This is a genomic window from Acinetobacter sp. LipI_19, assembly GCF_058242925.1.
In genome coordinates this window covers 1-57,671 of record NZ_JBZAYK010000003.1, presented here as the reverse complement: position 1 = coordinate 57,671, position 57,671 = coordinate 1, and the positions used below count along the sequence as shown (strand labels likewise).

Annotated in this window: 56 protein-coding genes and 1 pseudogene (1 of these 57 running past the window's edge); 22 read left to right on the top strand and 35 right to left on the bottom strand. The window is 38.9% G+C overall.

What is annotated here, in order from left to right; genetic code table 11:
- The 4 genes from rplD to AC4CVF_RS21595 form a co-directional block, all read right to left on the bottom strand.
- Positions 1–433, bottom strand: partial view of a 50S ribosomal protein L4 gene (gene rplD, locus AC4CVF_RS21610; protein WP_004725681.1) — the 5' portion only. It extends 170 nt beyond the left edge of the window; only the first 433 of its 603 coding nucleotides appear in the window; its start codon is at positions 431–433; its stop codon lies beyond the left edge, outside the window.
- Positions 434–444: 11 nt separating this feature from the next.
- The gene (rplC, locus tag AC4CVF_RS21605; RefSeq protein ID WP_004725679.1) at positions 445–1,083 is read right to left on the bottom strand and encodes a 50S ribosomal protein L3; all 639 of its coding nucleotides are present in this window, start codon (positions 1,081–1,083) and stop codon (positions 445–447) included.
- Between the two features lie 61 nt (positions 1,084–1,144).
- Positions 1,145–1,456: a 30S ribosomal protein S10 gene (rpsJ, locus tag AC4CVF_RS21600; protein ID WP_004725677.1), complete on the bottom strand. Its 312-nt coding sequence runs from the start codon at positions 1,454–1,456 to the stop codon at positions 1,145–1,147.
- 274 nt (positions 1,457–1,730) lie between these two features.
- Positions 1,731–2,456 carry a type 1 glutamine amidotransferase gene (locus AC4CVF_RS21595; RefSeq protein WP_419327703.1) on the bottom strand — a complete coding sequence of 242 codons (726 nt, stop codon included), beginning with the start codon at positions 2,454–2,456 and terminating at the stop codon, positions 1,731–1,733.
- 180 nt (positions 2,457–2,636) lie between these two features.
- Here AC4CVF_RS21595 and AC4CVF_RS21590 point away from each other — a divergent pair, with 180 nt between their 5' ends.
- The 6 genes from AC4CVF_RS21590 to AC4CVF_RS21565 all read left to right on the top strand — a co-directional run bounded on the left by AC4CVF_RS21590 (position 2,637) and on the right by AC4CVF_RS21565 (position 9,797).
- Entirely contained in the window at positions 2,637–3,827 is a 1,191-nt protein-coding gene (locus AC4CVF_RS21590) for a PLP-dependent transferase (protein ID WP_336953492.1), read from the top strand.
- Between the two features lie 303 nt (positions 3,828–4,130).
- Positions 4,131–5,690, top strand: a complete 1,560-nt coding sequence (locus AC4CVF_RS21585; protein ID WP_209827921.1) for a helicase HerA-like domain-containing protein — start codon at positions 4,131–4,133, stop codon at positions 5,688–5,690.
- Between the two features lie 295 nt (positions 5,691–5,985).
- Complete coding sequence (hmpA, locus tag AC4CVF_RS21580; RefSeq protein ID WP_154129674.1) at positions 5,986–7,194, top strand: NO-inducible flavohemoprotein; 1,209 nt, start codon at positions 5,986–5,988, stop codon at positions 7,192–7,194.
- A gap of 94 nt (positions 7,195–7,288) precedes the next feature.
- Positions 7,289–7,732 carry an RrF2 family transcriptional regulator gene (locus AC4CVF_RS21575; RefSeq protein WP_004725666.1) on the top strand — a complete coding sequence of 148 codons (444 nt, stop codon included), beginning with the start codon at positions 7,289–7,291 and terminating at the stop codon, positions 7,730–7,732.
- A 123-nt stretch (positions 7,733–7,855) separates the two neighbouring features.
- On the top strand, positions 7,856–8,713 hold the full coding sequence (gene yihA / locus AC4CVF_RS21570) for a ribosome biogenesis GTP-binding protein YihA/YsxC (RefSeq protein ID WP_490789967.1): 858 nt from the start codon (positions 7,856–7,858) through the stop codon (positions 8,711–8,713).
- Positions 8,714–8,849: 136 nt separating this feature from the next.
- Complete coding sequence (locus AC4CVF_RS21565) at positions 8,850–9,797, top strand: metal-dependent hydrolase (RefSeq protein WP_056512178.1); 948 nt, start codon at positions 8,850–8,852, stop codon at positions 9,795–9,797.
- A 96-nt stretch (positions 9,798–9,893) separates the two neighbouring features.
- Here the strand turns inward: AC4CVF_RS21565 and AC4CVF_RS21560 are convergent, their stop codons facing one another.
- Both AC4CVF_RS21560 and AC4CVF_RS21555 read right to left on the bottom strand, forming a co-directional pair.
- The gene (locus AC4CVF_RS21560; protein ID WP_004725660.1) at positions 9,894–11,132 is read right to left on the bottom strand and encodes a dicarboxylate/amino acid:cation symporter; all 1,239 of its coding nucleotides are present in this window, start codon (positions 11,130–11,132) and stop codon (positions 9,894–9,896) included.
- A 151-nt stretch (positions 11,133–11,283) separates the two neighbouring features.
- Positions 11,284–12,159 (bottom strand): acyl-CoA thioesterase, encoded by an 876-nt coding sequence (locus AC4CVF_RS21555; RefSeq protein ID WP_004725658.1) that lies wholly within the window; start codon positions 12,157–12,159, stop codon positions 11,284–11,286.
- 295 nt (positions 12,160–12,454) lie between these two features.
- Here AC4CVF_RS21555 and plsB point away from each other — a divergent pair, with 295 nt between their 5' ends.
- On the top strand, positions 12,455–15,040 hold the full coding sequence (plsB, locus tag AC4CVF_RS21550; RefSeq protein WP_446083704.1) for a glycerol-3-phosphate 1-O-acyltransferase PlsB: 2,586 nt from the start codon (positions 12,455–12,457) through the stop codon (positions 15,038–15,040).
- A gap of 32 nt (positions 15,041–15,072) precedes the next feature.
- Here plsB and AC4CVF_RS21545 read toward each other — a convergent pair whose 3' ends face one another.
- Positions 15,073–15,522 carry a hypothetical protein gene (locus tag AC4CVF_RS21545; RefSeq protein ID WP_490774561.1) on the bottom strand — a complete coding sequence of 150 codons (450 nt, stop codon included), beginning with the start codon at positions 15,520–15,522 and terminating at the stop codon, positions 15,073–15,075.
- A 158-nt stretch (positions 15,523–15,680) separates the two neighbouring features.
- Entirely contained in the window at positions 15,681–16,466 is a 786-nt protein-coding gene (locus AC4CVF_RS21540) for an NAD-dependent epimerase/dehydratase family protein (protein WP_490774562.1), read from the bottom strand.
- A gap of 59 nt (positions 16,467–16,525) precedes the next feature.
- On the opposite strand from AC4CVF_RS21540, the gene recG reads away from it, so the two are divergent.
- Both recG and AC4CVF_RS21530 read left to right on the top strand, forming a co-directional pair.
- Complete coding sequence (recG, locus tag AC4CVF_RS21535) at positions 16,526–18,571, top strand: ATP-dependent DNA helicase RecG (RefSeq protein WP_490774563.1); 2,046 nt, start codon at positions 16,526–16,528, stop codon at positions 18,569–18,571.
- A gap of 184 nt (positions 18,572–18,755) precedes the next feature.
- A complete protein-coding gene (locus AC4CVF_RS21530) occupies positions 18,756–19,385 on the top strand; it encodes a ComF family protein (RefSeq protein WP_419327710.1) in 630 nt (209 codons plus the stop codon).
- 52 nt (positions 19,386–19,437) lie between these two features.
- On the opposite strand, the gene AC4CVF_RS21525 is transcribed toward AC4CVF_RS21530, so the two are convergent.
- Together AC4CVF_RS21525 and AC4CVF_RS21520 are read right to left on the bottom strand one after the other, a co-directional pair.
- A complete protein-coding gene (locus AC4CVF_RS21525; RefSeq protein WP_056512162.1) occupies positions 19,438–19,836 on the bottom strand; it encodes an NUDIX hydrolase in 399 nt (132 codons plus the stop codon).
- A gap of 75 nt (positions 19,837–19,911) precedes the next feature.
- Entirely contained in the window at positions 19,912–20,529 is a 618-nt protein-coding gene (locus AC4CVF_RS21520) for an LOG family protein (protein WP_419327711.1), read from the bottom strand.
- A gap of 158 nt (positions 20,530–20,687) precedes the next feature.
- Between AC4CVF_RS21520 and AC4CVF_RS21515 the strand changes: the two genes are divergently transcribed.
- Positions 20,688–21,701, top strand: coding sequence for a magnesium and cobalt transport protein CorA (locus AC4CVF_RS21515; RefSeq protein ID WP_004725641.1), 1,014 nt, complete (start codon positions 20,688–20,690; stop codon positions 21,699–21,701).
- Between the two features lie 107 nt (positions 21,702–21,808).
- On the opposite strand, the gene AC4CVF_RS21510 is transcribed toward AC4CVF_RS21515, so the two are convergent.
- The 10 genes from AC4CVF_RS21510 to dxs all read right to left on the bottom strand — a co-directional run bounded on the left by AC4CVF_RS21510 (position 21,809) and on the right by dxs (position 31,549).
- On the bottom strand, positions 21,809–22,096 hold the full coding sequence (locus AC4CVF_RS21510; protein ID WP_336953480.1) for a toluene tolerance protein: 288 nt from the start codon (positions 22,094–22,096) through the stop codon (positions 21,809–21,811).
- Positions 22,097–22,123: 27 nt separating this feature from the next.
- Positions 22,124–22,744 carry an MlaC/ttg2D family ABC transporter substrate-binding protein gene (locus tag AC4CVF_RS21505; protein WP_004725637.1) on the bottom strand — a complete coding sequence of 207 codons (621 nt, stop codon included), beginning with the start codon at positions 22,742–22,744 and terminating at the stop codon, positions 22,124–22,126.
- A gap of 21 nt (positions 22,745–22,765) precedes the next feature.
- Positions 22,766–23,443, bottom strand: coding sequence for an outer membrane lipid asymmetry maintenance protein MlaD (mlaD, locus tag AC4CVF_RS21500; protein ID WP_244014196.1), 678 nt, complete (start codon positions 23,441–23,443; stop codon positions 22,766–22,768).
- On the bottom strand, positions 23,443–24,222 hold the full coding sequence (mlaE, locus tag AC4CVF_RS21495; RefSeq protein ID WP_004725633.1) for a lipid asymmetry maintenance ABC transporter permease subunit MlaE: 780 nt from the start codon (positions 24,220–24,222) through the stop codon (positions 23,443–23,445). The genes mlaD and mlaE overlap by 1 nt, the downstream gene beginning before the upstream one ends.
- The gene (locus AC4CVF_RS21490) at positions 24,219–25,037 is read right to left on the bottom strand and encodes an ABC transporter ATP-binding protein (RefSeq protein ID WP_490789966.1); all 819 of its coding nucleotides are present in this window, start codon (positions 25,035–25,037) and stop codon (positions 24,219–24,221) included. Before AC4CVF_RS21490 ends, mlaE begins: the two co-directional genes overlap by 4 nt.
- 410 nt (positions 25,038–25,447) lie before the next feature.
- Positions 25,448–27,385: a DEAD/DEAH box helicase gene (locus AC4CVF_RS21485; RefSeq protein WP_016539375.1), complete on the bottom strand. Its 1,938-nt coding sequence runs from the start codon at positions 27,383–27,385 to the stop codon at positions 25,448–25,450.
- A 426-nt stretch (positions 27,386–27,811) separates the two neighbouring features.
- On the bottom strand, positions 27,812–28,057 hold the full coding sequence (locus AC4CVF_RS21480) for a hypothetical protein (RefSeq protein ID WP_490789965.1): 246 nt from the start codon (positions 28,055–28,057) through the stop codon (positions 27,812–27,814).
- Between the two features lie 33 nt (positions 28,058–28,090).
- Positions 28,091–28,504 (bottom strand): hypothetical protein, encoded by a 414-nt coding sequence (locus AC4CVF_RS21475; protein WP_490789964.1) that lies wholly within the window; start codon positions 28,502–28,504, stop codon positions 28,091–28,093.
- A 179-nt stretch (positions 28,505–28,683) separates the two neighbouring features.
- Positions 28,684–29,514, bottom strand: a complete 831-nt coding sequence (locus AC4CVF_RS21470) for an inositol monophosphatase family protein (protein WP_004725624.1) — start codon at positions 29,512–29,514, stop codon at positions 28,684–28,686.
- A gap of 130 nt (positions 29,515–29,644) precedes the next feature.
- On the bottom strand, positions 29,645–31,549 hold the full coding sequence (dxs, locus tag AC4CVF_RS21465; RefSeq protein ID WP_490789963.1) for a 1-deoxy-D-xylulose-5-phosphate synthase: 1,905 nt from the start codon (positions 31,547–31,549) through the stop codon (positions 29,645–29,647).
- A 315-nt stretch (positions 31,550–31,864) separates the two neighbouring features.
- Here dxs and ribA point away from each other — a divergent pair, with 315 nt between their 5' ends.
- Both ribA and AC4CVF_RS21455 read left to right on the top strand, forming a co-directional pair.
- Positions 31,865–32,467 carry a GTP cyclohydrolase II gene (gene ribA, locus AC4CVF_RS21460; RefSeq protein WP_336953476.1) on the top strand — a complete coding sequence of 201 codons (603 nt, stop codon included), beginning with the start codon at positions 31,865–31,867 and terminating at the stop codon, positions 32,465–32,467.
- Between the two features lie 212 nt (positions 32,468–32,679).
- Positions 32,680–32,790, top strand: a pseudogene (locus AC4CVF_RS21455) (DUF4844 domain-containing protein); the annotation flags it as partial.
- Positions 32,791–33,007: 217 nt separating this feature from the next.
- Here AC4CVF_RS21455 and hemN read toward each other — a convergent pair.
- A complete protein-coding gene (gene hemN / locus AC4CVF_RS21450; RefSeq protein ID WP_419327716.1) occupies positions 33,008–34,372 on the bottom strand; it encodes an oxygen-independent coproporphyrinogen III oxidase in 1,365 nt (454 codons plus the stop codon).
- Between the two features lie 273 nt (positions 34,373–34,645).
- Between hemN and hemF the strand changes: the two genes are divergently transcribed.
- Together hemF and aroE are read left to right on the top strand one after the other, a co-directional pair.
- On the top strand, positions 34,646–35,587 hold the full coding sequence (hemF, locus tag AC4CVF_RS21445) for an oxygen-dependent coproporphyrinogen oxidase (protein WP_336953474.1): 942 nt from the start codon (positions 34,646–34,648) through the stop codon (positions 35,585–35,587).
- A 674-nt stretch (positions 35,588–36,261) separates the two neighbouring features.
- Positions 36,262–37,050, top strand: coding sequence for a shikimate dehydrogenase (aroE, locus tag AC4CVF_RS21440; RefSeq protein WP_336953473.1), 789 nt, complete (start codon positions 36,262–36,264; stop codon positions 37,048–37,050).
- 78 nt (positions 37,051–37,128) lie between these two features.
- Here the strand turns inward: aroE and AC4CVF_RS21435 are convergent, their stop codons facing one another.
- Positions 37,129–39,408, bottom strand: a complete 2,280-nt coding sequence (locus tag AC4CVF_RS21435; protein ID WP_490789962.1) for a hypothetical protein — start codon at positions 39,406–39,408, stop codon at positions 37,129–37,131.
- A 233-nt stretch (positions 39,409–39,641) separates the two neighbouring features.
- Here AC4CVF_RS21435 and AC4CVF_RS21430 point away from each other — a divergent pair, with 233 nt between their 5' ends.
- Positions 39,642–41,465: an acyl-CoA dehydrogenase C-terminal domain-containing protein gene (locus AC4CVF_RS21430; RefSeq protein WP_004725609.1), complete on the top strand. Its 1,824-nt coding sequence runs from the start codon at positions 39,642–39,644 to the stop codon at positions 41,463–41,465.
- A gap of 210 nt (positions 41,466–41,675) precedes the next feature.
- Here AC4CVF_RS21430 and AC4CVF_RS21425 read toward each other — a convergent pair whose 3' ends face one another.
- On the bottom strand, positions 41,676–42,161 hold the full coding sequence (locus tag AC4CVF_RS21425) for a hypothetical protein (protein ID WP_419819895.1): 486 nt from the start codon (positions 42,159–42,161) through the stop codon (positions 41,676–41,678).
- 76 nt (positions 42,162–42,237) lie between these two features.
- Positions 42,238–43,392: a radical SAM family heme chaperone HemW gene (hemW, locus tag AC4CVF_RS21420; RefSeq protein ID WP_336953469.1), complete on the bottom strand. Its 1,155-nt coding sequence runs from the start codon at positions 43,390–43,392 to the stop codon at positions 42,238–42,240.
- A gap of 118 nt (positions 43,393–43,510) precedes the next feature.
- On the opposite strand from hemW, the gene AC4CVF_RS21415 reads away from it, so the two are divergent.
- On the top strand, positions 43,511–43,972 hold the full coding sequence (locus AC4CVF_RS21415) for a DMT family transporter (protein WP_336953468.1): 462 nt from the start codon (positions 43,511–43,513) through the stop codon (positions 43,970–43,972).
- Between the two features lie 40 nt (positions 43,973–44,012).
- Positions 44,013–45,368 (top strand): MATE family efflux transporter, encoded by a 1,356-nt coding sequence (locus AC4CVF_RS21410; RefSeq protein WP_419327720.1) that lies wholly within the window; start codon positions 44,013–44,015, stop codon positions 45,366–45,368.
- Positions 45,369–45,451: 83 nt separating this feature from the next.
- On the opposite strand, the gene AC4CVF_RS21405 is transcribed toward AC4CVF_RS21410, so the two are convergent.
- The gene (locus AC4CVF_RS21405) at positions 45,452–45,667 is read right to left on the bottom strand and encodes a DUF1737 domain-containing protein (protein ID WP_034616427.1); all 216 of its coding nucleotides are present in this window, start codon (positions 45,665–45,667) and stop codon (positions 45,452–45,454) included.
- A 199-nt stretch (positions 45,668–45,866) separates the two neighbouring features.
- Here AC4CVF_RS21405 and AC4CVF_RS21400 point away from each other — a divergent pair, with 199 nt between their 5' ends.
- Both AC4CVF_RS21400 and AC4CVF_RS21395 read left to right on the top strand, forming a co-directional pair.
- Positions 45,867–47,165 carry an ABC1 kinase family protein gene (locus tag AC4CVF_RS21400; protein WP_336953466.1) on the top strand — a complete coding sequence of 433 codons (1,299 nt, stop codon included), beginning with the start codon at positions 45,867–45,869 and terminating at the stop codon, positions 47,163–47,165.
- Between the two features lie 283 nt (positions 47,166–47,448).
- On the top strand, positions 47,449–47,697 hold the full coding sequence (locus tag AC4CVF_RS21395) for a type B 50S ribosomal protein L31 (RefSeq protein ID WP_004816804.1): 249 nt from the start codon (positions 47,449–47,451) through the stop codon (positions 47,695–47,697).
- Positions 47,698–47,766: 69 nt separating this feature from the next.
- On the opposite strand, the gene crcB is transcribed toward AC4CVF_RS21395, so the two are convergent.
- Together crcB and AC4CVF_RS21385 are read right to left on the bottom strand one after the other, a co-directional pair.
- On the bottom strand, positions 47,767–48,147 hold the full coding sequence (gene crcB, locus AC4CVF_RS21390) for a fluoride efflux transporter CrcB (protein WP_034616430.1): 381 nt from the start codon (positions 48,145–48,147) through the stop codon (positions 47,767–47,769).
- Positions 48,148–48,272: 125 nt separating this feature from the next.
- Positions 48,273–49,121: a hypothetical protein gene (locus tag AC4CVF_RS21385; RefSeq protein WP_419327721.1), complete on the bottom strand. Its 849-nt coding sequence runs from the start codon at positions 49,119–49,121 to the stop codon at positions 48,273–48,275.
- Positions 49,122–49,266: 145 nt separating this feature from the next.
- Here AC4CVF_RS21385 and AC4CVF_RS21380 point away from each other — a divergent pair, with 145 nt between their 5' ends.
- Positions 49,267–49,599 (top strand): HopJ type III effector protein, encoded by a 333-nt coding sequence (locus AC4CVF_RS21380; protein ID WP_336953464.1) that lies wholly within the window; start codon positions 49,267–49,269, stop codon positions 49,597–49,599.
- Positions 49,600–49,646: 47 nt separating this feature from the next.
- Here the strand turns inward: AC4CVF_RS21380 and AC4CVF_RS21375 are convergent, their stop codons facing one another.
- The 3 genes from AC4CVF_RS21375 to AC4CVF_RS21365 all read right to left on the bottom strand — a co-directional run bounded on the left by AC4CVF_RS21375 (position 49,647) and on the right by AC4CVF_RS21365 (position 52,020).
- Positions 49,647–50,057: a GFA family protein gene (locus AC4CVF_RS21375; RefSeq protein WP_336953463.1), complete on the bottom strand. Its 411-nt coding sequence runs from the start codon at positions 50,055–50,057 to the stop codon at positions 49,647–49,649.
- A gap of 99 nt (positions 50,058–50,156) precedes the next feature.
- On the bottom strand, positions 50,157–51,362 hold the full coding sequence (locus AC4CVF_RS21370) for a TIGR03862 family flavoprotein (protein ID WP_490789961.1): 1,206 nt from the start codon (positions 51,360–51,362) through the stop codon (positions 50,157–50,159).
- Positions 51,352–52,020 carry a class I SAM-dependent methyltransferase gene (locus AC4CVF_RS21365; protein ID WP_419820743.1) on the bottom strand — a complete coding sequence of 223 codons (669 nt, stop codon included), beginning with the start codon at positions 52,018–52,020 and terminating at the stop codon, positions 51,352–51,354. The genes AC4CVF_RS21370 and AC4CVF_RS21365 overlap by 11 nt, the downstream gene beginning before the upstream one ends.
- A gap of 75 nt (positions 52,021–52,095) precedes the next feature.
- Here AC4CVF_RS21365 and AC4CVF_RS21360 point away from each other — a divergent pair, with 75 nt between their 5' ends.
- Entirely contained in the window at positions 52,096–52,272 is a 177-nt protein-coding gene (locus AC4CVF_RS21360; RefSeq protein ID WP_336953462.1) for a DNA gyrase inhibitor YacG, read from the top strand.
- Positions 52,273–52,932: 660 nt separating this feature from the next.
- On the opposite strand, the gene AC4CVF_RS21355 is transcribed toward AC4CVF_RS21360, so the two are convergent.
- The 5 genes from AC4CVF_RS21355 to AC4CVF_RS21335 all read right to left on the bottom strand — a co-directional run bounded on the left by AC4CVF_RS21355 (position 52,933) and on the right by AC4CVF_RS21335 (position 57,369).
- Positions 52,933–53,577, bottom strand: a complete 645-nt coding sequence (locus AC4CVF_RS21355; protein WP_336953461.1) for an MBL fold metallo-hydrolase — start codon at positions 53,575–53,577, stop codon at positions 52,933–52,935.
- A gap of 20 nt (positions 53,578–53,597) precedes the next feature.
- Positions 53,598–54,608, bottom strand: coding sequence for a ferrochelatase (hemH, locus tag AC4CVF_RS21350; RefSeq protein WP_336953460.1), 1,011 nt, complete (start codon positions 54,606–54,608; stop codon positions 53,598–53,600).
- A 99-nt stretch (positions 54,609–54,707) separates the two neighbouring features.
- Positions 54,708–55,724 carry a DUF4062 domain-containing protein gene (locus AC4CVF_RS21345; RefSeq protein ID WP_419327723.1) on the bottom strand — a complete coding sequence of 339 codons (1,017 nt, stop codon included), beginning with the start codon at positions 55,722–55,724 and terminating at the stop codon, positions 54,708–54,710.
- Between the two features lie 107 nt (positions 55,725–55,831).
- Positions 55,832–56,710, bottom strand: a complete 879-nt coding sequence (gene murI, locus AC4CVF_RS21340; protein WP_034616447.1) for a glutamate racemase — start codon at positions 56,708–56,710, stop codon at positions 55,832–55,834.
- Positions 56,711–56,757: 47 nt separating this feature from the next.
- Positions 56,758–57,369: a DUF1285 domain-containing protein gene (locus AC4CVF_RS21335; protein ID WP_419358749.1), complete on the bottom strand. Its 612-nt coding sequence runs from the start codon at positions 57,367–57,369 to the stop codon at positions 56,758–56,760.
- Positions 57,370–57,572: 203 nt separating this feature from the next.
- Between AC4CVF_RS21335 and AC4CVF_RS21330 the strand changes: the two genes are divergently transcribed.
- Positions 57,573–57,671 (top strand): FAD-binding protein (locus tag AC4CVF_RS21330; RefSeq protein WP_490789968.1); only part of this gene is annotated, 99 nt, incomplete at its 3' end.

Genomic DNA, 57,671 nt, shown 5'->3' with positions numbered 1-57,671 from the left:
CGCGAGTAGCGTTCAAGCCGTTAAGTTTAGCAAGCAATTCTTTAGTTTTAGGTGCTTCAACAGCAAACTCTTCAACTAGAACAAGACGATCTTGGCGAACAAGTTCAGCTAAGATACATTGCATTGCACCGCGGTACATTTTACGGTTAACTTTTTGAGACCAATCTTGTGGACGAGCAGCAAAAGTTTTACCACCACCAACCCAGATTGGGCTACGAATAGAACCCGCACGAGCTCGGCCAGTACCTTTTTGACGGAATGGTTTCTTACCACCGCCAGAAACGTCTGCACGTGATTTCTGAGCTTTAGAACCTTGACGACCACCAGCTAAATAAGCTGTAACAACTTGGTGTACAAGAGCTTCATTAAAATCACGACCGAAAGCTACTTCTGATAATTCAACAGCAGAGCCGGAAACAGTTTTTAAATTCACGTTATTTCCCCTCAGGCCTTGATCGTAGGACGAACGATAACGTCGCCACCAGTAGCACCAGGAATCGCACCTTTAACAACAAGAACTGAACGTTCTGCGTCGATAGATACAATTTCAAGACCTTGAACTGTTACGCGTTCAGCACCTAAATGGCCAGCCATTTTTTTGCCTTTAAATACGCGACCAGGGGTCTGGTTTTGACCTGTAGAACCCAAAACACGATGCGACAAAGAGTTACCATGTGTAGCATCTTGCGTACGGAAGTTCCAACGCTTAACACCACCTTGGAAGCCTTTACCTTTTGATTGACCAGTTACGTCAACAACTTGACCTACTGCGAACAAATCAACACCGATAGTTCCACCAACTTCACGACCTTCAAGATCAGCTTCTGTAGCACGGAATTCGCTAACTAAACGACCAGCAGCCACACCAGCTTTCGCAAAGTGACCTTTCTGAGCATTTGTTACGCGAGATTCGCGACGTTCACCAGTAGTGATTTGAATCGCTTGATAACCATCAGTTTCAAGCGTTTTGATTTGAGTGATACGGTTAGGATCAACCTCAATCACTGTTACAGGCACAGAAACACCAGCATCTGTAAAGATACGTGTCATACCGCACTTGCGACCGACTAAACCAATAGCCATGTGCATAAACCTCTAAAAAAGCGGCCTAATTAACTTATAAAGCGTTAATTAACCGAAAGCCTTAACCCAATGCGATCTGAACATCAACACCAGCTGCAAGATCCAACTTCATCAACGCATCTACAGTTTTGTCTGTAGGTTGAACGATGTCGATCAAACGTTTATATGTGCGGATTTCATATTGGTCACGCGCATCTTTGTTCACGTGTGGTGATGTTAAAACGTTAAAACGTTCGATGCGAGTAGGCATCGGAATTGGACCACATACTTGTGCGCCAGTACGTTTTGCTGTTTCTACGATCTCTTGAGAAGATTGATCAATTAAACGATGATCAAAAGACTTAAGACGGATACGAATTCTCTGGTTAGACATACCAGTTAACTCCAAGCCAAATATATAAAGAATCACCCTTGACGCATCTCACCCCACTAAAGTAGGCAAGTGTCAAAGGCAGTGAAAATCACTAAGGTCGTGATCGATGCCACGACTGTAACGATCTGAATGACTTTCTTCGCCATTCACCCCACCATATTGGAGGGTCGCTCATTATAACGATTGTTTAACACTTAAGCAAACTTATTTGGACATTTTTACCTTTTTTTGAGTAATTAATTATAAATAAAGCGCTTATTATTTAAACACCAACTTAAACCCTCAAAACGTAGTCAATCGCATGATTGAGTAACTGATTACCAATCACATAGTCCATTTGTTGTGATTTTTTTAAATCCAATAATGATTGACTGTGTAGCCCACTAAACACCATATCCTCTTCTTCATGTTCAATGAAAATTTTTAAGCTATGCGGGGTGATTTCTGGATGAAACTGAAATCCCAACACATTCTTGCCTATTTGATAAAGTTGGTTGGGACATGCTGGATTCTCCGCCAAACGAATTGCACCTTTAGGAATATCAAAGGTCTCACTATGCCATTGCATGACATTGACCCGCTCAGGCAATTGGAAATAATCTTCTGGCACATGGTTGCTTTTATTGACCAAGGTCCAACCGATTTCCCGTACAGTATTACGTCGAACATTAGCACCTAGAGCATTGGCTATCAGCTGCCCACCCAAACACAAACCGATTGCAGGCTTTTCCGATGCTAAATAGCGGCGAATCCATCGTTTTTCAACCTTTAACCAAGGATAGTTAGCTTCATCATTTACACTCATTTCCCCACCCATAATGATGAGTAAATCCACATCATTGACATGCGGTAAAGCTTCTATTTCTAACTGAGAATCTATAGGTAAAGCAAAAAATTCTGTTGCAGTAATTTCTGCGCCCATTGCTTTCAAATACTCATAACAGCTTCCAAAGCCTTCACCTGCAATATGCTGAAAATAATGCACTTTAAGTTTTTTCATGTTATCACCTATTCTTGTTGTATCAATTACGCTACAAATCACAAAACATAGCCGGATAAATGCAAAAATGAAGCCAATATCAATTTTATTTATTATTTTTCACAATTTATTGCTTTTCGTCACTGAGCGATTATGTTTTGCTTACTTTAGTCCAGCTATTAACAAAAATTGAGTATTCCTGTGAAACAAGAACCAGTTACTGCTTTAATTCATTCTTCTCGTAAAGCACCACAATATATAAATACTATACAGCCTCCCCTATTTCGTGCGTCAACAATTATATTTGAAAATACCGATGCACTATTTAATCGCCATTGGACAGATCGTTACGATTATAGTTATGGAACACATGGCACACCGACAACATTTACCTTAGGCGATCACATTGCTCAAATTGAAGGGGGTGAATATTGTTTACTTGCACCTAGTGGTTTATCTGCGATTAACATAGTCAATTCATGTTTTTTAAGTCATGGAGATGAAGTTTGGGTCGCAGACAATATCTATGGTCCCAACATGGAACACCTACGTCACCTTGAAAAAAGTTATGGCATTATTGTTCAAGTTTACAATCCTATTGATGCAGACTCATTCCAACCCAATGAAAATGCCAAACTGATTTGGTTAGAAGCCGCAGGTTCAGTCACACTTGAATTTCCGGATCTTGTTAATTTAGTCAAAAAAGCCAAAGCAAAGAAAATCCTGACGGCCTTGGACAATACTTGGGGAGCTGGTATAGCTTTTAATGCCTTTGATTTTAGTCATGAACATTTAAGCGTAGATATCAGTGTACATGCCTTGACCAAATACCCGAGTGGTGGGGGTGATATTTTAATGGGATCTGTGGTCACTCAAGATAAAGCTTTACATCATAAGCTGTTCCGTATGCATGCCATTCAAGGTATCGCGATTTCAGGTGATGATGCCGCACAAGTGCAACGTAGTTTGGCCTCAATGCAAATTCGTTATGAGCATCAGTCTCAAAGTGCTTTAAAGATTTTAAATTGGCTAAAAAATCAAAATGCGTTTGCTCAAATTTTACACCCTGCGGATTCTGACAATATAAGTCACACCTATTGGAACCAGACCTGTCAAACAGGACAAAGTGCTGGTCTTGTTAGTGTTATTTTTAAACCTGAGTTTGATATCAACAAAATCCGAAAGTTTTGTGATCATTTATCTTTATTTAAACTCGGTTTTAGTTGGGGTGGTCCTGTCAGCTTAGTCATGATTTATAATCTGAGTGACATGCGTCATTTAGAACGCGCACACCTAGAGCAAGGTCTATTGGTTCGTTTCTGTATTGGTTTAGAGCATCCAGACGATTTAATTCAAGATATTCAACACGCGCTTCAAGCCATTCAGGCTTAATAATTCAACTCAGCAGGCTTCATACATAATATCTGGGTCTTTGCTATATCAAATGATGGCAAGGGCTCTATACTCACCTCTAAATACGATTAAGCGCAGAGTTCATTCAGCAAAAAGTACATTTAGTTTTTACTTATTCCCTCTGCATTTCAGGAAACAATTCGCAGCACCCTACATTCATATTCAACAATAAAAACAGATTTACAACATCATCATTTAATGCAATTTTGTATAACAACAATGATATAAATATTGAGTCAGATAAAAAACATCCAAACTCAAATTAAAGCTATAGGAATAACAATGGGTACACCAATCGTCATCGCAAAAAAAACTTCAGATACAACACAAGATATTGTATTACATTCACAATTTGCTAACCGTCACGGCTTAATTGCAGGAGCCACAGGGACAGGCAAAACCATTACCCTTAAAGTGCTTGCTGAAAGTTTTTCACGGATTGGTGTACCCGTATTTCTGGCTGATGCAAAAGGGGACGTTTCAAGTATAGCCAAAGCAGGTTCAACCAATCCTAAATTTGAAGAACGCATTAAAAGCTTAGGGATAGACAGTGTCCCTTTTGCTGCATCACCGACTATTTTTTGGGATTTATTTGGTGAGCAAGGACATCCGATTCGTACCACAATCTCTGAAATTGGGCCACTGTTACTTTCGCAAATGCTGAATTTAAATGACACTCAAGAAGGTGTGCTTTCAGCGGTGTTCCGTGTTGCAGATGATCAAGGTTTACTGTTAATTGATTTTAAAGATTTAAAAGCCATGCTGACCTATGTCAGTGAAAATGCTGCGGCTTTAAAAGCAGAATACGGCAATCTCTCACCAGCAAGTTTAGGTGCTATTCAACGTAATCTATTGGCCTTAGGTGATCAGGGCGGTCAACGTTTCTTTGGTGAGCCAAGCCTTGATATTATGGATTTTATCCAAACTGATGCCAATGGACATGGTTATATCAATCTATTGGCTGCGGATAAGCTGATGAACACACCAAAGCTCTATGCAACCTTTCTACTTTGGATGCTTTCAGAGTTATTTGAAAAGCTACCTGAAGTCGGTGACTTAGATAAGCCAAAATTGGTGTTCTTTTTTGATGAAGCGCATTTGCTCTTTGATAATGCCAGCCCAGCATTACAAGAAAAAATTCAACAAGTGGTCCGTCTAATTCGCTCTAAAGGTGTCGGAATTTATTTTATCTCACAAAGTCCATTAGATATCCCAGAAAATGTTTTAGGGCAGCTCGGTAACCGCGTGCAACATGCATTACGTGCCTTTACCCCTAAAGATCAAAAAGCAGTAAAAACTGCTGCCGATACCTTCCGTGCCAATCCAGAGTTTAAAGTAGATCAAGCAATTACAGAGCTAGCTGTCGGTGAAGCGCTTATTAGTTGCCTAGATGAACAAGGTACGCCTCAAGTGGTTGAACGAGCGATGGTGATGCCACCCTACTCATCATTTAGCCCAATTACTTTAGATGAACGAAAAGCATTGATGGCGCAAAGTATTGTCGCAGGTGTTTATGACAATGAAGTGGATCGTGATAGCGCTTATGAAATGCTACAACGTAAAGTTTCTGATAGCTCACAACAGCAGGTGGCTTTTGATGCTGTAGCTCAACAAGCCAAGCAATTAGAAGAGCTCACAAAGCAACAACAGACTCTCGATAAACAACAAGCCAAAGAGCAAGAACGCTTAGAAAAAGAAGAAGCAAAAGCTGCAGCTGCGCGTGCCAAACTGACTCAAGATGTGATCGGAACTTTTGCTAAAAGTGCTGCACGAACTTTAGGCGGCCCTACAGGACAAAAACTGGTCCGCGGTTTGTTAGGTTCATTATTTGGTGGCCGTTAATTCGCTTAAACACAAATGTGAGGAGCGTTAGCGCTCCTTTTTTATTCTCTATTTTATAGCGCATGTTCTTGCTTATCTTTTCATTCGCTTATCTCGCTTAATCAAGCCATCTAAACATATCTAAAAAATCATTTAAAAAAATTTAAAAATAAGTCCAATGATTTCAATCAATAGGGCTTAAATTTAAAATAAACCATAATTATTTTATGTGTTTTTATTAAAGGTGTATTGCAAATACACTTTATAAGATGTATTTTAAATACATCTTATAAATGACAGCCAAGAGAGATCAACAATGACTCCGCAGCAAATTGACCTTGTAAAAGCAACAGTTCCTGTTCTTCGCGAAAATGGTGTAGCACTTACTGGCTATTTTTATAACCGCATGCTCGGCAATAATCCTGAATTAAAAGAAACCTTTAACATGGGGCATCAACGTAGTGGTGCACAGGCTCAAGCCTTGGCTGGTGCTGTTTTAGCATATGCTGAAAATATTGAAGATCCCTCAGTACTTTTGCCTGTGGTTGAACTGATTGCCCATAAACATGTCAGTCTGAATATTCAAGCACCTGATTACAACATTGTCGGTGAAAACCTATTACATTCAATTAGTGAAGTATTAACTATTTCGATGGAAGATCCATTGATTGATGCATGGGCTGCAGCTTATGGGCAATTGGCCGATCTATTTATCAGCACTGAAAAAGCGATTTATGAGCAGCACCAACAAACTCAAGGCAGTTGGTTAGGCTGGCGTAAATTTAAAATCGCTAAAAAAGTGAATGAAAGTGAAGAAATTACCTCTTTCTATCTTGCACCAGTCGATGGTGGCGCATTACCTAAATATGAAGCGGGTCAATATATTTCAGTGCGCGTATTTGTTGAAGCATTAGGCTTAAAACAACCACGTCAATACACGCTATCGACAAGCCCACAAACAGACTATTTACGTATTTCAGTTAAACGTGAAGATGAAAAAGGTGATTTGGCAAGTGGTTGGGTATCAAATACTTTACATGGCTTAGCTGAAGGTTCAGAAATTGAAGTGTCTGCTCCAACAGGTAACTTCTACCTGATTGATAGTAGCAAACGTAATGTCTTCATTAGTGCGGGTGTAGGTTTAACCCCAATGATTGCAATGCTTAACCAATTGGTGACTTTAGACATGCCTCAACCGGCTAGCTTTATTCATGCATGTCGCAGTAGCCAAGTACATGCGATGAAACAACATATTCAAGAGCAAAAAACTAAATTCCCACGTCTCAGTACATTTACAGCTTATGAGTTCCCACATAGCGGTGATGTTATAGGTGAGGACTATGATGTGGCTGGTCGTTTAGACTTGGCAACGGTTGATACAGCACTACTCCCAGCCAATGCTGATTATTATCTTTGTGGCCCAATACCATTTATGCAACAACAACACCAAGCATTGGTTGCTCGTGGTATTAAACCTGAACAAATTCATAGTGAAGCGTTTGGTACGGGTGGTGCAGGTATCTAAATCTACATCCGTTCTTTATAAGGCTGGTCTATGATAGACTGGCCTTATTTATTTCAGGATGAGATACATCTTTACCCATAGATGAGCAGCCTACATGCAACTAAATAAATTTACCGACTATGCCCTGCGCATCTTAATGTACATCGCGCCTCCAAAAGATGTGCCTTATACGATTGCTGAAATTGCAGAAGATTTACATGTTTCAGAAAATCACTTGGTCAAAATTGTGCATTTTATGGGAAAACAAGGTTGGTTGATTACCACACGAGGTAAAGGCGGTGGTTTGCGCTTAAACCCAGATATCTTAGAATTTCGCTTAGGATATATTGTACGAATTCTCCAACGTGATGCACAAATTGTAGAGTGCAATACGCCACCTTGTGTGCTACGTCCACGCTGCGGCTTAAAGGGTATTTTAGATCAGGCCGTTGAACAGTTTTATCAAAGCCTAGATCACTATACTGTTGCCGATGTTCTCAACGCTCCACCACAACATCCAAAGATCGTAAACTCGCCTATTCCCAATCTCAATGTTTAAGTCACAAAAGCTCATCGCCCAGCATCTTAATAGCCAATATTTCAGTTAACACGATCAAAATTCGCTTGAACCTCCGACTTCCTTTATAATGCACTTTGTTTATCCGTTTATTGAAGTTGAAATATGCATCGCAGCAGTGGAAAGTCTAAAAATAGTAAGACCTCAAGCGCCCCTAAACAAAAAATCAGTTATGAAAAAAAGGCTGATCCTGCGATTTCAGAATACTCAACTTCATCTTTGAACTGGTTGCGTAAAGCTGAATTTCTAATGAGTGCGCCTAAACTGAATCTTTGTGTAGAAGATACTGGTTATGAAGTTGCCTTTGCAGGCCGTTCAAATGCAGGAAAATCAAGTGCTATCAATGCATTGACCAATCAAAAGCAATTGGCACGCGCGTCGAAAAGACCGGGCCGTACGCAAATGATTAACTTTTTTAGTTTAGGTAATCCAGATCAACGCCTTGTCGATTTGCCAGGTTATGGTTATGCGGCTGTACCTGAAGCAATGAAAATTGTATGGCAAAAAGAACTTGAGAATTATTTGATTCATCGAAAAAGTTTACAAGGTCTGGTTCTACTCATGGATATTCGCCACCCTTTACAACACTTCGATGTGATGATGTTGGAATGGGCATATTCACGTCACTTGTTTGTGCATGTGCTGTTAACTAAATCCGACAAACTCAACCGTGGCCCTGCCAGTAAAGTATTGTTAGATGTACAAGAGCAATTGAAGAAAATGAAGTTGAATTTTTCTATACAACTGTTTTCATCACTCAACAAACAAGGTCTAGAAGAACTCGCTTCGATTATGGCGGGTCGCTTAAATTACACCTTAGACAAAACTTTAGATTTTGATATTGATTCAATTCCTGAAGCCACTGAAGATGATCTGGATGATGATCTGGATGATGAGTTCATTGATCAAGACCAAGAATCCGAATTCAATAGTGGAAATGTAGATGAAAATCCACAAGCATAAATAAAAAAGTCTTGTCTAACAAAATTCATCACATATTGATACTGGAATGTCCTAAATTGCTAATAACTATTTAGGACATTTTTTTATACTTGAATAATAAAGTGTGAAATCACCAAAGAAAAATTAGGACACTGTGATGAAGTTACTCGCTAAATTAAAGAACAGTCGGATTGGATCGTCTATTCAGTACCACATCAAACCACGTAAAGTGAAATTTGAATGGCAAGATACCCCTGTCGATTGGATTCCAAATCAGCCATTTGTCAGCTACTTTATCAATGAAATTAACAATATTCTTCCAGCAGGTGAATTTTGGTTTTGCCGTTTATACAATCGTGTTTTACCCAAAATCACAGATGAAAAATTAGCTGAAGATGTTCGTGCTTTTATCCGCCAAGAAGCCATGCATGCTCAAGCACATGCTTCGGCAAATAAAGAATACTTAACTGTGCGTAATATTGATATTCAACGTAATCTTGAGATTATGGATTTCTTGTTTGGCAAATTACTTGCAGATCAACCACTCGGCTTTAAAGTACCCAAAGTCCTCGATCATCAATGGGATTTGTTCCGCCTAGGTATCGTCGCCACTGTTGAACATATGACTTGTGTCTTGGGTAAATATGCGCTTTATAATAAAAAATGGGCGGAACTGGGTGCAGATCCAAATATGCTTGATTTAGTCAAATGGCATGGTGCCGAAGAGATTGAACACCGTACAGTGGCTTTTGATCTTTATCGCCATTTGGGCGGTGGTTATATTTCTCGTTATTATCAAAGTGTTATCGTGATTGCCGCTGTATTAGGCTTATGGGTTGATGGTGCTGCACATATCATGGGGCAAGACCCACGTTATGCAGATAAAAAACCTGCTTTCTATAAGCCTTGGATTTGGCGTGAATGGGCAAGTATCGCACAATCAGATAATCGCTTAATGCCACATCCATTATGGTTGGTTTCACAGCAATTGGGCTATTTAATGCCTTGGTATGATCCAGTACATGAAGCTAAAACAGAAGATGCGATTGCTTATTTGGATCAATCCCCAGCAGCAAAACGTGCATTGCCTAGAGTTGCAGCATAATAACTATTGAATAGTGATACTGAAATCAAATAAAAAAAGCAGGATTTAGTCCTGCTTTTTTTGGTCAATCTTTTAGAACAAGATTCTAACCATACACTAAGTTGGACTTTCCATATCTTTGGTGTTTCGGTCAACAACCACACTAATCATCATATCCCCTTGTACATTCACTACAGTACGTACAGTATCGAGAATACGGTCAATTGGCAGAAGAATGGCAATTGCCTCCGCTGGCAATCCCACAGATTGTAGCACCATAATCATGGTGACCATGCCCGCACTTGGAATACCTGGTGCGCCCAATGAAGCAATCATCGCAGTCAGACAGACAATCACTTGTTGGGTAATTGATAACTCTAAACCCATTAAATTGGCAATAAAAAGCGCTGCTGCTGCTTCATAAAGTGCTGTTCCATCCATGTTCAACTGAGAACCAAAAGGAATCACAAAGCCTGCAATCTGCGGACGCACACCTAAATTTTCTTGAGTACACTTTAAACTCAAAGGCATGGTTGCAGAACTTGAACTGGTTGCAAATGCTGTAATTAATGCTGCACGCGTTCCTTTAAAAAAGGTAATCGGATCCATTTTTCCAAAGATCCATAACAACAATGGCAGAACCACGACACCATGAAATATGGTGGTTCCCGTAACAACAATAGCAAACTCGGCAAGACGGCTTAAAATAGAGATATCTTCTGTTGCAATCAGCTTTGCCATCAAAGCAAAAATACCAATCGGCGCAACTTTCATCACCCAACCCACTAACATCATCATGATGTCAAAAAACTGACGTGCCAGTTGTTTGATTGAATTAAAGCGCTCTCCACCATGTACCAGTGCCAAACCCAATAACAAAGCAAACAGCACGACTGCCAAAACATTGCCGTCACTAAATGCTTTAAATGGATTGATGAGGGTATTTTGAATAAAATTGGTTAAAAACGAGCTGGGTGTCAGTGAATCTGGGCTTTTATGTTGATTCATTGCATCTTGAAACATTGCAATGTCCACACCTTGTCCTACATTGAATAGATGTGTCGAGGCTAAACCGAGAATAAGTGCCAATGTCGTTGTGGTCACACAACAAGCCAATGTTATTTTCCAAACTCGACTGAGTTGACTGCCCGCTTCTAAGTTTGAAACACCCACCAAGATTGAACTAAAAATAAGTGGAACCAAAAGCATTTTTAATAAACCAATAAAAATACTACTGGCGATGCTCAAACCATAAATGCTGGCATCTAAAAATTGAGTATTGGGGAATTGATTTAATAAAAATCCAAATGCCACACCAAGAATGGCTGCAATAAAAATTTGGGTGTTTAAACTCATCTTCGCTGACTATTATAAATATTTACACGTTGAACTATGCCATTGAAGTTATTTAGAATCGAGCATTTTTTTGTCACAAGCTCTGCTAAAAAATAGAAAAGCCATCATAGATGATGGCTTATTTCTAGGATTTGAGTATCAGTATAAAGTCTTATTGGTTTTCGATTTCACGTACCCGCATCAAGCCTTCTTGCACCGTACTACAAACCAATTCGCCATTTTGCCACATGCGACCAAAATTCAGACCGCGTGAATTTGCACTGACTGTTGCATCCATATCGTACAGCATCCAATCATCTGCTTTTACTGGTTTATGGAAATAGATCGTATGATCAATACTGGCACATTGCAAACTTGGCGAGAGGTAATTGAGACCATGCGGCCGCAAAGCAGTCATCATCAAGGTATAGTCCGAATAAAACGCAACAATTGCCTGATTTAAGGAAATATCATCCGCCTGTTCTGCAGCTAATGGCTCATGCGTACGCAAATAATGAGCATAAGACGGCGCTTCAGGTTGTGGTTGAAATGGATTGGTCACATTGATCGGACGAATTTCTACCTGACGTGGACGCATAAATGCAGCGCGAATATTTTCTGGGATAAAACTAATTAAATTTTCTTTAAGCTCTTGCTCTGCTTTTAATTCATCAGGTGCAGGATATTCTGGTTCAGCAATTTGATAATTCAAGCCTTCTTCAGGTGTTGCAAATGACACCATCGCTGAAAAAATGGTACGCCCATGCTGGATTGCACGTACTTGACGACTTAAGAAGCTTTTGCCATCACGTAACCGATCAACCTCATAAATGATTGGGGCATTGATATCACCGCCATATAGGAAGTATGCATGTAAAGAATGTACGGGGCGATCAGCGGTATATGATGCTGCCCGCAGTGCTTGTCCTAAAACTTGCCCACCAAAAACACGCTTACCAACTAAATTTCGACTTTGACCACGAAAAATATGTTCTTCAAGTTTTTCAAGGGTTAAAAGCTCTACAAGCTCTTGGGTTAAAGCATTCATAAGTGACCTTTCTATATACTGAATACTGACTTTATTCCAATGGATAGAACAAAGTATCCATATTTTAGAGATTTAACTCTATTTTGCCATAAGTCCTGAGAGAAACATTAAATTTTCATAAACTGTATTGTCACTTCTCTTGTGCTGATGGATTGTTTAAAATACGTTTTTTAACGATAAAATCTGACAAGCGACCCGCAGTTTGTCAGAAAATGACATACTGTTCTGTGCTTTAATTACAGAAAATATTTTTTATCCGCTTTATTGCGTGATTCACCATTGGCTAGGAGTATTTATGTCCAAGAGTGGCTTTGGTCAAATGTATCGTCGACTTTCGAGTAAAATACTTGACCTTGTGGTAACACCACATGTTCTTGGAGAGGTTCCTACAGAAGCTCAACCTTTAGACCCTTCAACTGAAAATTCTGAGCTCATTCAGCCCACAACTCAAAAAGTTGTCTGCTATGTTCTGCAGAATTACTCACGAAGTAATGCTTTAGTTGTTGATGGTGAAACACGTCGTTTGCAGCTTCCTCCTGCACTTGACCCATTAATGATTGGCAATAGTCGCGAAAAAGCTGCGATTTTATTTTTACAACACCAAGATGAAAACAATTATTTTAATCCACCTACGCATGCTTATCCGCCGCGTTTAGTTAGACTGATTGAATCACTTGATCAAAATACTGATTTAGATATTGAATTAATCCCTGTCACAGTACTGTGGGGACGTTCACCAGATAAAGAAGACTCTTGGTTTAAACTGTTATTTACTGACACTTGGGCAACGCCAAGTAAAGTTAAACAGTTGATGAACATTGGTTTACATGGTCGACAGTCATTCCTTGAATTCCATGAAGCGCAATCACTTAGAGCATTGGTCGATCATGCGAAAATTGATCATCCAAATATTTCACCAGCCACTTATATTGTCAATCAATTAAATGACTACTTAGATCGTCAGCGTGAGGTCATTCTCGGTCCAGATTTATCTGATCGCCGTAATGTCATGCAATCACTGATTAAAGCCCCTGATGTACAGGATGCAATTCGTAAAGAAAGTATTCGCTCAAAAATCAGCATGATTGATGCTGAACATAAAGCAATTGGTTTTGTAAATGAAATTGCATCCGACTATTCTGCATCGGCTGTACGCTTTGCAGATATGGCTTTGACTCGTCTATGGACACAACTTTATGATGGTGTTGAAGTACATAACTTCAATACTGTACGCGAGTTAGTCAAAGACTATGAAGTGATTTATACGCCTTGTCACCGTAGCCATATCGATTACTTGTTGTTGTCTTATGTGATTTATAAACGTGGTTTGATGGTACCGTATATTGCTGCCGGCGATAACCTTAACATGCCATTTGTCGGTCAATTACTGCGTGGAGGCGGTGCATTCTTTATCCGTCGTTCATTCCGCGGCAATGCACTTTATACATCAGTATTTAAAGAATATTTATTTAGTATCCTGTCTAGAAACACACCTCTTGAATACTTTATTGAAGGTGGCCGTTCTCGAACTGGGCGTTTGTTACCCCCGAAAACTGGCATGCTCGCAATGACAGTACATGGTCATTTGCGCGGCCGTGCCAAACCGATTGTCTTTATCCCAACCTATGTCGGTTATGAGCGCTTGATGGAAGGCGCAACCTATGTCGGTGAAATGAATGGTAAGCCAAAAGAAGCTGAATCCATTTGGGGAATCTTGCAAACCCTGAAAAAAATTGAGCGTATTTTTGGTAAAGTGCATGTCAATTTTGGTGAACCTGTTTTCTTAGATGACTTACTCAAAGCACATGGCGCTGATCAAATCACCATTGAACATAATGATGATCCAATCCCGCAAGAAGTCTCAGATGCAGTAACCAGCTCGGCAAATGCGATTCTGGAAAATATCAACCGTGCTGTGGTGATCAACCCTGTTTCTTTATTGTCACTGATTTTATTGGCAACTCCAAAACACACACTTGATGAAGAAATCTGCATTAAACAGCTTGATACATATCGCAAGTTATTAACTGCAAATCCTTATGACAGCCGCACTCAGGTCACGCCATTATCAGGTAAAGAAATCATTGCCTATGGTATGAAACTGAAATTGATTAAACGTGTCCAGCACGTCCTTGGCGATATTATTGCCATTGAAGATAATCAAGCAATTTTACTGACTTACTTCCGCAATAACATTTTGCATGCCTTTGTTTTACCGTCGCTGGTCGCAGCATTGGTCGAACATAATGGCAAGATCAGTAAGTCTGATTTACTTAATGTGATTCGTACCCTTTATCCATTCTTAAAAGCAGAGTTGTTCTTAAAATGGAAAGATAGTGAAATCAAGGCTCAAGTGACTGAATATGTCGATGCTTTGGCTCAAGCGAATTTAATTTTTGTCGATGATGAAGATTTTATTTTCAGCCCTGCGCCAAACTCAGAAGACCATAATCAATTGGCTGTTTTAGCTGCTCCAGTACGTCAAAGTCTTGAACGTTATTACATGACGCTGGCTTTAATTACTCAACGTGGCTCTGGAAATATCTCGATTCGCCAAGTTGAAGAATTAAGTCACTTGGTTGGACAACGTTTATCTGTATTGTATGAGTTCAACTCACCTGAGTTCTTTGATAAAGCGTTATTCCAAAGTTTTATGAAAGTCTTAACTGAACAAGGCTATATCAAAACCAATGAAGACCATGCCATTGTTTTTGATGAGCAGTTTAGAAATGTTGCGCAATATGCCAATTTGGTGCTTGATGATGTAACTTTGCAAATGCTCCACCATATCACCTCATTTACAGATGAGGAGTTAAAAGAAGCTTTAGATGCTTTAGCCGCTCAACAAGCCAAGAAGCGTTTAAAACGGAAGAAGAAGTAATTTTTGTTTAATCTTCTCATATATAAGAAGAACTAGTTTAGAAGTTGAGTTAACTCAGCTTCTAAAGCAATCAAGAACTCTACTAATATTTTGTTGTTTACAGTAAAAATAATTGCTTCTGTATACCCTGCACTCTCAGCACCATAATACACCCCAGAAGGAAACTTGATCATAAACTCAATACTATCTTCATCAGGCTCATCAAAACGTTTAATATCAAAAAGCATAAACATATCATAATGATAAAAGTTTACTTCCTTAACCGTTCCATCTATCAATAGTTTAAGATTTTGAATAAATGTAATTATTACAACTGGCCACAAAGTGAGTACTTCATTTGCCGAATACTTAAAAATACGGTTTGGCGTTATTAGCTCAAAGTCTATTTGAATCAAGTTTTCACTAATTTTTTTCTCGTAAAAGTAATCAATAAATTTAATATTTAAACAAACTGTATTAGTTATGTCTTTTAGTTTAATCATAAAAATTGAAATTCTTAACTACTAAAGTTATTTCAATAAAACATTAATTTTGTTTAAAACAAAGTATTAATTTAAAGAATCTATAGTTCCAACACTCTTAAAATACAAGTAATAATTCGAAAATCTTATATTTTAAATCCAATGAATCTGATAACTATTTAATGATCGTTATTCTTCAACTCAAATCCACTCTCCCTCATTCTCTCCGCAAAAATTCTTTTACCTGTTTCCTTTTCGCTTTCCAAAACCAACTCTGGCAAATTCAACTCACATTGAATATTTAAAATTTTCTCATGCAATGGTAGCGGTTGATTATTTGTACAAATATATGATTTTTCTGGATGTTCCACGTGAAGCAAATGCACTAAGAAATGTGCAAGGTCATCTATATGGATTCGATTTGACCAATGAATATTGGGATAGCTTTGTGTGGTTTCTGCAAGTTTAACCATACGAGCAACGGATGTGCCATAAATCCCAGTTGGGCGCACAATCACACATTTAGATGGATAAGCCTGTTGCCATCGCTGCTCCATTTCCAATAACAACTGACCCTGTTGATCACTTGGAATAGGCGTTGACTCATCATCAATACGCTCACCACGGTTTTCCCCATAAACACGTGTCGATGAAACCACAATAATTCGTTTGAGTGGATGGTCTTTTAAAGCCCTCACAATCGGCTGTACCGAATCAACATAGGTTTGTTGATAATTTTCGATAGCACTTAGCGGAGAATTTCGAGATGGTGCGAGCAATACATACACCACATCGACAGGCTGAATTTGCGCTAAATCAAGTTGTTGAATGTCTTGAATCAAATGTTGTGCGAAATCATCATCTTTCGCACTTCGGCTAACTGTGGTAATTTGGTGATCTTGCTGAAATAATTGTTTGGCAACACGTTGCGATGTTTTACCATAACCAATAAATAGAATATGCATTACACGACCTATTCTTTGAAACCGATTTTCAAAATCAATCAAACTTAAGTTGAGGGGACATGGCTGCCGTCCATCAATTGCAAGGGGTTGGCAATGCCGCCGCTGCTTTACTTGAAAAACTAAATATTTTCACCACAGATGATTTGCTGTTTCATTTGCCACGTGATTATGAAGATCGTAGCACGATCATTCCCATGAACCAATTACAAGTCGGTCGTAGTTATCTCATGGAAGGCGTGGTCAGATCAATCGATATGCCACCCGGTAAACGCAAATCGATGGCGATTTTATTGCAAGATGATTTTGGCAAGGTTACCTTACGCTTTTATCATATCTATAAAGCACTCACAGATCGTGCTAAAGCGGGTAATCGTTTAAGAATCTTTGGGGAAGTTCGTGTTGGTGCTCGAGGCCTTGAACTTTACCATCCTGAGATCCAGTTAATTACTGAACATACAGTACTCCCTAAAACACAACTGACAGCAATTTACCCTGCCACAGAAGGCTTAACCCAACCCAAATTACGTGAATACGTTAAGCAAGCTTTAAACCAGCATGCCGATGCTTTACCTGAGTTATTACCTGAAAAGTTCACCAATGGTTACGCGCTTAAACAGGCACTGGAGTATATTCATCACCCTCCTGTAAATGCCAATATGCTACAACTTTCACAAGGCTCTCACCCTGCTCAACAACGTTTAATTTTTGAAGAATTGGTTGCACATCAAATCAGCCTATTAACCCGACGTGCTTATATTCAACAAATTGCAGCGCCAGCATTTTCAACCAGTAAAAAGTTTGCAAAAGCCTTATTGGCAAGCTTACCTTTTGAAATGACCAATGCACAAAAACGTGTATCAAACGAAATTGCCAAAGATTTAAAACAAAACAAACCCATGTTGCGACTGGTTCAGGGCGATGTAGGTGCAGGTAAAACATTGGTTGCAGGTGTTGCGGCTTGTCATATTTTGGAAGAAGGCTGGCAAGTGGCGCTGATGGCACCGACTGAGATTTTAGCTGAACAGCACTATATCAATTTTAAGAAATGGTTCGAGCCACTCGGTTTAAATGTGTCATGGCTTTCAGGCAAACAAAAAGGCAAGGCACGCGCTGCGGCTGAACAAACCATTAAGGATGGAACTGCCAATCTTGTGGTGGGTACGCATGCTTTATTTCAGGACAATGTTGAATTTTCCAAACTTGGTCTCGTGATTATTGATGAACAACATCGTTTCGGGGTAGATCAACGTCTAGCTTTACGTAATAAAGGCGTGGATAACACCACGCCACACCAATTGGTCATGACAGCAACACCAATCCCTCGCACACTGGCAATGTCTGCCTATGGTGACCTAGATACCTCAGTGATTGATGAATTACCCCCTGGACGTACTCCCATTCAAACAGTCACGATTCCACTTGATAGACGCGAAGAAGTGTTGAATCGTATCACCACCAACTGTGCTGAGGGTAAACAGGCGTATTGGGTCTGTACTCTGGTCGAACAATCTGAAACTCTCGATGCTCAAGCCGCAGAAGCCACCTATCAAGAGATTAAAGATCGCTTTCCACAGATTAATATTGGCTTAGTCCATGGAAAAATGAAAGCCGATGAGAAGCAACGGGTCATGCAACAATTCAAAGACAATGAATTGCAACTGCTGATTGCAACGACAGTGATTGAAGTCGGGGTCGATGTTCCAAACGCTTCCATTATGGTGATTGAAAATGCTGAACGCTTAGGCCTGTCTCAGTTGCATCAGTTACGTGGTCGTGTCGGTCGTGGTGCAACCGCAAGTTTCTGCGCCCTACTCTATAAACATCCTTTATCACAAAATGGCCAAGAACGTTTACGTATCATGCGTGAAACCAATGACGGTTTTATCATTGCAGAAAAAGACTTAGAAATTCGAGGGCCAGGTGAATTACTGGGCACCAAGCAAACAGGAGATTTGGGTTTCCGTGTCGCCAAGCTAGAACGAGATGATCATTTACTCAATCAAGCACATTATGTTGCCAGTCAAGTACTAAAAGATGATCCAGAAAATGCTGAAGCTTTATTAAAACGCTGGTTACCTGAAGCGCCAAGATATGCCTATGTATAAAGATCTATATAAACATCCATGCATAAGTGTCTTAGCTCGGATGTTTGATTAATTCCGCCTAATGATATGAAGGTTGCAATCCTATGAATATATCAAGTTTAAGTGTTATCAAGCTTAAAAAATCTTGGGTTGATCTATTTAGCTCACTATGAGAAATTAATAACAAATAAGAATAGAACAGGCCATGCTCCAATTTATCAATCAACTTCTTCATAAAAGCATTCAAAGCATTTCCCCTTGCTTACTTTGCGGGATAGATCAACAAAAAAAGCATTCTCTCTGTAATGATTGTTGGGCACAGCTTCCGTGGTATAAGCAATATATTGAACGGCATCAACAAAAAATTCTTTGTGCTCATCGTTATGACTTCCCAATAGATCGCATTATCCAAGTCTATAAATATGAACAACAACTGCATTATCAAAATCTATTAGCACAAAGTTTATTAAATTTAAGCTTACCTAAAATTCAGGCCATTGTTCCTATGCCCATTTCTAATGATCGCTTAAAAGAACGTGGCTACAATCAAATGCTAATTATCGCTAAAATCATGGCAAGACAATTAAACATCCCCGTATGGCAACCTGTAATTCGAGAAGCACAACATTCACAAAAAGGGCTAAGCAGAATTGAGCGCTTAGAAAATATTGAATATCAATTTAAAATAATTAAAACAGAAAAACGAAAATTTAAAAAAATACTGATTATTGATGATGTCGTGACCACAGGTAGTTCAATTCATGCTTTAACCCATGCTTTAGAAAACTTAGGATGCCAGCAAATTTATAATGCTTGTATTGCTGCAGCTCTATAAATTTCCATTATCGCTTAGCGATACAAACATAGAGAAGCAAACATCGTAAAAATTATGAATGGATTAAATTTGCTTTACACCATGGGATCACGATCTCTTTGGTCAATGGCGCTAAAAGCGTTTGCGCATCATCCAAATCAATCCATTTCATTTCAGCAATTTCTGCATTAATTTTTGGTGTTTGCTCTACGTCAACTTGATAGAGATAACTCACTAATTGAAAGTCTGCTTCATTGGCTGCTTTTGTTTCAAAACGCCCAATAAACTGAGTAATCTCTGCTTGAACACTAATTTCTTCTAAAATCTCACGCAACATGGTCTGCTCAGGTGGTTCATTGGGCTCAAGCTTTCCACCAACCTGCATAAAAAATTGTGTATTTTGCTTTCTCACCAAGAGCAATTGATTTTTATCATTCAAAATCACAGCTGCCGCGACAGTAATTACATTCATAAGTTTTAAAAATAGAAAAAACACAATATATTGTGACAGTAATAAATTTAAAAACAATATATTGTGTTTTAGTTTTTAACCAAATCTACGATCTGCTTGATCTAATTTCACCAATTCTTCACGTTCTTTCACACCCCATTTTGGTTCTGGCGCTTGATAGTGATTAAAGTGAGTCAAAATTTCTTCGATCGAAGCAGAATCAATCAACTGATCTGTAAAACGTGCTTTAGAAAAGCCTTTGTCTGTCGTAAGTTGAATAAATTTCAATAAATCATCATAAAAACCTTCAACATTTAAAAATGCACAAGGTTTTAAATGAATTCCCAATTGCGCCCACGTCCATTGCTCAAAAATTTCCTCAATGGTTCCTGCTCCACCAGGCAATGCAATAAAGCCATCAGAAAGCTCAGACATTTTTGTTTTACGTTCATGCATATTTTTAACAATATACAGCTCGGTCAAATCTGGATGTGCCAATTCACGATCCACCAATCCCTGAGGGATCACACCAATCACTTTGCCTCCTGCTGCCAAAGCGCTGTCAGCAACAATACCCATTAACCCTGAACGGCCACCACCATAGACCAAAGTTTTCCCTTGCTTGGCGATTGTTTCACCAGTCAGCTCCGCAACATCAGCGAAAATTTGATCCGTACCTAATGATGAACCACAAAAAATAGCAATAGAATTCATAAATTTAACCTAACTTTAATTTTGTCATGCTAAAAATGCAGACGGCCAATCAAGATTTTTTTTACAAAACAGCAATGTAATGAGTGTTTTTCCTAAAATCCTTGTCTAAAATACACACATCAAATTGACACCACACTGCGCAAGGGAGAAAAGACATAATGCTTGAAGCCTTTTACGCCACTGAGCGCGGTAGCTTAGAAGATGCAACAATTAATGGTGGATTCGACCTACACCCTGAATTGGTATGGGTTGACCTCATTGCACCTTCACAAGAAGAACAAGAATGGGTTTTAGATGCTTACCAGCAAAATCTACCAACTCTTAAATCTTTAGAAGACATTTCATCCTCTGCACGATTCTACCGTGATGATGATGGGATTCTACATATCAGTACTTATTTTTTAACAAAAAATAAAAATTACCAAGTTGAAGGCGATCCCGAAGATACTTCAAACATGCTTGCCAATGTGCAAACGGTTGCGTTCATTTTGCATAAAGACCGCTTATTTACCTTACGTGGTGAAAAGTTGGTTGCCTTTCGTGCCTTTCGCGCACGTGCACGCCGTAATGACTATGAAATTGAATACAAAGATCCGACATGGATTCTTTTAGGCTTATTGGAAGCAAAGCTAGATGAGCTTGCGGATATCTTAGAAGATATCCACAAAGACTTAGAGTTATATTCCACAGAAGTCCTAAACGTACGTCATCGTGAAATGATTTTAGACTTAGATGACATGATTACCCGCTTAGCACAAAAGGAAGATATGCTTGGAAAAGCGCAACTTTGTCTGATTGACTTACGTCGTGTCTTGACCTTTCTGTCCCGTCCTCGTGCCTTGGGGAGTCATATCTATGATGCAGATATTCGAGAGTTGAGTGAGGATGTCCGCTCACTTGTCGAACATGATGCGTTCTTGTTCCAAAAAGTACGATTCTTGCTTGATACCACCTCTGGATTTATTAACACTGAACAGAACGATACCATTCGTCGCTTCTCCATCTTACCTAGTATGCTTGCGCCACCGATGTTGATTGCCAGTATTTATGGGATGAACACTGAAATTCTGCCATTTGCCCATGGCCACTGGAGCTTTTATGTGGTGATTACCATCTTAATTGCTTTCTTTGTAGGGCCTTTGGCTTACTTTAGATGGAAGAAATGGATTTAAATACTCCACTCCTTCTGTTGGATTGTGTTGAGATTTACAATCGTTCAAAATCCATTAGTCAATAAAAAAGCACCCTTAGGTGCTTTTTTACATCAATCTTGCATATGCTAAATTAATTTCAAGTCATCTTGCAAATGGCAAGCTTGAATAATTTTCATCATCTTTTCAGGCACTGCTTTAAACTGCAGCCCCTGAAGATTTGATGTTTGACGTAACCACTGCACAAACACAGATAAAGCAAGGGTACTGCCATGTTCAAGCTGTGATAGATTCACAGTTATTGGAAAATTTTTCTCATTTTGAATCGCTCTCAAACCATTTAAATAATAGCTTTCAGCATTCTCGTAAGCAATTTTACCGCTAACATATAATTCCTGATTTTTAAATTCAATCACTCGCTTGCACCTATCTATGTTATGAGCTTACTTCTTAACAGCAGCGTCTGCATCAGGCTTGAATGTTGCAATTGCTTTATCAATATTGCCACCGTTGCGTTGCACGTTCGCAGCAAATTGGTTACGGAATTGCAAACCTAGATCGATACCAGACACATTCAAATTACGTACTTTCCATTGGCTACCTGCATCAGACAATTGGAAAGATACAGGGATCTTTTCGCCATTGTTATTGAAGTCTAAAGTAACGACAGGAAACTTACTGTTGGTTGCCTTATACGGACGCATTGAATACGATTGATTTGAATACTTTGCAAATGCGCTACCATAATTCTCAATCAAAGTATTACGGAAGTTTTGTTCAAATTGCGCACGTTGAGCAGGAGTACTGCTATTTGCATAAGTTCCCATCACAATACGTGTAAACGCTTGACCATCGACATAAGGATCAAGGTTTTGGCGAACAATCGCTTTAACAGTAGCAGGGTTTTGCAATTTACCTTGATCTGCTTTTAAGCGTGAAATCAGGCCATCAGCAACACGTTTAACAAATGCTGGTGGTGCTTCTGCTGGAGCAGCTTGAGCGGCAGTCGCCACCATAGTTGCTAAAATAGTTGCAGTAAAAGTTTGTTTTAACAGCATGTTCATTTTCAATAACTCCTCTAATGCCTATTCAACAAATGAAGTTTGAGCATCAGTTGTTTCAGTGGATGCAGATGCATCTTTAGCTTCCGATGCGCCAGTTGATGATTTTCCTGCACCACCCGTAATAAATTTAGTAATCAAATCCTCTAGATCCATCGTACCTTGGGTGTTTTCAATGCTTTCACCACGTTTAATGTAGTTAATGCCGCCACCTGGTACGATTTTCAAATATTTTTCGCCTAAAAGACCATTGGTTGCGACCATTATGTAAGCATCTTCATCAATATTTGTGATGGATTTCATGTTACCTAACAGTTGCGTTTCCATTTCTTTTTGTTTCTCAGGTGTCGCAGCCTGATAGTCAGCACTGTAATGTAAATCACCTAGCGCATTTTCTTTTACTTTTTTCAACTGTTCTGCATTGAATGTTGTCAATGAACCATCTAAATCGAATTTAACCGTTGCATGACGTGTCACAGGATCAAGTGTAATTGCGTCAACTTGTCCAATTTTAACACCACTCATGGTCACTTTGGCACGCGGTTTTAAACCATTCACATTGTCGAATGTTGCAGTCATTTCATAACTATCTTTTAAGTTTGTACCCACCAAGCCACTCACTTTCATAGCTAAAAAGAACAGAGCGAGACCAAAAATGATGACAAAAATACCGACGGTCAGCTCACTAGCACGTGATTTCATTAAACACCTCCGAACATGACCGCAGTCAACACGAAATCAAAACCTAAAACACATAACGATGAATACACAACAGTACGTGTCGTAGATGTTGCGATACCTTCAGATGTTGGTTCACAAGCATAACCTTGATACACCGCAATCCAAGTACAAATTAAAGCGAATACTAAACTTTTTATGATGGTCCCGTTAAACACATCTTTCATAAACTGAGTACTACTCAGAATACCACTCCAGTACGAGCCTTCGTCTGCGCCGAGAAAATCAACTCCAACCATTTTGCCGCCCATAATACCAATCGCAGCAAAGATCACAGATAGCATCGGTAAACTGACAATACCCGCCCATAAACGTGGAGAAATCACGCGCTTTAACGGATCAACACCGATCATTTCCATACTGGATAATTGTTCAGTCGCCTTCATTAAGCCAATTTCTGCGGTCAAAGCAGAACCTGCACGACCAGCAAAAAGTAAGGCAGCCACAACAGGCGCAAGTTCACGCAACAAGGTTAAAGCCACAGCCGCACCCAACATTGCTTCACTACCAAAAGTGACCAAGATGTTATACATCTGCAAACCGAGTACTGCACCGATGAACAGACCAGATACAGCAATGATCAATAAAGACAGTACGCCTACTCGATACATCTGATAAATGAAAAGTTTTACACCAAGTATTGTTGGCAAAGAGAATAAAATGCGCAACAACATGAGCATTGCAACACCAATGCCCTGAACACGTTCTAGAACGCGTCTACCCAATAAGGCAATAGCATTCATGAACTAACCTCATTACTTAAATAGGCTTGATGACTAAATTGATAATCAACAGGACCTTCAACTGAACCTGTTAAAAATTGCTGTACAAATGGAGAAGCGTGTTGTTGCAATTGCTCACGTGTCCCCTCGCCTTGCACCTTACCTTCAGCCACAACATAAATATAGTCAGCAATTGATAATGTTTCATCAACATCATGTGAAACAATAATTGTTGTTAGATCTAAAGCATCACGTAATGATCGAATTAATCGGGTCAAAACCCCCATCACAATCGGATCTTGCCCAGCAAAGGGTTCGTCATACATAATCAAGTCTGGGTCAAGCGCAATCGCACGAGCAAGCGCCACGCGTCGATTCATCCCGCCAGAAAGTTCTGCGGGCATTAACTTTTCAGCACCACGCAAACCAACCGACTCTAATTTTAGTGCCACCAACTCAGCAATTAAATTTTCTGGTAATTTTGTATGTGCGCGAATTGGAAAAGCAACATTTTCATAGACGGTCATGTCGGTAAATAACGCACCACTCTGAAATAACATCCCCATACGCGCACGTGCAGCAAAAAGCTCATTACGTGACATCGAAGCAATGTTTTTCCCATCAAGTCGTACTTCACCAGCATCTGGGCTAAGCTGACCACCAATGAGCCGTAACAGGGTTGTTTTACCCGTTCCAGATGGTCCCATGATTGCGGTAATTTGCCCACGACGAATCTGCAAACTCACATTATCGTAGATAACGCGTTCACCTCGGTTAAAACTTAAATTTTTGACTTCAATTAAAGCTTCAGCTTCGGAATGACTGTGTTTATTCATAGCTGAACTTTTTCCTGCATTTATCAGCCCACATACTATACTCTTAAATATCTATATGTTTTGTAATTAAAAGATAATAAAAAATCATAAAGAATATTCATCTTTATAAATAAGGTTACTTGGTCTATTTTTAGTTTTTTACTTTTAAATTTTATTTAATGAGCAAATAGATTATCTAAAAAGCAGGCTATAAAAAAAGTACCCAACATTTGAGATCAATAAAAGTGAGAACATGTATAACATAATTACCTCAAAGAAATCACCAACTTTATTAGATTCAATTTTTCATAAGTTAAGTCTAACTGTTTTATTAAATAAATTGAACTATGTCACACTTTATTTTACCAAATACTTTTCAACTTGCAATAAAAAACCAGCCTTTAGGCTGGTTTTTTATTAAAAATATCTAATTAATCGTTGAATTTGCGACGCGGACGGTCTGCATTGAATTCACGCTTTGGACGATCTTCACCACCAAATTCACGTTTAGGACGATCTTCACCGCCAAACGCACGTTTAGGGCGATCTGAATTAAATTCACGCTTCGGACGGTCTTCACCACCGAATGTACGCTTAGGACGATCATCACCGAAAGAACGTTGTGGACGGTCACCGAAACCACCTTCACGGCGTGGTGGACGATCACCAAAATCACGCTTAGGACGATCAGCAAAACTACCTTCACGACGTGGTTTGTAATCTACGCTGTTGCCACGGTTGTCATCATTCGAGTTAAAACGAGGTTTATCGTTAAAACCGCCTTCACGACGTGGACGATCAGAGTTGAAATCACGCTTAGGACGATCTTCACCACCGAATGAACGTTGTGGGCGGTCACCGAAACCACCTTCACGACGTGGTGGACGATCACCAAAATCACGCTTAGGACGATCTTCACCACCGAATGAACGTTGTGGACGATCACCGAAACCACCTTCACGGCGTGGTGGACGATCACCAAAATCACGCTTAGGACGGTCATCACCATAAGATGGACGATCACCACGTGGTTTGTCATCGAAGCTACGGCGTGGGCGATCATCACCACCTTCACGACGTTTGAAGTTTGATTCACCTTCAAAACGACGACCACCGCCGAAACCGCCACGACCGCCTTCACGACGACCACCACCGTTACTACGACCACGACCGCCACCATCACGACTACCGCGAGCTGGAGGTGGAGATGGTTCTAAACCTTCGATTTCAGAAACACTTAAACGCGCTTCTAAATAATCTTCTAAAGCACGGATTTTACCGCGTTCACGGTAAGTTGCTAAAGTGATTGCTTTACCGGTACGACCCGCACGACCTGTACGACCAATACGATGCACATAATCTTCATTCTTCATTGGAAGACCGAAGTTAATTACGTGAGAGATTGTTGGTACGTCAAGACCACGAGCAGCTACGTCTGTAGCAACAAGAATTTTTGCACGACCTTCACGGATACTGCGTAAACGACGGTTACGTACAGTTTGTGGCATAGCACCATGAAGCGCAACAACTGAAAGACCTGCTTCTGCAAGCTCTTCAGCAAGCATATCTGTATCTTCTTGAGTTGAAGCAAATACTACTGCTTGATCTACGTCTTCTTCATTTAACCAATGCGTAAGCAATTTTTTCTTATGCTCAAAGCCATCAGTCCAATGTAAAGTTTGGGTAATATCAGTATTTGTAGAATGACCTGTTTCAATTGCAATACGTTCAGGTTCGTTCATCATGCGTTCAGCAAGATTAATGATACGTGGTGCAAATGTTGCAGAGAACATTAATGTTTGTTTACGATTTAAAGCTAAATCGCTGATTGCTTCTAGGTCTTCAGAGAAACCTAAGTCAAGCATACGGTCAGCTTCATCGACGATTAAAGCATCAACTAAATCAAGTTTAATTTGACGACGGTTTACAAGATCAAGTAAACGACCTGGAGTCGCAACAACAACTTGTGCACCTTTTAATTGTTGGATTTGCTTACCAAAAGGCATACCACCCATAATTGCTGCAACACGTACACCTTTCATATGGCGTACAAATGCAATCGCATCTTGACATACTTGTTGTGCAAGTTCACGAGTAGGTGAAATCACCAAGATATTTGGTTGAGTTACTGCTTTCATACGATCTTTAAATGGTACAAAAGTATCTTGACCAGCTAAAGCGTTTAACGTAGGGAGTAAGAATGCAGCAGTTTTACCAGAACCAGTTTGGCTTGATACTAGAAGGTCTTTTCCTTCTAAAGCCGCTGGAATAGATAGTTCTTGAACAGGAGTCGGCGTAGTAAAACCAAGACTCTCGAGTGCTTTCTGTAGCGACTCGTCTAATGAAAATTCAGCAAAAGTTTTGCTCATAGAGATATTCACCCTAATGTGGGTGCTCCATTAATATATGGTCTGATGGACATCGGCAAAAAGCGGCACAGCAATAATCGCTGAAAATATAGAATCAGCGGCGATCCGAGAACGACGATGCGTATAACGCACATTTGATAACAGCCGCAACCTGAAGGAATCGCTTAAGCGATTGGGTGGGGCGCGAAATATTGTCCTCTCTTTGGACCGGACGCGCATACACAATATAGAAGAGAAATGTTCAGGTAATGAACGAAATTTAGTGCGTGCGCAGAGTATAACAGAATTTATAATAATGTCACGAAGTTTTATTGTTTTTTCCTGTATTGTATTAAATCATTCATAATATTCAGGAATTAAATAAAAAACTTGATCTACAACTAGACTCTCATCCTCAATAATATCTGCTACAGCGACCGCTAAACACTAAATGGTAAACTCACTTAGAATAATCATATTGGATTGCCAATGATATGTGCCTAAAGCGCACTCTCCTGTTTGTTTATTTTTCTGCATTAAATATTGAATATTTTCAGTTGTGCTTGCACTGCCCAAAAATGTTTGTCCATCTATAATGACCCAAAAGTCTATGTTTTGCAGCGCAACATCTTCATGAGGAATTGTATGATGGGTTTTTAGACTAAATTTTTCATTTTGATAAATAGTTTTCAATTGATTTATTCCGAGTTAGTTTTTGGATTTCATCTAAGTGCCACCATTAATTCGATAAATTCTATACCGTGCCTGTTCTGCAAGCTCTTCTTTATCTGAATGCGTATATTCTTCTATTAAATTGATAGCTTCTACTGTACCTATTTCTTGTAATACCCAAAGACATCTTTTGAAATAGGTAGAATCCTCTTCACTAGCTAAATATGCCAAGTGAGGTTTTAAAAAAATTGCTCGCTTTATATAATGAATAGCATAAGGATCTTTTCTCATTTGAAGATCGCAAATAATTTCCATATGATCCTCATGCTCTAATAGCAATAATCTTTCGCATTGCTCTTGAGTTGTTTTAGATTCATCTATTTTAAGATATGGATTTCCCTGTTCCATTTTTTGGCTCATAGATTTAAAACCAAATAACTTTTTTACTTTATCCAGTAAATTTCTCACCCTTAGCTTCCCCCAATAAGTTGTATTATTTTTTATATAAGTACTATTCGCTAGGTCTTGCAATCACAGAAGTTTAAACAACGACATTCAGTATTGGTAGTATCGCATTAAATCACAACCCATAAAAAAGCCTTCATAAAAATGAAGGCTTTTTAAAACTCAATCTACACAAGTATAAATTACTTCGCAGCTTCACCCCAAGCAGGAACAACAGCTTGCATCAATGGTTTTAACATTTTCATAGAACACGCAATCACTTGACCATTTTCCATAGAATCTGAACCACCACGAGCATCAACGACTGTACCACCCGCTTCTTTCACCATAAGCTCGCCTGCTGCGATATCCCAAGGTTTTAAACCGAGCTCAAAATAACCATCTAAACGACCAGCTGCGACATAAGCCAAGTCTAATGCAGCAGAACCTGCACGACGATATTGTGCACCAGCTTCAGTTACATTTAATAATGATTCAAAATGGTTTTTCGCATAAGAAACAATCTCACCATTACGTTTAGCGCGGTAAGCATGACCTACACCCATAAAGGTATTTTCAAGACTGTCTTTAACATTCACACGAATACGACGTTGATTCAACATTGCGCCACGACCACGGCTTGCAGAGAATAGCTCATCTTTCACAGGGTCATAAATAACACCGTGTTGAGTTACACCTTTATGTTGAACTGCAATAGATACACAGAAATGTGGGAAAGCATTGATAAAGTTTAAAGTACCATCAAGAGGATCAATCACCCAACACCAATCGGCATCATGACCTTTACCTTCTTGTAGCCCAAACTCTTCACCAAGGAAGCTGTGATTTTTATAACTTTTACGAAGCGTATCAATAGTCAACTGCTCGATATAACGATCTACACGAGTCACTGGACCATCAATTCCTTTTTCTTCGACTTGTAGATCGAGTTTATGACGATTTTGATGCGCTTTTAAAAGCTCTTGACCAACTAACTGAGCCGCACGCGCAGCCATCACCACCATAGGTTCCATTGAACACCCACTACAAATTTGAAGATACTGATAAAGAATAATGCATAAAAGCGCCGACATTTTAGCAAATATCGGCGCTTTTTGGGAAATTTTGTTTCTAAAATTTTACAAATTCAATTTTTACATGAGCTTAAACGTGTTGTACTAGCTTTAACCATGCCTGTTCAATCGAGTTTCGAATACCTTTTTCATCTAAACCACAGTCTTGAAGCATTTCAGAGTGGCTTGCTTGTGCAAGAAATTCATCAGGTAAACCTAAGTTTAAAATTGGCTTCAGAATTTGTGCCTGTGCCAAGAACTCATTTACGGCACTACCCGCACCTGCCATCACCGCATGTTCTTCAACAGTAACAAATAAGTGCGTTTTATCTGCCAAATCACGAATAATTTGTTCATCCAGTGGTTTCACAAAACGCATATTGATCACACGAATTGCGATATCCAATGTTGGTGCGAGTTGTTTTGCTGATTCAAGCGCAGGTTGAACACGACTGCCAAAAGCCAAAATCGTGATACCGTCTTCGTGTTCAGTATTGAGTTCTAACAATATTTCAGCTTTACCAATTTCCAGCTCAATCAACTGTTGTTGAATTTCTACACCTAAACCATTACCGCGAGGATAACGTACTGCAGTTGGCCCTTTGTATAGATATGCTGTATGCAACATTTGGCGACATTCGTTTTCGTCTTTTGGCGCCATGATCACCATATTGGGAACAGTACGCATATAAGCATAGTCATAAGCACCTGCATGCGTAGGACCATCTTCACCGACTAAGCCTGCACGATCAATACCAAAGGTCACATCAAGATTTTGTAAAGCAACATCATGAATCAGCTGGTCATAACCGCGTTGCAAGAAGGTTGAATAAATCGCCACAACTGGCTTTAGTCCTTCACAAGCCATACCGGCGGCTAATGTCACAGCATGCTGTTCTGCAATAGCAACATCGAAGTAGCGCTCTGGAAATTGCTTAGCAAACTGTACCATGCCTGAGCCTTCACACATAGCAGGGGTAATCGCGAGTAATTTGTCATCTTGTGCAGCTTCATCGCAAAGCCATTGCCCAAATACATCTGAATATTTTGGTGCTAAATTTTTAGTAGCTGAAGCATTAATTTTGCCAATCGCATGATATTTAATTTGATCCGCTTCAGCAGGCGCAAAACCCTTACCTTTCACAGTATAGACATGGATCAGGCGTGGCCCTTTACGTTTTTTAAGCGCATTAAAGACTTGGACCAGTTGCTCAACATTATGGCCATCAAATGGGCCAAAATAATCAAAACCAATCGCTTTAAATAGATTATCCGCGGCATCAGTCGCAGATTGATGTAAGCGAGAGTTGTAGTTCCATTCAGGACAATCCTGTACAAAAGCTTGCCCTTCTTCATCAATATTGATGAATTGCCCTTGTTCCCAAATTGCAGCCAAATGCTTAGCAAAACCACCAGTGCTACATGAAATCGACATATCATTGTCGTTGAGTACCACCAACAAATCAGCATTATGTGCCACTGCATCATTCATGGCTTCAAATGCCATTCCAGCAGTCATCGCACCATCACCAACGATGGCAACAACTTCACAAGGATCTTTTTGATAACGACGTGCCAAGGCCATGCCCAAGCCAGCAGAAATTGCAGTCGATGAATGTCCTACACCAAAAGTATCGAATTCGGATTCATCACGTGCTGGAAAAGCTGCCAATCCATCTTTAGAACGGATGGTCATCAATTGCTCACGGCGTCCTGTAAGAACTTTATGTGGATACGCCTGATGGCCTACATCCCAAACTAAACGATCTCTTGGGGTTTCAAAACAATAGTGTAAGGCGACTGTTAACTCTATAACGCCAAGGTTTGCACCAAAATGCCCGCCACTTTGTCCAGCAGCATACAAAATAAATTGACGCAATTCGTCTGCGACCTGCGGCAATTGGCTTTGCTCAAACTGACGTAATTGTTGAGGATGATTAATTTCATTCAACAAAGGCGTAACAGGACGATGACTAGGTATTTCGGTATACAACATATGTGGCAAAGCCTTCTAAAGCCTGGCAAATCTAGCTAGGTAAACGGGTTAGCATGATTGTGAGAACAAATCATATCACATTCGATCAGCCACATTTATAATGATGCGTCATTGGAACTTCCAAGTCAGCTAGTGTGCTATTGGTGTCAATTATCATGAATAATCTATCTATATATCAACTATTATCGTGTGCTTTATACAAAAAAGAAATTTTTATAGCAATGTTATCTATAAAAACATGCTTTACAAACCTACCAATGTCCAAGCATTACGCTATACTTTAGCCAATTTCTAAACAAATAGATGGAAGATTCTGTGTCAATAGAGTTTGTTGCCACTTCAAAATTACCCACTGCTTATGGTGATTTTAAAATTTCTGTATTTCAAGATCCACAAACAGGTGAAGAGCATGTTGCTCTTTCTAAGGGTTTAGAAATCGCGCCTACAAACCCCGTTTTAGTTCGTATTCATTCAGAATGTTTAACTGGCGATGCCTTTGGCTCATTAAAATGTGACTGTGGTCCTCAATTGCACAACACCATGAAAATGATGAATGAAGCAGGTCAGGGTGTGATTTTATATTTGCGCCAAGAAGGTCGTGGTATTGGTTTGACCAATAAAATCCGTGCTTATGCGCTGCAAGATCAAGGGCACGATACTGTTGATGCAAATTTATTGTTAAACCTACCTGCTGATGCACGTAAATATGATATGTGTAGCATCATGCTTGATCATTTACAGGTCAAACAAGTTAAACTCATTACCAACAATCCATTAAAATTAAAAGCTTTAACAGATTTAGGTATTGATGTATTAGATCGTGTACCGTTGACAGTGGGCTTAAATAAGTTCAATGAAGATTATTTAAAAACCAAACATGACCGTATGTCTCATATGTATGAGAAAGATGATTTTTAAATAATCACTAAGTTAAATAATAGGAGACTGAACTAATGAAATTAAGCTCAATCTTATTTGCAATCATTCTCCTTTTATTCAACGCATATGATTCAAAAGCCTAATCTGCAATCATTCAATAATTAAAACAGCTCCAACAACAAGGTCACTTTTTGCCCGACATTTTTTATATTCTGAGATCCAAAATCCTTAATTAAAGCAAAAACTCGATTAGCTATGAAAAATTTTTAGATATTATTGGCCTAGAAAGCTCAGATATTATTTTAAATACTTGGGTATATGTTGAAGTCATTAATAAGTTAATTGAACAAAAGAATCAGTAAAACCATAACATCTCTAATAATTCACTAATTTTTATAAATAAAACATCAAGAAAGATTTTGCTCTCTCGGATGGCGACAGGGATGTCACCGTTGGGCAAGGATGACAGGAGTCCCCTTTGCCCAACTAAGGATTTTTGTTTCTTTCATCCCTGAAAAGAAAGGAATTATCTACACTTCTTCATCTAAATGTTTAAATACAATATTTTGTAAAATAGAATCATATCGTCATCGAGAAAATTTGCGTTTCAGGTTTTCTACGTTTTAAATGCAAATCAAACGCCATACAGATATTACGGACAAAAGGTTTCCCTTGCTCCGTGATCACAATCCGATCCACTTCAATATTCAATAAACCATCGTGCTGCATTTCAACAAGCTGTTGAATCACATCACCACGTTCGGCAAAATCCATCATGTGATCTGACCAAGAGGTTTGAAAGGTACACATCAAATTCAAAATATGTTGACGAATCTTTAAATCTTCTACACTTAACACATGCCCTTTCACCACAGGAATTTCATCATTTTCAAGACAACTGTAATAAGCTTCTAAATTTTTTTCATTCTGTGCAAAGCTATACCAACTATCACCAATTGAAGATAGACCCAATCCGATCATGACTTGTGTTTTTGATGAGGTATAGCCCATAAAATTACGATGCAAAGTACCTGCATGAAATGCTTGATACATCTCATCCCGATCTAAAGCAAAATGATCCATCCCAATCTCATGATAACCATGGGCTAAAAGTTGCTTTTTCCCTTCTTCATATAGCGTTCGTTTCATTCCATCTTTGGGCACATCATGATCTTTAAACCCACGCTGTCCATTGCCCTTAATCCAAGGCACATGGGCATAACTATAAAAAGCCAAGCGATCTGGCATTAAAGTATTAGTCAAATCAATGGTATGCAATACATCTGCTAATTTTTGAAATGGCAAACCAAAAACCAGATCATGTGAAATGGATGTATAGCCAATGTCACGTGCCCATTGCGTGACTCTTTCTACATTTTCAAAGGGCTGGACACGATGAATGGCTTTCTGAACATTCTCATTATAGTCTTGCACACCATAGCTGACACGGCGAAAACCAAGCTCATATAAGGCCTGTAACTGTTCTCGTGTGGTATTATTGGGATGCCCTTCAAAACTAAATTCATAACGATCCGCAATATTGGCTTTGGCTAAAATACCCTGAATTAATTGTTGTAAATGCTCAACTGAAAAAAATGTTGGTGTCCCACCCCCCAAATGGATTTCTTTAATGATGGGTCTGTCTTCTAGCAACTGACAATATAAATCCCATTCTTTTAAAACTGCTTGAATATAGGGTAGTTCAACATCATGCCGTTTAGTGACTTTTTTATGGCATCCGCAAAAAGTACATAGACTTTCACAGAACGGTAAATGAATATAAAGACTGATGCCTTCAGCGAGATTAGACTCATCAAAAGAGCGCTTTAGCGTTTGTTTCCATTGTTGCAGCGAAAATGAAGCCTCATCCCAATATGGAACCGTTGGATAACTAGTATAACGGGGTCCAGCAACATTGTATTTTTGAATCAAGGAACAACTCATATTCACTGCTCGATACGCAATTAACATTCAAAATGAAATAAACCCAAAATTGAATTTATCCTCAATACATTGTGCTGAGCTTAAGGATAGATTTCAACCTAGCGAATTGCTCGGGATTGCGAAGCTTATGCCAACGATAACCAAAGATTTTCAGTCACGTTCAATTAATTCACGGCACGTTCAAAAAATGTCTTCATGATGACTTCGTTTTGTTTTTTTTGAATTTTTATGTTTTGATGTAGAAAATTTTTCAATTCTCCTTTGAGGATGATCATGCAAAACCCGACTTCTGCAGATATTCAACGTGTTCGTGATTTCCTGACAGATTTACAAGCTCGAATCTGCTCTGCCCTAGAGCAACAAGAAAAATTAGGCCATGGCACTGCAACATTTGAAATTGATGACTGGCAACGCCCTGAAGGGGGCGGTGGCCGTTCATGTGTTTTACAAAATGGTACTGTGATCGAAAAAGGCGGGGTGATGTTTTCTCACATCAACATTTCCAAACTACCAGCTTCAGCAACAGAACGCCATCCAGCAATTGCTGGAGCCAAAGCACAAGCCTTGGGTGTTTCTTTGGTCATTCATCCAACAAACCCCAATGTTCCAACATCTCACGCCAATGTACGGCTATTTGTTGCAGAACCTGAAGGACAGGCACCAATTTGGTGGTTTGGTGGTGGTTTTGACCTCACGCCTTTTTACCCGAATGATGAAGATGTTTTATCTTGGCACCAAACAGCATTTGATCTATGTGCACCGTTTGGTAAAGAAATTTATATGGAACATAAGCAATGGTGCGATGATTATTTCTATTTAAAACATCGTGATGAACAACGGGGTATTGGTGGATTGTTTTTTGATGATTTAAACCAATGGGATTTTGAAAAATGCTTTGAATATATACAAGCGGTCGCTCATGGTTATTTAAATGCTATTTTGCCTATTTTCCAAAGAAATCAGGATAAACCATTTACACAAGCCCAACGAGACTTCCAACTGTATCGTCGTGGTCGCTACGTTGAATATAATTTGGTTTATGATCGTGGAACTTTATTTGGCTTACAAACTGGTGGGCGAATTGAATCTATTCTGGTCAGCATGCCACCACTTGCTGCATGGTCTTATCGCCCAGAATGGGATGAAAATAGCCCAGAAAAACGCCTCACTGATCATTATTTAAAGCCTAAAGACTGGTTGTCCATATTAAAGTAATCATCAGCAATTTAAGCTTCATCGTTAAAAAGCTATCTTTCATTTAAGATAGCTTTTTAACTTAAACCGTTGAATACTTCTGAGAAAATAAGTCTTGAAAGATTTACTCACAATTAAAATGAGAATAATTCACGATTAGGACACTTTTTTAATTTAATATATGTTCGAACTTGGCTAAGATACCAACCTTAAAATTTCCTTAATTTTTTTGAAAAAAGTCTTAGCATTAAAGATTATTATAGCGGTAGAAACCAGAGGTAGGTATGAGGAATTTATTAGAAAATCACAAGGTTACACTTTCATTCAGTATTTTATTTTTATTAGCATGCTCTATTTCAACCACTATTATCTCTAACAACCATCTCTCTGACAGCATCTCGATTACCTCTAGTGTTGTATTATCTGCTGGATTTCTTGTTGTTTTTGCTATGATTTTTCTTGACTTCTTAGAGTCAGTTTGCAACCCATAAGCATCTTTTTTAAAGCACAACATTTCCCAAAAAACCTTCCTCTTAAAAACCAGCTTTAGCGCGATTAAAAAAGCGCTCTAAATCATCAATTTATTCAAATTTTAGCATAAGCTAAACTGCATATAGTTTGGTTGTATCATCCATTTTCACGTATATTGTCGAGATTCTCTAAAAATCAATACAATCAATACTTGGACATTTGGCATGAGTAAACTATTCGCAGTCATTGGAAATCCGATTGAACACTCTCGTTCACCTGAACTACACCATGCCTTTGCAGAAAAGACTGGTATTGATCTCAACTATGTAAAACGTCTTGCCCCACTCGATGGCTTTACTGCAAGTGTTAATGAATTTTTTGCACACAATGGCATAGGTATGAATGTTACTGTGCCATTTAAAGAACAAGCTTTTGCCTTATGCCAACAACTGACAGAACGCGCAAAAATCGCTAAGGCAGTCAATACGCTTTGGATGGAAAACGGCATTTTGCATGGTGACAATACAGATGGACAAGGTTTAGTCGATGCGATTAAAGCATTGGACTGGACTTTAGAAAACACAGATATTTTGATTATTGGTGCAGGCGGTGCAACTCGCGGTGTGGTTTACCCTTTGGTAAAAGCGGGGGCTAAAATGATTGTGATTGCCAACCGTACCCGTTCACGTGCGGAACAATTGGTGGCAGATTTACAAAGCGCTGTTCCTGAAGCAGAACTTTCCGCTTGTAGCCTAGATGAATTAGATGGGCAATTTGATCTTGTTATCAATGCGACTTCGGCAAGCTTAACGGGTGATGCACTGATTCTTCCTGAAACCTTAACCTTTCACCATGCTTATGAAATGGCATATGGCAAACCTTCAAGTTTTATCGATCAAGCCAAAGCGCGCCAGATTCCAAGCTCAGAAGGCTTCGGTATGTTGGTTGGACAAGCCATCGAAGCATTTTATATTTGGAATGGGGTTCGTCCAAATTTAAAAGATTTTCTTTAATCATGGATGTATCTTTGTTTTAAAAAATCAATAAAAAAGAACCTCAATTGAGGTTCTTTTTAACCAAACCAAGATCAATTACTTTAACTTGGCATCACTCAAGATCTGTTTGATAAAGTCAGCACGTTGCCCTTTTTCAATCTCATTTTCTGCTTCAAACTTCTGCATATAATATTGCGCAAAAACAGCTTCAGTGGTTTTGTATTTCTTAACTAAATTCTGAATTTCTAAAACACTTTGCTTATCTTTCCAGACTTTAGCCACGATCTCATCAACAGCATTTCCAAGTCCATCATCATATTGGTGGTCATCTTCCAAATGATGTTTTTTCTGTAAAGCTTGGATCTGCTTTAAAGTCTGGCCTTTTGGATTGTAAATCTCTTCATCAGAATAAGAATAAGCGTAGACTGCCGCAATTTCCTGTAAATCTTGAGCAGAGTATTGTTTGATTAGCTCAGGTTTTTCTGCAGTCAGTTTGGCAATAAATACCGCTTTATAGGTTTTTTCATAGGAACCCGTTTGTGCAAACACCTGTTCAGCCAACTGTGCTAAACGCTCATCTAAAGTTAAGTATTTTTGTTCTGAACGGCTGCCTGTATCACCTGAAACACCCGCAATACCACCTACAGCTTGCTCCATAATGCTGCCTTTAAAGATGTCTTTAAATGGTTTGGCTTGCTGTAAAACACTCTGGTCGATCTTGCTGGCATTTCCATAATTAAGGAATTGCATATCCATCTTAACATTCAGCTTACGATTTAATTTATCAAAATCCACACCCAAATCATAATCTACTTTTACCGCCCGGCCTTTGTTATCTAAAGACAGATCAACGATTAAAGGATTACGTTTGTTTTTAGCCGGCAAACTGGCTTCAACTTCAGTATGATGTTGATTCCACAATTGTTTAAATTGTTGAGCATCAACCAACTGGTCTTTCGCATAGCCTGTAAAGGTTTTGACAAGCGCTGCATTACTTTGCTGCTGTAAAGTTTTGCTGGCTGAAGATGCATCATCCTTTTGTTCAGTACTTAAAACATCAATTTCATAATGATACTGGCAATATTCCACATCACCAAAACGTGGATGAGCTTTTGCTTTTGTTAAATCTTCACACTGTTGTTCAGTTAAAATTTTCTGACGCGCTGCTGATACGTCTTCAGACTCAGCTTCAACATCGTCATCTTCCTGCTCAGCAGCATCAGAAGCTTGGCTAGTGGCATAGTCTTCGTCATCTTCAACTGCTTTTTTAGCCGCGTCTTGTGCATCTGCATAAACTGCATCCACCTCTTCTTCAGACGCGTCATGAGATTGACGATTGACTGCACTATAAAGTTGATACATGGCGCTAGCGGCATCAGCCACTCCCGCATCATCAGTATTGATCCCCGCTGAGGCTTCTTCTACTGCTTTCATTGCAGCTTGTGCCGCTTCGTTAGCATCATCGCTAGATTGGCTTTCTCCTGTAGTATCTAATAGTTTTGCAATATTAGTAGCGCTCAATCCAAGCACTGAATTCATGAAATATTGACGATTTACTGTAGAATACAATTGACCTTGCAAAAACATTTCTTCAATGGTGGTATTCAAGCGGATTTTTTCAACCACACCTGTTTGCTTCTCAGCTGAACTCACCGCAAGATTTTCAATTTGATTCGGGGAAGCAATTAAATAAGAGGTTGCGCCTGATTGTTTAAGCAACTCAACCAAGGCTTTTCCATTTACCTTGGCAATATCATCTTTATATTTAGAAAAATCATAATAGGCATATTTATTCTGATCTTGTGAATTAGCCAAATAAGGCATCAAAGAAAAGATATGCGTATAGAATTTATAATTATTTAAATCCAAAACTGTAGGAATACGCATTTCCACAGAGAGGTTGGGTTTTTTATACAGTGTCTCTAAGTTAAACGATGCCATTTTCTGACGATAATTTACCGTTCCATCATAACGAATCTGCAAATCATTCACGATATTTTGTACAACATCTGCGCCCATACCAGCAAAACGACTAAAATACTTTGAGTCCTGTTTAGCAATTGCTTGATAAAGATCTTTTTTTTGCGCATCGGTTAACTTGATTTTTTGATCTTTCAGGTATTGATTGACCTTTTTTTCAATTGTAGGATCTAATTGTTTTGTATCAGCTGTGTTGGCTTTCTGAACGCTATCAAGTCGAACCTTAACTTGTCCACTGTAATCAAAATTTGGATATTCATATAAGGCATTAAACCCTTGAATTGCACGTTGCGGAGCGTCTTGATCTGCATTTAAAGCATTGCTTTTAATCACATGTGTAGAACATGCTGATAAACTCAAACCCAATAAACACAATGTTAATTTTTTTAAATGCATGATAGATCTACCCACTTGAATATTATAATGACAATAAAAATAACAATGAAACAATAAAAAACAAAGTGTACAAGACTATCAAAAAATCAACAAATTCACATGTGCTTTTTCTACCAAATTCGCATTTCTGACAATTTTTTTAGAGAGTCTTATCAATGTAATTCCCATATGATTATGAATAATGAAGCTATAGATTGAAAATCCAAAACTATTTTTAAATTAGGATTAAACACATGCCAGCATATAAAGCGCCGCTCCGTGACATACGTTTTTTAATGAATGAAGTTTTTGACTATTCTGCACATTATAAAACACTATCAATTGGCGAAAATGCCGATGCTGATACTGTCGATATGATTTTAGAAGGTGCTGCAGATTTTTGTGAAAATGTACTTTCTCCGCTGAATCAATCTGGTGACGAAGAAGGTTGTCATTTTAAAGATGGTGAAGTCACGACACCAAAAGGTTTTAAAGAAGCTTATAACCAATTTATTCAAGGCGGCTGGCAAGGCCTGTCTTATCCTGAAGAGTTTGGTGGTCAAGGTTTACCGATGTCATTAAACCTAATCAAATCTGAAATGATGGGGACTGCAAACTGGTCATTCACCATGTACCCAGGTTTGAGCATGGGATGTATGAATACCATCCTGCAATTTGGTACAGACGAACAAAAAAATACCTATATGCCACACCTGACTGCGGGTACATGGTCAGGAACAATGTGTCTGACTGAACCACAATGTGGTACAGACTTAGGTCAAGTAAAAACTAAGGCTGAACCTAATGCTGATGGTACTTACGCGATTACAGGGACAAAAATCTTCATCTCTGCGGGTGAACATGATTTAACTGAAAATATTATCCATATCGTTCTTGCGCGTCTTCCAGATGCACCAGCAGGGACTAAAGGTATTTCATTGTTTATTGTGCCTAAATTCATCCCTACAGCTGAAGGTACAGTGGGTGAACGTAATCCTGTGACTTGTGGTTCTATTGAACACAAAATGGGAATTCGTGCATCTGCTACAGCAGTATTAAACTTTGATGGCGCAACAGGCTATCTGATTGGTGAAGTGAATAAAGGCTTACATGCAATGTTCACCTTCATGAACACGGCGCGTATTGGTACTGCTGTACAAGGCCTTGCTCACGCGGAATTATCATTCCAAGGTGCTTTACCATACGCAAAAGACCGTATGTCTATGCGTGCTCTATCTGGTAAAAAAGATCCAGACAAAGTGGCTGATGCAATCATTCACCATGCAGATGTACGTCGTATGCTTTTGACTCAAAAAGCATTTGCAGAAGGCGGTCGTGCAATGATTTATCATGCCGCTCAACTTGCAGATAAAATGACTGATGCAATGTTACAAGGTGATCAAGCAAAATTTGAAGAATATGATGATAAGCTTGGTTTCTATACCCCAATTCTCAAAGGTTTCTTAACAGAAATGGGGCTTGAATCTGCGAATTTGGGTATGCAAGTGTTTGGTGGTCATGGCTATATCAAAGAGCATGGCATGGAACAAATTGCACGTGATGCACGTATCGCGACTTTGTACGAAGGTACGACAGGTATCCAAGCACTTGATTTAATTGGTCGTAAAGTGCTGCTTTCATCTAAAGGTAAAGTGGTTCGTGAATATACCGCTGAAATCTTGAAATTCTGTGGTCAACATGCACGTAACAAATATATGCGTCGTTTTGCTTGGGATTTAACCAAGATCTGTGCGCAATGGAACGCTTTGACTGTACGTATTATGCTTGCAGCACGTAAAGACCGCGAAATCGTATCATCTGCTTCTGTGGATTTCTTGATGTTCTCTGGTTATGCAATGATGGCTTACTACTGGGCTCAACAAGCAGCAGTCGCTTCTGAAAAACTAGCGTCTGGTAATGGTGCCGAAGTTCCTGAGTTCTATAAAGCAAAAATCAAACTTGCAGATTTCTACTTTGAACAATTATTACCACGTTCACAAGGTCATGCTGAGTCTATGGTAAATCCATCTCGTACCATGATGGCACTTGATGCAGAACATTTTAGTTTTGATTACTAAAATTTAAGATTTCTGAAAAAACAAAGAGCGCTACGGCGCTCTTTGTTTTTTTAAATATAACAGTGCAAGCTGCACTACAGTGATATTCATTTACTTGTAGCAGAAGCCCATCCTTGAAAGCCTGAACTTAAAAATGCCCTTAAGCGCTCGCTTTAATGCTTTTAAAAATTCACCTGTTTAAAAGCCAACAGATAATTCTGTCATCCCCTACTATTGAGTTTTAGAAGCGGGTTGAGTAATGGTTTTAATCAACTTAAATCGATTTTTTTCGAGCACATAAAAACGTGTAGTCACTTGATCCACTTCATAGTTTTGATTCATATGCTCTTCTTGTGTGACCAAGAGACGGCTGTTTGGACGTGTTGCAACCACATCTTCAGTCCGTTCCTCCCCACCAAAGCCATCCGCTAAAAGCTGACCCGTACGTTTATTGACAAAAGAATAGACTCTACATCCCCCGCCACAGCCCCACATGGTGGTGACATATTCACCGGCAAAATCTGGTTTTTGTGTTAATGCATCTCTTAGTCGAGTGCGAAACATATTGGCACTTGGATCTGAAAGATCAAGTTCCGCGGTCTTGCCTGTATACACAGCTTTCACCAGATAATCGCTAAATTGAGGGACAACGTTTTTAGCATATGCTGGGGGTAGGCTTGCCACAGCAAATAACATACTGATTAGAAACTTATTCATTGTGATGACCTTAACTTTTAATAGATTATTGTTTTAAGTCAGATCATAACAAAAGCTAAATTTTTATGCTGTAGATTTATAGAAACTCTTCCAGCACAGAATTTAAAAATACATGACCTTGCGCTGTACATGCCAACTGTGCGTCATCATTCAACATCAATTTACGCTGTTTTAATGAACCAATTACCTGATCTAAATCAGACAAATTCAACCCTGTACGTTCAGGATAAATGTGGGCATGAACACCCTCATTTAAACGTAAAGCATTCATCATAAATTCAAAAGGCATGTCTTGTTTTTCAATACGTTTAAATTGCAAATGTTCAGCAGGCACTTTGGCTAAGTAGTCTTTAGGCAAACGGGTTTTTTGAAAACGGTATACACCATCAGCTTGGGTAATTTTGCCATGTGCCCCTGCCCCAATCGCTAAATAATCGCCAAATTGCCAATAATTTAAATTATGTGATGACGGTTTTTCTTTACGCCATGCAGACACTTCATAATTGATAAAGCCATTGGCCTGTAAATATTGTTCTCCCTGTTCTTGAATGGTTTCCAGAACATCATCTACAGGCAAAATAGGTTGAGTGCGGAAAAAAACGGTATTCGGTTCAATGGTCAATTGATACCATGAAATATGGGTTGCTCCATTTTCGACTGCAAGTTTTAAGTCATACAAGGCTTGTTCTAAAGTCTGTTCTGGTAAACCATGCATCAAATCTACGTTGACGCGTTGAAAACCCGCTTGTTTGGCATGTTGAATGGCGGAAACAGCATCATCATTGGAATGGATACGCCCCAGCTTTGTTAGATGATCAGGATTAAAACTTTGCACCCCAAGCGATAAACGATTAATCCCAACATCTAAATAGTCTGCAAAAGGATCATGTTCAACTGTCCCAGGATTGGCTTCCAAAGTAATTTCACAATCCTGCTCAAACGGTATTAAAGCTTTTAACTGGGAAAAAAGCCACTGATAACCTTGTGCAGAAATCAATGACGGGGTTCCACCACCAATAAACACACTATGAATTTTACGTCCCTGAGCAAAATCCACTTGGGTTTTAAAGTCTTCAACCAATGCTAGCAAATATTCTTGCTCTAAATCTAAAGACAGCTTCCCATCAGGTACAGCATGTGAGTTAAAGTCACAATACGGACACTTACGGACACACCACGGCATATGGATATAAAGCGACAAAGGTATATTTTGAGGTGTTAAATCAGTCAAAGAAAGCTCAGAACAAGTTTAGAGAGTGATTATTTTAACATGACTTCTACCATCCGATTAGAACAAGTGATCAATTTGCTTTAGACTAAACATTAACAATAAAAGTAGATGAAGAAGAATGCTGAAAATATCGAGTCAATTATTGTTCCTTTTACCACTCACTATGGGTATTGGCATCGCCATGACCTTTCAAACAGCTCTTAACACTCAACTACGTGAATATCTTCACTCTCCATTACAAGCTGCCCTTTTATCCTTTTTAGTTGGTACACTATTGCTCGCTATTTTGGTGATTGTACAAGCTGAACAAAGACCAACCCTTTCCAGTTTAGCGGTGATACCTTGGTATCTTTGGCTGGGTGGCTGTTTAGGTGTTTATGCAATCAGTATGAGCATTTATACTGCACCGAAATTGGGTTTTTTAACCCTGTCAGGCTTAATTATTTTTGGACAAATTGCAATGTCGATGATCGTTGACCAATTTGGACTACTGGGTACAGATAAAACGCCAGTCAACTGGCAACGTCTTTTAGGTGGCGTGGTGATTTTTATAGGTGTGCTTCTCACTCTACAACGCTAACCAATCTATTTTCTAAGCACATTTAAAACGAGTATTTACTGTGTCTGCATCGATAAAAGCCACAACTACCCGCTTTGAATTAAAGCAACTTTTTAACTTAATGCTCCCAATATTAATCACTCAGTTTGCTGCGGCAGGCTTTGGATTGATTGATACCATTATGGCTGGGCATATGTCTCCCGAAGATCTCGCTGCAATTGCTGTTGGTGTAGGTTTATGGATTCCTGTCATGCTGCTGTTTAGTGGCATCATGATCGCAACTACGCCTTTAGTAGCAGAAGCCAATGGCGCACGCACTCCAGAAAACATCCCTTCGATTGTTCGTCAGTCTTTATGGGTTGCCTTATTGCTGGGTATTATTGGTATGCTCATTTTACAGATTATTCCTTTATTGTTACCTTTGGTTGGTGTGCCTGAATCTTTATTGCCTAAAGCCAGTTTGTTTTTACATGCAATTGCTTTTGGTATGCCTGCTTTTACCATGTATTCAACATTGCGCGGCTATTCAGAAGCTTTAGGCTATCCTCGTCCAGTTACAGTGATTAGCCTTGTAGCACTTGTGGTACAAATTCCGCTCAATTTTATTTTTATGTATGGGCTTGGTCCGATTCCACACTTGGGAAGTGCGGGCTGTGGTTTTGCAACAGCCCTGTTGCAGTGGATCATGTTCATCACGATTAGCATCTATATTTTAAAAGCCAAACGCTATCAAGCTACACAACCCTTAAATATGTTTGAGAAAATAGACCGCGTACTGATTAAACGCATTCTCAAACTGGGATTGCCGATTGGTTTGGCGATTTTCTTTGAGGTCAGTATTTTCAGTACAGGTGCAATTGTACTCAGTCCGCTTGGTGAAGTTACCGTTGCAGCACATCAAATTGCCTTATCCATCACATCGCAATTGTTTATGATTCCGATGTCATTGGCTTTAGCCCTGACCATTCGTACGGGCACTTATTATGGTGAAAAGAATTGGTATGCGATGCGTAAAGTGCAGAAAGTTGGATTAATGACCAGTACCTTATTCGCCTGTATTACCATGCTACTCCTGTTGATTCTTCGTCCACAGATTGTGTCTGTTTATACCAGTGACTATGATGTTTCCCAAGCAGCAATATATTTAATTTTATTTGCGATTGGTTACCAACTTATGGATGCATGGCAAGTCAGTGCTGCAGGTTGCTTACGTGGAATGCAGGATACCAAAGGCCCAATGTGGATCACCATGCTGGCCTACTGGGTCATCGCTTTCCCTGTTGGGATTTATTTGGCACGTTATACCGATATGGGTGCAGCTGGGGTCTGGACAGGACTGATTATCGGACTCACGATTGCCTGTGTTTTATTACTGACACGCTTATATACCAATAATAAAAGGTTAAGTCAGGCTTAATTTAGATTTATTTGATTTAAAGCGTTTAGCTAAAAAATAATGCTGTTTAAATACAGCATTATTTTTTATAAGTGTACTTTATTTTACTCAGATTGAAGCTGATAGGCTTGCTGAAACTTTTCAGACATCTCAGATTCATTGCCAACCTCTTTTACAATGGCTTGCCCGACAATGACATCAGTTCCATTAAACGTCATCGTTGGAGAACCATATAACTCATAGCCGTCATTTAAAGCTTTACTGACCCGTGCACAGAAATTCACATCATCCTTACCAGTTAAATAACGATAAACTTTCATGATCCAACAACGATTAAAATATTGAAGAATATTTTAATCCAAAACCACTGAGAAGAGACCGATAGCATGCTGGATATTTTAAGATTAAAAATAGCCAAGTAGAAACAAACGCTTAACAAATTAGAGTAGGCAGTTTAACAATAGTCGCCTATGATCAAAATGAATTAAACGTTTAATCCCAATTAAAGGATAGTTACGAATGTCGAAAAGTACCAGTACCCCAGGTCGCCGCTTTATGAAACTTGCGAGTATGACTGCAAGTATCGCGACGAAAACGGTATCAAATTCAATTCGTAACTTTAATGCGGATGAAGAACAAAAAAATGAAGCCCGCAGTAAGCTGTTCCAAGATATTGGTGTTCAAATTGCAGATACCTTAGGAGAAATGAAAGGTGCTGTGATGAAAGTTGGTCAAATCGCCTCGCAATATAAAGATATCTTTCCACCTGAAGTCGCACGAGCAATCGCTAAATTGCAACGTCAAGCGCCTGCAATGCCATATGCCGAAATTAAACAACAAGTAGAACGCGAGCTAGGCAAACCGATTGATCAAACATTTCTGCATTTTGAGGAACAACCCTTCGCAGCAGCGTCTATTGGCCAAGTTCACAAAGCCATGTTAAAAAATGGCACTGAAGTTGTGGTCAAAGTACAATATCCTGGGGTAGATGAAGCATGTGAAAGTGACTTAAAACAGGTTCGTTTGGCATTACGCTTAATGGGTGTTTTAAAAGTAGATAAAAAATTACAAGATCGCTTATTTAAAGAAATTCAAGACAGCTTACATGAAGAACTCAATTACGAAATTGAGGCACAAAACTTACAAGTTTTTAGAACATTCCATCAAGCTTTGGACACAAAAATTATTATTCCCAAAGTGTTTACAGACTATTCGAGTCGTCGCATCTTAACCCTAAGCCTTGAAAAAGGTGAAAGTATTGAGACTGCAAGTACTTGGGATTTATCTGTGCGCAATGAAATTGGTCGACGCTTAATATTGGCATTGGGTCAACAGATTTTCTTCTTAAAACGTTTCCATTGCGACCCTCATCCTGGCAACTTTGCTTTCCGTGAAGACGGCAGTGTGATCATTTACGATTTTGGTGGTGTAAAAACCTTATCCAATGAAATCATTACTCATTTTAAAGCCTTGGTCAGAGCTGCACGAAAACAAGATATTGTGACGATTGAAGAGCATTTAACCGTTTTAGATGCGTTAGCTGAAAAAGGTAAATTTCCAGTAGAGTTATATGAGGCATGGCTTGAAATTTTATTACGACCATTGACCACACATTATGATTTTGCTGAAAATTCAGCACATCATGATGGCATCAAACTGGTGAAAAAATCGTTAAAATATTGGGATGTATTCAAACCATCACCAGATACTTTAATGGTAAATCGGACAATTTCAGGCCAATACTGGAATCTGATTCAACTTAAAGTCAATGATAATTTAAAAGACCTCTTTGAAGAGCTGGTACCTTTACAAGACTAAGTTTTTTATTGAAATCGACTGCATCCAATTTATTTAAAAGTGACAGGATCAACACATTTATTTTAAAAATTTCGTTATGCGCTTCATCTAATTTTAAGAATAGAGCTTTACATTAAACTTATATTTGAAGTCTAAGCCAGATCCTCCTGCTTAGGCTTCTTTTTTTTATCTCACTTTTTTCAAATCCGCTAGACAACACGAATACCCATCAAATGAAGTACTTTACAAACCAAATGTAATATTATAACATTGCAATATATTTAAATAATTAGAGGTTAAAACCATGCGCCAAGGTATCCACCCAGAATATCGTCAAGTGTTATTTCATGACACCAATGCCAATGCATACTTTGTTATTGGTAGTACGATCAAGACAACAAACACCAAAGAATATGAAGGCACACAATATCCTTATGTCACACTCGATATATCCAGTGCTTCACATCCTTTCTATACAGGTGAAATTCGTCAGGCAAGCAATGAAGGTCGTATTGCCAACTTCAATAAACGCTTTGCCCGTTTTAAACGTTAATTGAACTGTATGTTGTGTCTAAGCCTAAGCTTCCCTCAGCTTAGGCTTTTTCATTTTGAATATTGCACATTATTTTGTGGATAAAAGCATTTGAAAAATATAAAAGCCTATCGCTAAACAGATCACACCAACAATCACACTAGAAACAGTATAAGCCAAAGCAATTGGAAACTGTCCCTGCCGAATCAGCTGGAATGTTTCCAGACCAAAACTGGAAAAAGTTGTAAAACCGCCGAGGATTCCAACCATTAAAAATAATCGAGTTTCATTCTGTAAAATAGGATAGCGTTGGGTAAAAGCAAAAAAAATCCCAGCCAAGAAACAGCCCAAGATATTGATCGACCATGTTGTCCAAGGGAATAGGCTATGTGGTTTAGAAATAATAAACCCTGCACCATAACGTAAACTTGCACCAATTGCCCCACCGCATGCGACCAATAGCCAATTCATGTTTAGATATCCTTAAAACTTTTTAAAAAACGCATTTACCCACCATCCGATTTTTTACAGCTCAGCTTGTTTATAAGCAGCTTGTGTATAAGCGGATAGTTATCCACAGATTAACATGGAGAAGCTTAACGATCTAATTTAAGTGGCAACTCATTTCTGACATAAAAGTCCAAAGTTGGCACAACAAAGGCAAATACATCTTGTTCACGAACACCCCATTGTTGTAGCAAGGGGCAAGCAATATTAAGCACTTGCGCAGGCAGAACCTGACTAAAATCAAAAGGCATTTCAATATCCCCTTGTGATAGTTTTTCAGGTTGATCGACCCATTCTACCCATGCATGGTCTTGTTCAGCCAGATATTGAATGGCCTCATCCCATGAAGAGAATAAATTTTGCCACGCCTCAGGTAAGCGCGGATCTGTATTGATTTGAACCGTGCTGGATAATTGATAAACTGGATCAAGTTCAAGCTCTGTTTGAATCAGCTGTTCAGAGACTTGGTGAACAAATTTCTTTGCATATTGTGCTGGCATCGCATCACTTGCCAAACGCCCACTCAAAACATAAAGCTGCTGGTCAATCACAACTTGCTCGAAAATCACCGTTTTATCCTGTTGTATAGGGGCAATATAAAAGCGCCAATTGCTTTGTTTCGGTGATGGCATCAATTTACGTAATGGACCTAAAAAAGAAAAACCAAAATGTTCATGCTGATATATCAGTATGGTAAAAATCGTTTTCCCTTGCTTTTCCCATAACTGAATAGGCTGTGGATAGCGTGAACGAACTTGATCTATATCCACCAACCACGACAAATACACAAGATTCTTGACCTGACTTTGTAGCTGTAGAAAAGGAATAAAACCCATCAAGATACGGCGTAGTTTTAATAATAATGGGCGTTCAGCAAAAAGACCGATCAGGCTCAAAATAAAGTTTGAATCTTTATTTTTAATATTATGACGATTCATACCGACCTATTTTTATGGATTTCGATGCTGTTATTTTAGCAAATATGGTTAAAGATTGGCCCATCTCAAAATATTAAATAGCATTACTGAATTATTTAACCATAGGCTATGATATTGGCACGATTTAACACGGAATTTTCACATCATGGCTCAAGAATTATTGAAACAACTTCAAGCAGGCGATGCAAAATTTGCAGATGTCATCAGTCATATTGAAGCTCGTTATACCCACACACCGACTGCATTTCAAAATGGTCAACAGCATAATGCTGCCACAGAGAACCAAGGCAGTGCTAAAGTTTTTTCTTTTGCACAATTAAATGATTTAGATCAACAACAAACACTGAATCTATTTGCAGAGCATTATGCTGCTGTTTTAGCAACGCCTGATGCAACAGACCATCAGAACATTCGCCAATTTATGCAAAATGGCTGGAATGGCATCAAATTTGAAGGCAATGCTTTAACTGCAAAATAACAACAATACAATTAAGTCAGGGATCTATTCGATCCCTTTCTACACGGTTATGGACGCTCATCATATTGAGGTAAACCGTCGCAAATGGTATCCCACTCTGCTTTATAAGCAGTAAAAATATGCATTGTTGGCTTCTGTTCTAAAGCTGTATCTAAAGTTCCAATTCTTAAACGATAGGTATCTGGTGTTTCTGCTTTAATACTGATGATTGGTGAGCCACATTCTTGGCAGAAACAACGTGTTGTTGTTGCTGTCGATGCAAATTTTTTCAGTAATTCCTCACCTTTGGTAATCTTAAAATCTGCTTTTTGAATTGGTGCATTGGTCGCAAATGCTGTACCATTGGCTTTACGACAACGTTGGCAATGACACTCAATCACGTCTCCAATTTCACCATGAATCTCATAGTGAATACCGTCACACAAACAACTTCCTGTATATATTTTTTCAGCAGACATTGAGAAAATCTCCCTATTTCAAAGGCTATTGGCAATAGCATCAAACTAGCATAAAAGTCGCGTTTTTAATCAAAACACCATCATTTTTTTTGCCTAATCTCATCTATTGAGATATTGATGTACACCCTCACCCGCAGCACGCCCTGTCGCAAAACACGCAGTTAACAAATATCCTCCTGTCGGAGCATCCCAGTCCAACATTTCACCACAGCAAAATACTGAGGGATTGGATTTAAGTTGTAAATGCTGAGTTAATACGGCTTGCTTTATACCCCCTGCACAACTGATTGCTTCTTCAATGGGGCGAAATCCTTCTAACTCAATTTTTAAATGCTTAATCTGTTGTGCTAATTTTTCTGGGTTGTTCCAAACCGATTTATCAACCAATTCACGAATCAGATTCGCTTTAACTGTATCTAAACCTGCTTTGCGCCAGATATTGGTACTGGATTGCTTTTTGGACGGCTGCAATTTCTGAGTAAGTTGTTGAACAGTTTGATCAGGTAACAAGTCCAGATAAATCGACAGGGGTTGATTGTGCTGTACCAACTGACGTAATAATCGCCCCTGCTTATAGATTAAGCCACTTTCTAGTCCATAATGGGTAATCACAATATCACCTTGTGTCTTTGCAGAATTATCTACCCAAGCGTCTACGCGTTTAAGAGGCTGACCAAAGACAGGTTGCATATAGTTTGACCATGCCCGAACCACACCGGCATTACTCGCTTGAAACGCTTCAATTTCAGAAGCAGGCAACCACTTTTGCCATGCGCCATCACTGCCCAAACGTGACCATGACACAGCACCGCATGCCAGAATAATCGCATCAAAATCTAACTGCTGTGCTTGATTGTTCCTGAGATCAAGAATTTCGAGTTGTTGCTGCTTTAAATCGGTTATTTGATGACGATAATGAAATTGAACGTACTGCACTGCCAATTGCTTTAACCAAGCACGTAACAAAGGAGCGGCCTTCATTTCTACAGGAAAAATTCGTCCTGAACTTCCCACATAGGATTCAATTCCTAAGCGATGCATCCAATTTTGAATCCAAGTTGCATCCCACTTTTCAACCCAAGGTCTTAACCATTCCCCATGATCATAACGTTGAATAAATTGTTCAAATGCTTCTGCATGGGAAATATTCAGCCCCGTCTTTCCCGCCATCAAAAATTTACGTGCAGCAGAAGGTTTCTGTTCAAAAACATGAACTTCATAATCCTCAGTATATTGACTAAGAACATCTGCGGCCATCAAGCCTGCCGGGCCTGCCCCAATGATAGCGATTTTCTTAATTGGCATCAGATGGCTCTGATTCTGATAGGGTTTCAACACTTTGACCCTGACGTGGTCCGACCTCATCAAAACGAGTTTGATAGTGTTCAGGTTTAGCAATAATCAATTGCTGACACAATTCACCACGTTCTAAATATTTAATTTCAAAATGCGTACGTGCTGAATCTGATGCAATCGTTTGTTTTTCATAAGGTAGCTTCCAAACATCTTTTAATTGCTGTTCCGCTTCAGCAATATATTCAGGAATATTACTAGCTAAAGTGATGCTGCCATTTGCCGATAATCTGGAAATCAGAAATTCAAAAAAAGGCATATTTAACCAGCGTTGCGCAGGATTATGCGGTTCTGGATTTGGATAGAGAATAAAAAACTGTTGTACCTGATAGGGATAAAGTGCATGCACCACCCACGGTAATGCATCAGCATGAATAGGAGTTAAATTTGTTTGACCTTCCAGCTGATGCTGTTTTTGCATGGCAATAAATTTTTCACGGGTTCTTTCTATCGCAATCAATTTCAGTTCAGGGTGCTGTTCAGAAAAGAGCAAAGCATGTTTGCCCTTTCCTGCCCCAATTTCTACACAAATTGGGTTATTTTCAATACATTGAAAATCACGAGGAGCATGCATACGCTGTGCTTGAAATTGACGAATCGACATAATCAGATCAAACTAACAAGAAATCGTTCACAAGTTTAACAACTCTTTGCGACTTTTGCTTTTTTAAATGAGGATTTCCATATGTCTAAAACTTTTCCTTGCCCTCGATGCGGCGAACCGTCTACTTGGGCGGGTAATGAATCTCGTCCATTTTGCTCTGAACGTTGCAAACTCATTGATTTAGGTGCTTGGGCCAATGGAGACTATACATTACCTACAGAAGATGCACCTCAAGCAGAGGATTCTGAAGCTTTCTGAAAAGCTTCAGCAAACTACACTTACTTTAATTACCTATACTTTATTCTTGTTTAGAAAATTTTAAAAAAACTTACAATTACACTTTACAATAAGCATTTATTTTTGAATATATCGCGATATCATACAGCTTGTTTTCACACTTGTATAAAGTCTAATCAGTTTCAACTCATCATGAAAGGTGGAGTAGTCAAGGTGTCAATAGGCTTAAAATTTTTTGTCGCTCTCTTAGCAATTTTATGTGTATTTTTTACTTTTATTGGAGTATATATTCTTGATTTTTCTCTTCTAGCAATCGGGATTTTATTTGCAACTATAATCTTATTACTCAAATTGGAAATGATAAAATAAAAATGATTTAAAATAATTAAGTAACTTAATTTCAATGAATACAACTATTCTTGAATATTATCATGCAAATAGTCCCTCTTATTTCAATGATAGATTAAGTAATGTCTAAAAGCTTTATTGTGAAATAAGAAATATAAACACTGTTCTTTAATCGATTTATCTAAGCATAATTTACATGACTATTTAAGTGGCTTATCGTGCATTTAATCATATATAAAATATTGAATTAGAAAAACAATGATGAATAAATCATCTACGACTTCACAATTTTATTATTAATTATTTTTTATAATGAAGTCAGACAATGAATACTTAACCTGCTTTGCTTGCCACAAAAGGGTTATGCTGCTTTTCAAAACCAATGGTACTCATCGGACCATGCCCTGAAATAAATTGAGTTTCATCTGGCAGGGTAAAACATTCACGCTGAATTGACTCTAAGAGCTGTTGATGGTTGCCTTTTGGAAAGTCAGTACGGCCAATTGAACCTTTAAACAGTACATCTCCTGTCCAAAGCACACCATATTTGGCATTGTAAAAAATGACGTGGCCTGGTGTATGTCCTGGTGCAAAACGCACTTCAAACTCTTCATCCCCTAAGCTTAACTTTTCGCCACCCTCTAACCATTGATTGACATGAACAGGCTCAGGAATTGGAAATCCATAACGGGCAGATACTTCTTGAATCATTTCTAACCAAAACAGGTCTTCTTTATGCGGACCAATCACAGGCACATTCCATTCTTTGACCAATGCACCTACCGCACCAGCATGATCCAAATGACCATGTGTTAACCACAATGCTTTGACTGTCAGTCCTAATGCTTCAACTTCTTGTTTTAATTTCTCAGGCTCACCACCAGCATCAATCAATACCGCTTCTTTGGTTTCCGAATCCCAAACAATAGAACAATTTTGGGCGAATGCAGTAACGGGTACAATCTTGACTTGTAACATGATAATTTTCCTAAAAAACCCTATACCTGTAAATGAAACTTGAGTGTATTCAATTGAGTCTGTAAAAGTTGCTCAAATAAGTCAATATGATCCGCACGGCTATTTAATGCAGGAATGTAAGCATAGTGTTTGCCCCCTGCTTTTAAAAATAATTCAGCATTTTGAATCGCCAGCTCTTCCAAGGTTTCTAAACAATCTGCCGAAAATGCAGGGCTTAACACTTGAACAGATTCAACACCTTGCACTGCCCACTCTTGTAAGAGCTGGTCGGTATAAGGTTTTACCCATTCTTGTTTGCCAAAACGGGATTGGAAACTGATCGCCCATTGGTCGTCTCTTAAATTCAACAGCTGTGCCACCTTAAGTGCAGTGATACGACAACGCTCTGCATAAGGATCACCTTTATCTGCATAAGGCTGTGGGATCCCGTGAAAAGACATCAACAGTTTAGTGGCTGGTCCATATTGCTGCTGATAATCACGCACACTGTTGGCTAGCGCCTGAATATAAAGTGGGTGTTGATAATAATCTCGAATAAAACTTAAACCCGGGATATTGCGTTGCTTTAACAACCATTGTGCAACGGCATCATATAAAGGGGCGGTTGATGTTGCCGAATACTGTGGAAATAACGGAAAAAGAATAATATGGTCATACTGCTTGTTTTTCGCATCATTCAATACAGCATCAATACCTGGTCGCCCATAGGTCATTGCTGGCACAATCTCTAAATCTAAATCAGCATTGGTACTTATTAATTTTTTTTGTAGCGATTCAACTTGTTCAAATAGAATTTCACGCATAGGTGAATCATTTGACCAGACTTGTGCATAAGCTTCAGCAACACGCGTTGGTCGAAAAGGCAGAACAAATGCATTTAAAATAATTGCCCATAAAATTTTGGGAATTTCGATGACACGCTGATCTGATAAAAACTGCTTTAAAAAAGCCCGAACAGCTGGAGCTGTAGGCGCATCTGGTGTCCCTAAATTGGCAATAATAATCAGAACTTTAGGTTTAGATAAAGACATTTTCACCCGATTTACAGAATAGTTTATCTCGTATGATCAGCTTAACAGAGTCTTTATCTAAACAAAATTTTTTATCTTGACTCACTCAATTTATTTAACTTAAAAAATTGAAGAGCGACTGCTAATACGTTGTGAATTTTCAAGTAATTTTACGCATTTATCTGTCATCTGCCATAGCATACGCTGACGATCATCACGCCCCACAGGAATGATCCATTCATTTTGACGGACTTGCTGCTTAATCGTATGCAATGAACGCACATTAATCTGCGCTCTAGACACAGCATGGGCACGTGGCATCACCACTTGTGCGTCGGTTAAACCCGTATTATTCAAATATTCGTTTAAGACTTTAGAGAAAAAATCCTCAGACGTCGGTTGTCTAAATTCAACTGATAAGATTTTTAACAGCTCAGCCCAAGTCATCTCACGCGCTGGCGATAACTCTTTAAAATTACCATCTTGATAGGCATGCATTCGATAATCAAAATTAAACACTTCATGTAATGAAACTTTGGGTAAAGTTAAAAATGGATCTGCTTCTTTTTTCCCTTGCTCTACGGAAATATGCGCCAACTTCGCTTTTAAACGATCAATCTCATCTTGTAGGACTTGAATATTCTGAGGTCTTACCCATCCTACAACAGGATAGCGCTCTAGCATTTGTGGCATATATGAACGTACCGCAAGTTCTAAATCTCGTAAAGTTCGATAGCTAACGACTTGCTCAACTTCTTTTTGTAGTTGATGTCTAAATTCATTAAACTTTTCTTTTAGCAGCGTACTTTCTTCTTTTAAATGCGGTTCGCGAAATTCAGGACTCTCATGCATAAATACAATAATTGGTTTCTGTTTGGTCACCGCATAAATATATTCAAGATGTAAATAACTCACCCCTGAAACAGATTGTTCACCGTACTGACTCCCCAACAACAATAAAACGTAATCACAGTCATCTATCTGACGACGTGCAAATGCGGTACTTAATGGTGTCCGTTGTTCTAATCCCCAAGAAAAAAAACCCATCCCTATAAGGGTTTGTGACACGACCATCCGTTCTGGCTGCATTTCTTTGCCAGATGTTGTAATAAAAACTTGATACCGTTTATCGAGCATAGGTTAACCCATTCTTGTCACACCCTACTTAAATCCATCCATGAGCTTTAAGTTGGATATGCCCTACACTTATGAAAATATATTAAATCTGTTCAATATTGAAAGAATTAGCCGAGTTTTTCAACAATATTTTCTACAGACCATGTAATTTTTGGTTGTATGAGATGTTTGATGACATTTTCTAATTGTTTTGCATTTTCCCCACTCACAAAACATTGTAAACGCACCCCTTTTTCTTGCAAGCTACTTGATATTAACTCATTTTTTAACAATATACGCGCCGTTTGTCGTGCAACCGCTAATCCAGAATCAATTAAGTTAAGCTGAGGGCCGTATAATTCTTGAATACTTTGTTTTAAGTAAGGGTAATGGGTGCAACCCAACACCAAATAATCTGAACCTTTGGCAATGACTGGATCTAAAACCTTTTGCAGGCTATGTTTGCATTCCAAACTGTTATAACGTCCAGATTCAATCAAGGGAACCAGTTCAAGATTGGTAATCGTCAGTACTTCAACATTGGCAGGTTCTGCAAAACGCTGCATCACATCTTTGATCAATTTTCCACGAAAAGTGGCAGGTGTAGCCAAAACTGAAACCACTTTAGACTGGGTTTGTAGCACTGCTGGCTTTAAAGCAGGCACCAGCCCAACAATAGGAAAGTTTTCACCATAATGATCACGTAAATAATCCAGACTAAATGCTGAAGCGGTATTACATGCCACAACTGCGATTTTACAACCTTGACGATATAACCACTCGATTGCTTGCGCAGTTAATTCACGAATATTTTGATCCGTCCGTGGGCCATAAGGGACATGTGCAGTATCGGCATAATAAACAATACGTTCATTTGGCAAATAATTGGCAATTTCCTGTGCAATAGAAAGCCCACCGATACCTGAATCAAAAATACCAATCGGGGCATCTGCCAAGGCTTTTGGCATTGGATTTTCTAGAGGAGAGAGAGGAAGAATCGCGCTCATTTGATCCACTATTGGCATACGGTAAAAATAATTAACAAGATTAAACCTCAAGTCCCTAATTGCAAGTGAAAATCACCACTTTCTAAAGATAAAATGGTATCTCCTTGTTCATTTTCAAGCAATTTCCCATATTCAATCAGATGAAAAAAAGCAGAACGTTGAATCAAGGCATTTATCCCGAAACGAATATGTACATAAGGTCTTAACTCACCTTGATATTCACGCATAAATATAGGGTGTTCTGGATCAATCAGTGTAATGTCTTGATTGGTGGTGGTCACTTGTAGATAGACCTGCCCATCGAGATTCACCTGATCAACTTGATTGACCAATAAAGGTTCATCCTCAACTTGAATTTCAATCTGTTCAACTGGGGTTTTTAAATAGAACTTTCCATCTTCTTTCCAAAGTACTTTTGTAAACAGGTCTAAAAGCGCTTGGCGTTTGATCAATTGACCTTCGTGCCACCATTCTCCATTGGCTTTTACTATCAAATCCATTTTGCCACAATGCTTTGGCTGCCACTGCTCTAAAGGGGGTATTGACCTTTTGTGACCCGCCTGTACATCTTTTAAGTATTGTGCAATGCTCATTAAGTTTTTATTATCAGAATCTGGCTGATTTTGAGCCGCTGATGTTGAATTATTTTGATTTACCATGGTTTATGCCTTGCTGACTTAAAAATAATACGACTCAGCCAATTGGCTAGATTAGGGTTTCTAACTATACTAGCGCAAAATATATTATTGGTACGAGCGTTAATTCGTATCACGGAATTTTTAGAACACTCATGGCAGCACCGATTTATTAATTCCCAATAAATGCTCACGGTTGCCACCCTTAGAAATATGAGGAGTCCTACATGGAACACATCGAACGTGAATCGATGGAGTTTGACGTAGTGATCGTAGGCGCAGGCCCTGCGGGTCTTTCTGCTGCGATTAAAATTCGTCAATTAGCT

Bases quoted from the DNA above. Each gene is read 5' to 3' on its own strand.
- AC4CVF_RS21400 (WP_336953466.1), top strand. From the start codon at position 45,867: ATGTCGAAAAGTACCAGTACCCCAGGTCGCCGCTTTATGAAACTTGCG.
- plsB (WP_446083704.1), top strand. From the start codon at position 12,455: ATGTCCAAGAGTGGCTTTGGTCAAATGTATCGTCGACTTTCGAGTAAA.
- AC4CVF_RS21370 (WP_490789961.1), bottom strand. From the start codon at position 51,362: ATGCCAATTAAGAAAATCGCTATCATTGGGGCAGGCCCGGCAGGCTTG.
- AC4CVF_RS21485 (WP_016539375.1), bottom strand. From the start codon at position 27,385: ATGAGCAAAACTTTTGCTGAATTTTCATTAGACGAGTCGCTACAGAAA.
- hemN (WP_419327716.1), bottom strand. From the start codon at position 34,372: ATGAGTTGTTCCTTGATTCAAAAATACAATGTTGCTGGACCCCGTTAT.
- AC4CVF_RS21360 (WP_336953462.1), top strand. From the start codon at position 52,096: ATGTCTAAAACTTTTCCTTGCCCTCGATGCGGCGAACCGTCTACTTGG.
- AC4CVF_RS21415 (WP_336953468.1), top strand. From the start codon at position 43,511: ATGCTGAAAATATCGAGTCAATTATTGTTCCTTTTACCACTCACTATG.
- AC4CVF_RS21355 (WP_336953461.1), bottom strand. From the start codon at position 53,577: ATGTTACAAGTCAAGATTGTACCCGTTACTGCATTCGCCCAAAATTGT.
- AC4CVF_RS21530 (WP_419327710.1), top strand. From the start codon at position 18,756: ATGCTCCAATTTATCAATCAACTTCTTCATAAAAGCATTCAAAGCATT.
- crcB (WP_034616430.1), bottom strand. From the start codon at position 48,147: ATGAATTGGCTATTGGTCGCATGCGGTGGGGCAATTGGTGCAAGTTTA.
- rplC (WP_004725679.1), bottom strand. From the start codon at position 1,083: ATGGCTATTGGTTTAGTCGGTCGCAAGTGCGGTATGACACGTATCTTT.
- hmpA (WP_154129674.1), top strand. From the start codon at position 5,986: ATGACTCCGCAGCAAATTGACCTTGTAAAAGCAACAGTTCCTGTTCTT.
- dxs (WP_490789963.1), bottom strand. From the start codon at position 31,549: ATGTTGTATACCGAAATACCTAGTCATCGTCCTGTTACGCCTTTGTTG.
- mlaD (WP_244014196.1), bottom strand. From the start codon at position 23,443: ATGAAATCACGTGCTAGTGAGCTGACCGTCGGTATTTTTGTCATCATT.
- AC4CVF_RS21525 (WP_056512162.1), bottom strand. From the start codon at position 19,836: ATGAATGTAATTACTGTCGCGGCAGCTGTGATTTTGAATGATAAAAAT.
- murI (WP_034616447.1), bottom strand. From the start codon at position 56,710: ATGAGCGCGATTCTTCCTCTCTCTCCTCTAGAAAATCCAATGCCAAAA.
- AC4CVF_RS21540 (WP_490774562.1), bottom strand. From the start codon at position 16,466: ATGCATATTCTATTTATTGGTTATGGTAAAACATCGCAACGTGTTGCC.
- AC4CVF_RS21345 (WP_419327723.1), bottom strand. From the start codon at position 55,724: ATGCTCGATAAACGGTATCAAGTTTTTATTACAACATCTGGCAAAGAA.
- AC4CVF_RS21430 (WP_004725609.1), top strand. From the start codon at position 39,642: ATGCCAGCATATAAAGCGCCGCTCCGTGACATACGTTTTTTAATGAAT.
- AC4CVF_RS21435 (WP_490789962.1), bottom strand. From the start codon at position 39,408: ATGCATTTAAAAAAATTAACATTGTGTTTATTGGGTTTGAGTTTATCA.
- rpsJ (WP_004725677.1), bottom strand. From the start codon at position 1,456: ATGTCTAACCAGAGAATTCGTATCCGTCTTAAGTCTTTTGATCATCGT.
- AC4CVF_RS21575 (WP_004725666.1), top strand. From the start codon at position 7,289: ATGCAACTAAATAAATTTACCGACTATGCCCTGCGCATCTTAATGTAC.
- AC4CVF_RS21375 (WP_336953463.1), bottom strand. From the start codon at position 50,057: ATGTCTGCTGAAAAAATATATACAGGAAGTTGTTTGTGTGACGGTATT.
- AC4CVF_RS21515 (WP_004725641.1), top strand. From the start codon at position 20,688: ATGCTTGAAGCCTTTTACGCCACTGAGCGCGGTAGCTTAGAAGATGCA.
- AC4CVF_RS21585 (WP_209827921.1), top strand. From the start codon at position 4,131: ATGGGTACACCAATCGTCATCGCAAAAAAAACTTCAGATACAACACAA.
- yihA (WP_490789967.1), top strand. From the start codon at position 7,856: ATGCATCGCAGCAGTGGAAAGTCTAAAAATAGTAAGACCTCAAGCGCC.
- AC4CVF_RS21335 (WP_419358749.1), bottom strand. From the start codon at position 57,369: ATGGTAAATCAAAATAATTCAACATCAGCGGCTCAAAATCAGCCAGAT.
- AC4CVF_RS21385 (WP_419327721.1), bottom strand. From the start codon at position 49,121: ATGAATCGTCATAATATTAAAAATAAAGATTCAAACTTTATTTTGAGC.
- AC4CVF_RS21470 (WP_004725624.1), bottom strand. From the start codon at position 29,514: ATGGAACCTATGGTGGTGATGGCTGCGCGTGCGGCTCAGTTAGTTGGT.
- AC4CVF_RS21595 (WP_419327703.1), bottom strand. From the start codon at position 2,456: ATGAAAAAACTTAAAGTGCATTATTTTCAGCATATTGCAGGTGAAGGC.
- AC4CVF_RS21555 (WP_004725658.1), bottom strand. From the start codon at position 12,159: ATGAATGCTTTAACCCAAGAGCTTGTAGAGCTTTTAACCCTTGAAAAA.
- hemH (WP_336953460.1), bottom strand. From the start codon at position 54,608: ATGTCTTTATCTAAACCTAAAGTTCTGATTATTATTGCCAATTTAGGG.
- AC4CVF_RS21565 (WP_056512178.1), top strand. From the start codon at position 8,850: ATGAAGTTACTCGCTAAATTAAAGAACAGTCGGATTGGATCGTCTATT.
- AC4CVF_RS21490 (WP_490789966.1), bottom strand. From the start codon at position 25,037: ATGAATAAACACAGTCATTCCGAAGCTGAAGCTTTAATTGAAGTCAAA.
- aroE (WP_336953473.1), top strand. From the start codon at position 36,262: ATGAGTAAACTATTCGCAGTCATTGGAAATCCGATTGAACACTCTCGT.
- AC4CVF_RS21505 (WP_004725637.1), bottom strand. From the start codon at position 22,744: ATGAACATGCTGTTAAAACAAACTTTTACTGCAACTATTTTAGCAACT.
- mlaE (WP_004725633.1), bottom strand. From the start codon at position 24,222: ATGAATGCTATTGCCTTATTGGGTAGACGCGTTCTAGAACGTGTTCAG.
- AC4CVF_RS21425 (WP_419819895.1), bottom strand. From the start codon at position 42,161: ATGAATAAGTTTCTAATCAGTATGTTATTTGCTGTGGCAAGCCTACCC.
- AC4CVF_RS21380 (WP_336953464.1), top strand. From the start codon at position 49,267: ATGGCTCAAGAATTATTGAAACAACTTCAAGCAGGCGATGCAAAATTT.
- AC4CVF_RS21520 (WP_419327711.1), bottom strand. From the start codon at position 20,529: ATGAATTCTATTGCTATTTTTTGTGGTTCATCATTAGGTACGGATCAA.
- recG (WP_490774563.1), top strand. From the start codon at position 16,526: ATGGCTGCCGTCCATCAATTGCAAGGGGTTGGCAATGCCGCCGCTGCT.
- AC4CVF_RS21560 (WP_004725660.1), bottom strand. From the start codon at position 11,132: ATGAGTTTAAACACCCAAATTTTTATTGCAGCCATTCTTGGTGTGGCA.
- AC4CVF_RS21405 (WP_034616427.1), bottom strand. From the start codon at position 45,667: ATGAAAGTTTATCGTTATTTAACTGGTAAGGATGATGTGAATTTCTGT.
- AC4CVF_RS21395 (WP_004816804.1), top strand. From the start codon at position 47,449: ATGCGCCAAGGTATCCACCCAGAATATCGTCAAGTGTTATTTCATGAC.
- hemF (WP_336953474.1), top strand. From the start codon at position 34,646: ATGCAAAACCCGACTTCTGCAGATATTCAACGTGTTCGTGATTTCCTG.
- AC4CVF_RS21545 (WP_490774561.1), bottom strand. From the start codon at position 15,522: ATGATTAAACTAAAAGACATAACTAATACAGTTTGTTTAAATATTAAA.